This is a genomic window from Vibrio sp. CK2-1 (assembly GCF_021726515.1).
In the GTDB taxonomy this organism is placed as follows: domain Bacteria; phylum Pseudomonadota; class Gammaproteobacteria; order Enterobacterales; family Vibrionaceae; genus Vibrio.
The window spans coordinates 346,029-403,155 of sequence record NZ_JAKKCJ010000003.1; the positions used below are offsets into that span (position 1 = coordinate 346,029).

58 protein-coding genes, 1 tRNA gene, 1 riboswitch and 1 other annotated feature (2 of these 61 only partly in view) are annotated in these 57,127 nt (G+C 41.7%); of the genes, 43 read left to right on the forward strand and 16 right to left on the reverse strand.

The annotated features are described in order from the left end of the window. The 3 genes in view from bioF to bioD are tightly spaced (each overlapping or abutting the next) and all read left to right on the forward strand, a layout consistent with a single transcriptional unit that may run on beyond the window. On the forward strand, positions 1-918 hold the 3' portion of the coding sequence (gene bioF / locus L3V25_RS10225; RefSeq protein ID WP_237295257.1) for an 8-amino-7-oxononanoate synthase. 327 nt of this gene lie to the left of the window's left edge; only the last 918 of its 1,245 coding nucleotides appear in the window; the start codon falls outside the window, past its left edge; it ends in the stop codon at positions 916-918. Beyond that, positions 918-1,721 (forward strand): malonyl-ACP O-methyltransferase BioC, encoded by an 804-nt coding sequence (gene bioC, locus L3V25_RS10230; protein ID WP_237295258.1) that lies wholly within the window; start codon positions 918-920, stop codon positions 1,719-1,721. Before bioF ends, bioC begins: the two co-directional genes overlap by 1 nt. After that, entirely contained in the window at positions 1,718-2,401 is a 684-nt protein-coding gene (gene bioD / locus L3V25_RS10235; protein WP_237295259.1) for a dethiobiotin synthase, read from the forward strand. The genes bioC and bioD overlap by 4 nt, the downstream gene beginning before the upstream one ends. A gap of 82 nt (positions 2,402-2,483) precedes the next feature. Here the strand turns inward: bioD and L3V25_RS10240 are convergent, their stop codons facing one another. Beyond that, on the reverse strand, positions 2,484-2,636 hold the full coding sequence (locus L3V25_RS10240) for a hypothetical protein (protein ID WP_237295260.1): 153 nt from the start codon (positions 2,634-2,636) through the stop codon (positions 2,484-2,486). 380 nt (positions 2,637-3,016) lie between these two features. Here L3V25_RS10240 and htpX point away from each other — a divergent pair, with 380 nt between their 5' ends. After that, positions 3,017-3,880, forward strand: coding sequence for a protease HtpX (gene htpX / locus L3V25_RS10245; protein WP_237295261.1), 864 nt, complete (start codon positions 3,017-3,019; stop codon positions 3,878-3,880). 277 nt (positions 3,881-4,157) lie between these two features. Here the strand turns inward: htpX and rsmS are convergent, their stop codons facing one another. Genes rsmS through dinG form a run of 4 tightly spaced genes read right to left on the reverse strand, consistent with a single transcriptional unit; the run spans position 4,158 to position 7,757 of the window. After that, a complete protein-coding gene (gene rsmS / locus L3V25_RS10250) occupies positions 4,158-4,325 on the reverse strand; it encodes a pleiotropic regulatory protein RsmS (RefSeq protein WP_237295262.1) in 168 nt (55 codons plus the stop codon). Further along, the gene (locus L3V25_RS10255) at positions 4,315-4,878 is read right to left on the reverse strand and encodes a primosomal replication protein (RefSeq protein ID WP_237295263.1); all 564 of its coding nucleotides are present in this window, start codon (positions 4,876-4,878) and stop codon (positions 4,315-4,317) included. The genes rsmS and L3V25_RS10255 overlap by 11 nt, the downstream gene beginning before the upstream one ends. A gap of 11 nt (positions 4,879-4,889) precedes the next feature. Next, positions 4,890-5,660 (reverse strand): TSUP family transporter, encoded by a 771-nt coding sequence (locus L3V25_RS10260; RefSeq protein WP_237295264.1) that lies wholly within the window; start codon positions 5,658-5,660, stop codon positions 4,890-4,892. Positions 5,661-5,675: 15 nt separating this feature from the next. Continuing rightward, entirely contained in the window at positions 5,676-7,757 is a 2,082-nt protein-coding gene (gene dinG / locus L3V25_RS10265; protein WP_237295265.1) for an ATP-dependent DNA helicase DinG, read from the reverse strand. Positions 7,758-8,396: 639 nt separating this feature from the next. On the opposite strand from dinG, the gene L3V25_RS10270 reads away from it, so the two are divergent. The 3 genes from L3V25_RS10270 (at position 8,397) to L3V25_RS10280 (ending at position 11,646) form a co-directional block, all read left to right on the forward strand. After that, complete coding sequence (locus L3V25_RS10270) at positions 8,397-9,461, forward strand: porin (protein WP_237295266.1); 1,065 nt, start codon at positions 8,397-8,399, stop codon at positions 9,459-9,461. 74 nt (positions 9,462-9,535) lie between these two features. After that, the gene (locus tag L3V25_RS10275) at positions 9,536-10,174 is read left to right on the forward strand and encodes a DUF2057 family protein (protein ID WP_237295267.1); all 639 of its coding nucleotides are present in this window, start codon (positions 9,536-9,538) and stop codon (positions 10,172-10,174) included. Between the two features lie 167 nt (positions 10,175-10,341). After that, complete coding sequence (locus L3V25_RS10280; RefSeq protein WP_237295268.1) at positions 10,342-11,646, forward strand: inosine/guanosine kinase; 1,305 nt, start codon at positions 10,342-10,344, stop codon at positions 11,644-11,646. Positions 11,647-11,817: 171 nt separating this feature from the next. On the opposite strand, the gene L3V25_RS10285 is transcribed toward L3V25_RS10280, so the two are convergent. Next, positions 11,818-12,234: an H-NS family nucleoid-associated regulatory protein gene (locus L3V25_RS10285; protein WP_237295269.1), complete on the reverse strand. Its 417-nt coding sequence runs from the start codon at positions 12,232-12,234 to the stop codon at positions 11,818-11,820. A gap of 363 nt (positions 12,235-12,597) precedes the next feature. Continuing rightward, positions 12,598-12,832, forward strand: a riboswitch (Lysine riboswitch). 119 nt (positions 12,833-12,951) lie between these two features. Here L3V25_RS10285 and L3V25_RS10290 point away from each other — a divergent pair. From L3V25_RS10290 to L3V25_RS10345, 12 genes are all read left to right on the forward strand, one after another. Continuing rightward, entirely contained in the window at positions 12,952-14,535 is a 1,584-nt protein-coding gene (locus tag L3V25_RS10290; protein ID WP_237295270.1) for a Na+/H+ antiporter NhaC family protein, read from the forward strand. Between the two features lie 192 nt (positions 14,536-14,727). Continuing rightward, positions 14,728-14,855 (forward strand) — a sequence feature (His leader region). Between the two features lie 78 nt (positions 14,856-14,933). Next, positions 14,934-15,830, forward strand: coding sequence for an ATP phosphoribosyltransferase (gene hisG / locus L3V25_RS10295; RefSeq protein ID WP_237295271.1), 897 nt, complete (start codon positions 14,934-14,936; stop codon positions 15,828-15,830). 5 nt (positions 15,831-15,835) lie between these two features. Next, on the forward strand, positions 15,836-17,128 hold the full coding sequence (gene hisD / locus L3V25_RS10300) for a histidinol dehydrogenase (RefSeq protein ID WP_237295272.1): 1,293 nt from the start codon (positions 15,836-15,838) through the stop codon (positions 17,126-17,128). 11 nt (positions 17,129-17,139) lie between these two features. After that, positions 17,140-18,189 (forward strand): histidinol-phosphate transaminase, encoded by a 1,050-nt coding sequence (gene hisC, locus L3V25_RS10305; protein WP_237295273.1) that lies wholly within the window; start codon positions 17,140-17,142, stop codon positions 18,187-18,189. A 64-nt stretch (positions 18,190-18,253) separates the two neighbouring features. After that, on the forward strand, positions 18,254-19,327 hold the full coding sequence (hisB, locus tag L3V25_RS10310) for a bifunctional histidinol-phosphatase/imidazoleglycerol-phosphate dehydratase HisB (RefSeq protein WP_237295274.1): 1,074 nt from the start codon (positions 18,254-18,256) through the stop codon (positions 19,325-19,327). Then, positions 19,327-19,968, forward strand: a complete 642-nt coding sequence (hisH, locus tag L3V25_RS10315; protein ID WP_237295275.1) for an imidazole glycerol phosphate synthase subunit HisH — start codon at positions 19,327-19,329, stop codon at positions 19,966-19,968. Before hisB ends, hisH begins: the two co-directional genes overlap by 1 nt. A 14-nt stretch (positions 19,969-19,982) precedes the next feature. Continuing rightward, positions 19,983-20,720 carry a 1-(5-phosphoribosyl)-5-[(5-phosphoribosylamino)methylideneamino]imidazole-4-carboxamide isomerase gene (gene hisA, locus L3V25_RS10320; RefSeq protein ID WP_237295276.1) on the forward strand — a complete coding sequence of 246 codons (738 nt, stop codon included), beginning with the start codon at positions 19,983-19,985 and terminating at the stop codon, positions 20,718-20,720. Further along, positions 20,702-21,475, forward strand: coding sequence for an imidazole glycerol phosphate synthase subunit HisF (hisF, locus tag L3V25_RS10325; protein ID WP_237295277.1), 774 nt, complete (start codon positions 20,702-20,704; stop codon positions 21,473-21,475). Before hisA ends, hisF begins: the two co-directional genes overlap by 19 nt. After that, complete coding sequence (gene hisIE / locus L3V25_RS10330; RefSeq protein ID WP_237295278.1) at positions 21,472-22,131, forward strand: bifunctional phosphoribosyl-AMP cyclohydrolase/phosphoribosyl-ATP diphosphatase HisIE; 660 nt, start codon at positions 21,472-21,474, stop codon at positions 22,129-22,131. The genes hisF and hisIE overlap by 4 nt, the downstream gene beginning before the upstream one ends. A gap of 257 nt (positions 22,132-22,388) precedes the next feature. After that, positions 22,389-22,811, forward strand: a complete 423-nt coding sequence (locus tag L3V25_RS10335) for a MarR family transcriptional regulator (RefSeq protein ID WP_237295279.1) — start codon at positions 22,389-22,391, stop codon at positions 22,809-22,811. A 20-nt stretch (positions 22,812-22,831) separates the two neighbouring features. Then, a complete protein-coding gene (locus L3V25_RS10340) occupies positions 22,832-23,908 on the forward strand; it encodes an HlyD family secretion protein (protein WP_237295280.1) in 1,077 nt (358 codons plus the stop codon). A gap of 9 nt (positions 23,909-23,917) precedes the next feature. After that, complete coding sequence (locus L3V25_RS10345; protein WP_237295281.1) at positions 23,918-25,432, forward strand: DHA2 family efflux MFS transporter permease subunit; 1,515 nt, start codon at positions 23,918-23,920, stop codon at positions 25,430-25,432. A 75-nt stretch (positions 25,433-25,507) separates the two neighbouring features. On the opposite strand, the gene L3V25_RS10350 is transcribed toward L3V25_RS10345, so the two are convergent. The 4 genes from L3V25_RS10350 to L3V25_RS10365 all read right to left on the reverse strand — a co-directional run bounded on the left by L3V25_RS10350 (position 25,508) and on the right by L3V25_RS10365 (position 28,796). Then, positions 25,508-25,996, reverse strand: coding sequence for a YchJ family metal-binding protein (locus tag L3V25_RS10350; RefSeq protein WP_237295282.1), 489 nt, complete (start codon positions 25,994-25,996; stop codon positions 25,508-25,510). A 9-nt stretch (positions 25,997-26,005) separates the two neighbouring features. Beyond that, positions 26,006-27,235, reverse strand: a complete 1,230-nt coding sequence (locus L3V25_RS10355; RefSeq protein ID WP_237295283.1) for an EAL domain-containing protein — start codon at positions 27,233-27,235, stop codon at positions 26,006-26,008. A gap of 275 nt (positions 27,236-27,510) precedes the next feature. Continuing rightward, complete coding sequence (gene lpxH, locus L3V25_RS10360) at positions 27,511-28,236, reverse strand: UDP-2,3-diacylglucosamine diphosphatase (RefSeq protein ID WP_237295284.1); 726 nt, start codon at positions 28,234-28,236, stop codon at positions 27,511-27,513. Positions 28,237-28,301: 65 nt separating this feature from the next. Further along, positions 28,302-28,796: a peptidylprolyl isomerase gene (locus tag L3V25_RS10365; RefSeq protein WP_027697165.1), complete on the reverse strand. Its 495-nt coding sequence runs from the start codon at positions 28,794-28,796 to the stop codon at positions 28,302-28,304. 196 nt (positions 28,797-28,992) lie between these two features. Here L3V25_RS10365 and cysS point away from each other — a divergent pair, with 196 nt between their 5' ends. Together cysS and L3V25_RS10375 are read left to right on the forward strand one after the other, a co-directional pair. Beyond that, positions 28,993-30,375 (forward strand): cysteine--tRNA ligase, encoded by a 1,383-nt coding sequence (gene cysS / locus L3V25_RS10370; RefSeq protein WP_237295285.1) that lies wholly within the window; start codon positions 28,993-28,995, stop codon positions 30,373-30,375. Between the two features lie 108 nt (positions 30,376-30,483). Then, a complete protein-coding gene (locus L3V25_RS10375) occupies positions 30,484-31,062 on the forward strand; it encodes a thymidine kinase (protein WP_237295286.1) in 579 nt (192 codons plus the stop codon). Between the two features lie 164 nt (positions 31,063-31,226). Here the strand turns inward: L3V25_RS10375 and L3V25_RS10380 are convergent, their stop codons facing one another. From L3V25_RS10380 to cmoA, 5 genes are all read right to left on the reverse strand, one after another. Beyond that, on the reverse strand, positions 31,227-32,198 hold the full coding sequence (locus L3V25_RS10380; protein WP_237295287.1) for an alpha-L-glutamate ligase-like protein: 972 nt from the start codon (positions 32,196-32,198) through the stop codon (positions 31,227-31,229). A 3-nt stretch (positions 32,199-32,201) separates the two neighbouring features. Further along, positions 32,202-33,710: an inactive transglutaminase family protein gene (locus L3V25_RS10385; RefSeq protein ID WP_237295288.1), complete on the reverse strand. Its 1,509-nt coding sequence runs from the start codon at positions 33,708-33,710 to the stop codon at positions 32,202-32,204. 39 nt (positions 33,711-33,749) lie between these two features. After that, on the reverse strand, positions 33,750-34,538 hold the full coding sequence (locus L3V25_RS10390; protein WP_237295289.1) for an ATP-dependent zinc protease: 789 nt from the start codon (positions 34,536-34,538) through the stop codon (positions 33,750-33,752). A 147-nt stretch (positions 34,539-34,685) separates the two neighbouring features. After that, the gene (gene cmoB, locus L3V25_RS10395) at positions 34,686-35,657 is read right to left on the reverse strand and encodes a tRNA 5-methoxyuridine(34)/uridine 5-oxyacetic acid(34) synthase CmoB (protein ID WP_237295290.1); all 972 of its coding nucleotides are present in this window, start codon (positions 35,655-35,657) and stop codon (positions 34,686-34,688) included. A gap of 78 nt (positions 35,658-35,735) precedes the next feature. Further along, positions 35,736-36,464: a carboxy-S-adenosyl-L-methionine synthase CmoA gene (gene cmoA, locus L3V25_RS10400; RefSeq protein WP_237295291.1), complete on the reverse strand. Its 729-nt coding sequence runs from the start codon at positions 36,462-36,464 to the stop codon at positions 35,736-35,738. A 447-nt stretch (positions 36,465-36,911) separates the two neighbouring features. Between cmoA and aspS the strand changes: the two genes are divergently transcribed. The 16 genes from aspS (at position 36,912) to nadA (ending at position 51,570) form a co-directional block, all read left to right on the forward strand. Further along, a complete protein-coding gene (gene aspS / locus L3V25_RS10405) occupies positions 36,912-38,684 on the forward strand; it encodes an aspartate--tRNA ligase (RefSeq protein ID WP_237295292.1) in 1,773 nt (590 codons plus the stop codon). 123 nt (positions 38,685-38,807) lie between these two features. Then, entirely contained in the window at positions 38,808-39,329 is a 522-nt protein-coding gene (gene ruvC / locus L3V25_RS10410) for a crossover junction endodeoxyribonuclease RuvC (protein WP_027697174.1), read from the forward strand. 133 nt (positions 39,330-39,462) lie between these two features. Further along, positions 39,463-40,083: a Holliday junction branch migration protein RuvA gene (ruvA, locus tag L3V25_RS10415; protein WP_237295293.1), complete on the forward strand. Its 621-nt coding sequence runs from the start codon at positions 39,463-39,465 to the stop codon at positions 40,081-40,083. Between the two features lie 23 nt (positions 40,084-40,106). Further along, positions 40,107-41,120: a Holliday junction branch migration DNA helicase RuvB gene (gene ruvB / locus L3V25_RS10420; RefSeq protein ID WP_237295294.1), complete on the forward strand. Its 1,014-nt coding sequence runs from the start codon at positions 40,107-40,109 to the stop codon at positions 41,118-41,120. A gap of 417 nt (positions 41,121-41,537) precedes the next feature. After that, on the forward strand, positions 41,538-43,124 hold the full coding sequence (gene cydA, locus L3V25_RS10425; RefSeq protein WP_237295295.1) for a cytochrome ubiquinol oxidase subunit I: 1,587 nt from the start codon (positions 41,538-41,540) through the stop codon (positions 43,122-43,124). Between the two features lie 14 nt (positions 43,125-43,138). Next, complete coding sequence (gene cydB, locus L3V25_RS10430) at positions 43,139-44,275, forward strand: cytochrome d ubiquinol oxidase subunit II (protein WP_237295296.1); 1,137 nt, start codon at positions 43,139-43,141, stop codon at positions 44,273-44,275. A 12-nt stretch (positions 44,276-44,287) separates the two neighbouring features. Further along, positions 44,288-44,395 (forward strand): cytochrome bd-I oxidase subunit CydX, encoded by a 108-nt coding sequence (gene cydX, locus L3V25_RS10435; RefSeq protein WP_027697179.1) that lies wholly within the window; start codon positions 44,288-44,290, stop codon positions 44,393-44,395. A gap of 13 nt (positions 44,396-44,408) precedes the next feature. Further along, positions 44,409-44,690: a cyd operon protein YbgE gene (gene ybgE, locus L3V25_RS10440; protein WP_267135476.1), complete on the forward strand. Its 282-nt coding sequence runs from the start codon at positions 44,409-44,411 to the stop codon at positions 44,688-44,690. Positions 44,691-45,021: 331 nt separating this feature from the next. Further along, positions 45,022-45,423, forward strand: a complete 402-nt coding sequence (gene ybgC, locus L3V25_RS10445; RefSeq protein WP_237295408.1) for a tol-pal system-associated acyl-CoA thioesterase — start codon at positions 45,022-45,024, stop codon at positions 45,421-45,423. Next, a complete protein-coding gene (gene tolQ / locus L3V25_RS10450) occupies positions 45,413-46,099 on the forward strand; it encodes a protein TolQ (protein ID WP_237295297.1) in 687 nt (228 codons plus the stop codon). The genes ybgC and tolQ overlap by 11 nt, the downstream gene beginning before the upstream one ends. A gap of 3 nt (positions 46,100-46,102) precedes the next feature. Further along, positions 46,103-46,552, forward strand: a complete 450-nt coding sequence (gene tolR / locus L3V25_RS10455) for a protein TolR (protein ID WP_237295298.1) — start codon at positions 46,103-46,105, stop codon at positions 46,550-46,552. Positions 46,553-46,559: 7 nt separating this feature from the next. Then, positions 46,560-47,555 (forward strand): cell envelope integrity protein TolA, encoded by a 996-nt coding sequence (gene tolA / locus L3V25_RS10460; RefSeq protein WP_237295409.1) that lies wholly within the window; start codon positions 46,560-46,562, stop codon positions 47,553-47,555. A gap of 53 nt (positions 47,556-47,608) precedes the next feature. After that, positions 47,609-48,922: a Tol-Pal system beta propeller repeat protein TolB gene (gene tolB, locus L3V25_RS10465; protein ID WP_237295410.1), complete on the forward strand. Its 1,314-nt coding sequence runs from the start codon at positions 47,609-47,611 to the stop codon at positions 48,920-48,922. A 53-nt stretch (positions 48,923-48,975) separates the two neighbouring features. After that, the gene (pal, locus tag L3V25_RS10470; RefSeq protein ID WP_237295299.1) at positions 48,976-49,491 is read left to right on the forward strand and encodes a peptidoglycan-associated lipoprotein Pal; all 516 of its coding nucleotides are present in this window, start codon (positions 48,976-48,978) and stop codon (positions 49,489-49,491) included. 12 nt (positions 49,492-49,503) lie between these two features. Further along, the gene (gene ybgF / locus L3V25_RS10475; RefSeq protein ID WP_237295300.1) at positions 49,504-50,289 is read left to right on the forward strand and encodes a tol-pal system protein YbgF; all 786 of its coding nucleotides are present in this window, start codon (positions 49,504-49,506) and stop codon (positions 50,287-50,289) included. Positions 50,290-50,508: 219 nt separating this feature from the next. Next, positions 50,509-51,570: a quinolinate synthase NadA gene (gene nadA / locus L3V25_RS10480; RefSeq protein WP_027697188.1), complete on the forward strand. Its 1,062-nt coding sequence runs from the start codon at positions 50,509-50,511 to the stop codon at positions 51,568-51,570. 287 nt (positions 51,571-51,857) lie between these two features. Here the strand turns inward: nadA and L3V25_RS10485 are convergent, their stop codons facing one another. Further along, entirely contained in the window at positions 51,858-52,433 is a 576-nt protein-coding gene (locus L3V25_RS10485) for a UPF0149 family protein (RefSeq protein ID WP_027697189.1), read from the reverse strand. 331 nt (positions 52,434-52,764) lie between these two features. Between L3V25_RS10485 and L3V25_RS10490 the strand changes: the two genes are divergently transcribed. The 6 genes from L3V25_RS10490 to L3V25_RS10515 form a co-directional block, all read left to right on the forward strand. Then, positions 52,765-53,205 (forward strand): L-alanine exporter AlaE, encoded by a 441-nt coding sequence (locus L3V25_RS10490; RefSeq protein WP_237295301.1) that lies wholly within the window; start codon positions 52,765-52,767, stop codon positions 53,203-53,205. 141 nt (positions 53,206-53,346) lie between these two features. Continuing rightward, positions 53,347-53,434, forward strand: a tRNA-Ser gene (locus L3V25_RS10495). 144 nt (positions 53,435-53,578) lie between these two features. Next, entirely contained in the window at positions 53,579-53,755 is a 177-nt protein-coding gene (locus tag L3V25_RS10500) for a helix-turn-helix domain-containing protein (protein ID WP_237295302.1), read from the forward strand. Positions 53,756-53,978: 223 nt separating this feature from the next. Then, a complete protein-coding gene (locus tag L3V25_RS10505) occupies positions 53,979-55,574 on the forward strand; it encodes a type I restriction-modification system subunit M (RefSeq protein WP_237295411.1) in 1,596 nt (531 codons plus the stop codon). Next, complete coding sequence (locus tag L3V25_RS10510) at positions 55,571-56,836, forward strand: restriction endonuclease subunit S (RefSeq protein ID WP_237295303.1); 1,266 nt, start codon at positions 55,571-55,573, stop codon at positions 56,834-56,836. The genes L3V25_RS10505 and L3V25_RS10510 overlap by 4 nt, the downstream gene beginning before the upstream one ends. Positions 56,837-56,846: 10 nt before the next feature. After that, positions 56,847-57,127, forward strand: the start of a protein-coding gene (locus tag L3V25_RS10515) for a hypothetical protein (protein WP_237295304.1). The gene runs 499 nt beyond the window's last position; 281 of the gene's 780 nt are visible here — the first part of the coding sequence; it begins with the start codon at positions 56,847-56,849; its stop codon lies off the right edge, out of view.

The window sequence follows — 57,127 nt, forward strand, 5'->3', positions numbered from 1 at the left end:
AAGCTGTGCGAATGGTTAGGCTACTCTAGTGCGGTGTTATTTAATTCGGGTTTTAGCGCTAATCAAGCCTTGCTGTTTACCTTATTGGATAAACATGATCATCTTATACAAGATAAATTGAATCATGCCTCTTTGATGGAAGCGGGTATGCTGAGTCCTGCGTCAATGTCTCGCTTTAAACACAATGATGTGAATGATCTTAGCCGTAAACTTGCGGAGCTTTCAGCAACACCAACACCAACACAAGCCAAGCTAGTGGTATCTGAAGGCGTATTTAGTATGGATGGTGATATCGCACCATTAAGTGAGCTTTCACAACAATGCCAAAAACATCAGGCTTGGCTGGCCATCGATGATGCTCATGGACTAGGAGTACTAGGTTCATCAGGCGGTGGTATTACTGAGCTATCAGGAATTAAACCTAACATCTTAATTGTGACGTTCGGTAAGGCGGTAGGGCTTTCAGGGGCAGCAATCTTATGCGATGAAAGTACGGGCGAATTCTTGAATCAGTTTGCGCGGCATTATGTATACTCAACAGCAATGCCTCCAGCGCAAGCTTATGCCATTAGTCATGCGATTACGATGATCCAACAGCAAGCATGGCGACGTAAAAAGCTTGCTGAATTATCTGAAATTTTCCATGACTCACTCTCAACACTTTCTGGATATAGAGCCACTAGTACAGCGATTAAGCCTTTGATATGTGGTGGTAGTCAACAAGCTATCGATTTGTCGAACTATTTAAAACAGAAAGGCATGTGGGTTGGAGCCATTCGTCCACCAACGGTTCCCGCGAATGCAGCAAGGTTAAGGATCACCTTGAGTAGCCGTCACTCGCAGCAACAAGTTTTACAGCTTACTCAAGCAATTATTCAATATTATCAATTGGACGCAAATCTCAGAGGGCAGAATTGATGACCTTAGCATTAGATATTGAATGTCGAGATACCGATAAAATAGCCGTTGCCCAAGCGTTCAGTAAAGCGGCGAAAACCTATGATCAACACGCCGCTTTTCAAAGACAAGTTGGGCAGCTTTTGATGGATAAATTACCGCATGATTTATCAGGCTTGAAAGTGCTAGATCTTGGTTGCGGTACGGGTTATTTCACTCAATTACTGGCATTGCGTGGCGCGCAAGTAACCGCGTTCGACTTATCCGATGCCATGTTAGCGGTGTGCCAATCTCGTTGCGCTGACTTGCCGGTGACTTACTTGAAAGGGGACGCTGAGCAATTGCCGTTTGAAGCTCACAGCTTTGATTTGATTTTTTCCAGTCTTGCATTGCAATGGTGTCATCAGTTGGATGCTTTAATGACATCACTTGTCCAAATATTAAAACCGCAAGGGAAATTGGTTTATTCAACGCTTTTACAGGGTTCATTAATCGAGTTGCATCGTGCTTGGCAGCAAGTCGATCGCCAATATCAGCATGTGAATCAGTTCCATCAAATAGATTGCTTAGAGTCGGCGGCATCGCAATCGGGGGCGAGGCAATGTCAGCTAGACAGCCTGCAAATAACACTTAACTATTCTTCGGCCATTGAGTTAATGAAAGATTTAAAAGGGATTGGTGCAACGCATGTTTCTGGGCGCTCGCAAGGTTTAACCAAACCGAAAACCTTATTACAAGTTGATCAAGCCTATCAAGTGTTTAAAAATTCGAATGGTGAACTTCCCGCCACTTATCAGATTTGTTTAGGAGAGCTGACAAAATGAGTCATTGTGTATTTATTACTGGTACTGATACCGAAGTCGGCAAAACTTTAGTATCTCAAGCACTCATTAAGGCGTTTGCTCAACGTGATTATCAAGTTTCAGGATTTAAACCTATCGCGGCGGGCTGTGAAGTTAGCGAACAAGGTTTAGTTAATGAAGATGCTCTAGCGTTACAGAAAGCCTCGAATGTTGAGCTAAGCTATGCCGAGGTTAATCCTTTTGCTCTGTTGTTACCCACATCGCCGCATATTGCTGCTAAGCGGGAATCAGTCATTATAGATTTTAAACTGTTAGATAAAAGCCTAGATCAGCATAAAGTGAAATCTGACATAGTAGTGGTAGAAGGAGCGGGTGGCTGGAAAGTGCCAGTTTCTGATAGCGAGTTTTTATCAACTTGGGTAAAGCAGCAAAAATTACCGATAATTATTGTGGTTGGTATTCGGCTCGGCTGTTTGAATCATGCTTTGCTTACTTTTGAGTCAATCCGAAATGATGGTTTAGAGGTAGTCGGCTGGGTTGCCAATAGGGTTGATCCTGATTTTGGCTGCTACGATGAGAATGTTGCTTTTTTAGAACGCCATATTGCCGCGCCCAAATTGGCTGAAATTCCTTATTTGTCTGCACTGGAAATGATGGATGTGGAACAATATATTGATTTAGGCTTGCTTAAGTTCGACTAATTTAGTCACCAAATTTAAATAAAACAAAAGCCGCATAACGAATGATATGCGGCTTTTGTACTTTAAATGGTTTCTTTGCTTATTATTGAGCTTGATACTTTTCAGGAACCAGATTGATAGGTTGCTCTGATTTCTTTTCAGCTAAACCTAAGCGTTCTTTCGCTTCTTCTTCTGATAAACCTAAATGGCACGATAATAAATCGATCGCCATTTGGTAATTTTCCTTATCCGCCATAGCTAAAATCCTTATTTGCACGAGTAATGGGGTTAAAGTAAGTCGATTAAACAATATGAGCAATACGACTAAAGTATAACGGGGTATTAATTAGTCAGAAGACCGTCGATATAAGCCTTAATATTCATTAACTTGGTTCTTTTTCTATTTAGTCTAAATTTGAGTGCTTGGTCACAAACTGTATGACTTTTATACGTATGTAGAATGATAGTTGAGCAACCATTGATTCTAGAGTTACAAGACACTAAATGTTTCAATTTAGCGCTTAACCTTGAACTTAAAATGAATGACTATATACCTGTTGATATGCGTGGACTTTTTTCGTGCCACAACAAAGTCAAACTTAACATAATAATAGCTTCTCAATGGAGACAGAAAGAATGAAACGAGTGATGTTATTTTTAGCAACCAACTTAGCAGTAGTGCTAGTTTTAAGTGTTGTTTTAAATATAGTTTATGCGGTAACCGGAATGCAGCCAGGTAGTCTTTCTGGACTATTGGTGATGGCAGCTTTATTTGGTTTTGGTGGCTCATTCATTTCATTGTTGATGTCTAAAAAAATGGCATTGCGCTCTGTTGGTGGTCAAGTAATTGAAACCCCAAGAAATGAAACTGAGCATTGGTTAGTCCAAACAGTAAGTCGCCAAGCTCAGCAAGCTGGTATTGGCATGCCAACAGTGGCTATTTATGATTCCCCAGATATCAATGCTTTTGCAACTGGTGCTAAGCGTGACGATTCTTTGGTTGCGGTTTCTACCGGATTATTGCACAACATGACTCGTGATGAAGCTGAGGCGGTACTGGCTCATGAGGTTAGTCATATTTCTAACGGTGATATGGTGACTATGACGTTAATGCAAGGCGTAGTGAATACCTTTGTTATCTTCTTATCTCGCACAATTGCAAACCTTGTGAGCTCAAGAGATAACGAAGAAGGTGGTGGCACGAATATGATGAGCTACTTCTTGATCTCTATGGTGCTTGAATTAGTGTTTGGCTTCTTAGCAAGCTTCATTACGATGTGGTACAGCCGTCACCGTGAATTCCATGCAGATGCTGGCGCCGCAAACTTGGTCGGTAAGCATAAGATGATTGCCGCTCTTGAGCGTTTGAAAATGAGCCACGAACCACAACTAGAAGGTTCTATGATGGCATTCGGTATTAATGGTAAACGTACCATGATGGAATTATTAATGAGTCACCCACCGCTTGATAAGCGTATCGATGCTTTACGTAATTCATAATACAAGATTTATCGTGTGAGCAAATTTCGCCTCTTGTCGGGTAAAAGCGGCAAGAGGCGAATTTGTTTTAATACGTGGCTTGATTCTCGGGCGTTTCACTTCCCGTTGCTCGATAAGAAGGCGCAACGAGTAGGGAATTAGTTTCTAGGTAAGGCTTCTATCGCTTTTATATGATGTAGTAAGCTTGACAAAGAGGACAGGAAACTGAAAGCTTCTCGGCTCTCGGCTCTCGGCTCTCGGCTCTCGGCTCTCGGCTCTCGGCTCTCGGCTCTCGGCTCTATTTCTTTTCTATTTTCTTCTGTAAATCTGCTTCAACAATCTTCAATGCTTCTAGCGCAACGCTTGGATCGATTTCATTCGACTCCAGCAAATAAATAAGATCGACCGCCAATTTTATTTCTTCTGGTGCTGAATCTAGTGGGCTAGGTTGATTATCAGTAGTCATTGCTTGGGTTATGCCTTTCTCTGTAGGTAATTTGCTTTTCGATTTTTAATTTTGCCGCTTGGCAACGCTCTAGTCGTTGTTCTGCTACTAGGAGATCTTGTTGCGCTTTGGCACGTTGCAAGCTACTGCAATGGTCAACTTGATGGGTCTTTTGCAGCACCAGATCTTTCAAGCGAATTTCCCATTCTTGGTGTTGCGATAAATCTTGATAAAGCTCGCTGATAGGCTTGCGGTAATGACTGCTGTGTTTTATTTCGTTATGGCGAATAGAACCTGTGGCTAGTTCACGTTGAATGGCTTCTAATTGCGCTATCAGCTTCTGAGAGAGGTGTTCAGCGCGTAACTGAGTTAGCCTGTTTGCTTGCTGCTCTCGAATGATGCTGTCATAGGTTGCTTGGGCTTCCGAAACACACGGAACCAAGAAGCGTGCTCTACAGCTAAAAAGATGCTCATCAAATAACGGCTGATGATGCTCACCTTTTTGCCTATCTCGCTGAGCGGCTTGCTTGGATAAAGTATCAAGTTTATCTGCTATATCGCTGAAATTACTCATATCTACCTCAATTAAAACCAGGCTTCATAAGCCAGCTTTATCGCCATGACACTTACCACAGTCACAAAGACTGGACGAATAAATGCCGCGCCAAAACGAATCGCTGAATGTGCACCAACATAAGCACCCGCCATTAAACACAGCCCCATAGTTAAACCTAGTGCCCAATTAATGTGACCTAAAATGGCAAAGGTAATCAGAGAGGTAAAATTGCTGGTGAAGTTCATGGCTTTGGCGACGCCAGATGAAAGTAAGATATTCATCCGATATAGAACCATATTACTGACGGTCCAAAATGCGCCAGTGCCGGGGCCAATCGCACCGTCATAAAAGCCAAGAGTCAATCCTTGAATAATTTGTTTCTTATGCGTCTTAGCGTCAAAGTCTGGCATATCGCTGTGATTTTCTTTTGGCGACTTATGAAAAATAGTATAAATCGCCGTGGCGAGAATGATTAAAGGTAATAGCTTTTCTAACCAATCGGTACTGATGACATTGACGACAAGCGTACCGCTAATTGCACCAATTAAAGTCGCAATAAAGGAGCGATACCAAAATTCAGGTGTGAATAAGCGTTTTTTGTAATAAGTAAAAGCGGCCGTCGAAGATGCAAAGGTTGCGGATAGTTTGTTGGTACCGAGCGCCAAATGGGGAGGTAGACCAATGGAAAGCAGTGCAGGTACAGTCAGCATACCGCCACCGCCAGCAACCGCATCGATAAAACCAGCAGCAAAAGCAACAAGGCCCAGAATGATAAGCATCGTTGGGTCTAACATTTCCATAAATGATCTTCTTAATTAGTATTCTATTTTCCGCTTAAAAGGCGGTAGGGCATCCAGTAACGATTTACCGTAGCGTTTTGTCACGATGCGGCGGTCTAAGATCACGACTCTACCAGAATCTTGCTCTTTCCGCAGTAAACGTCCAACAGACTGAATCAGTTTTTTACTTGCCTCGGGAACAGAAATTTGTAAAAACGGGTTCCCACCTTTTTGCACTATATATTCTGAATGCGCTTCTTCAACAGGTGAGGTCGGAACGCCAAATGGAATTTTGGTAATGACCAGGTTTTCAAGTAGCTTACCCGGTAAATCCAATCCTTCCGAAAAACTCCCAGTGCCGAAAATCACGCTGGTTTGGCCAAATTGGCAATACGCTTTATGTTTATTGAGTATTTCGGTACGTGAACGTTTACCTTGAATTTGCAAGTTCCACTTTTCTTTTAATGCGATAGATTCCAGTTTTTCTGCAACTTGATTCATTTGCCAGTAGGAAGAAAATAAAATTAAGTTCGCTTTCTTTTCTTCAATATAACTAGGCAAAATTTCACATAAGTATTGAGTAAAGTCAGGATGCTGGGGCTCAAATTTCACATTAGGGATGAGTAACTCAGCATTATTTTGGTAATCAAAAGGTGATGCTAATGCCAGAAACTGAGTAGCATCTTCGGCTTTTTGGCTAACTCCGGCCTGAATAGAAAAATACTGAAATGAGTTTAATGCTCTCATGGTTGCCGACACCAGTACCGCGCCAGCGCAGCGACTCCACAATTGACGATCCAGTTGCCAGCCAACCTCTAACGGCGACACACTAATAATAAAGTCATCTTCTCGTTCAGAGCTCACTTCTACCCAACGGGCAAGCGGTGCGCCTTTATCATGATTCGGCTCTGCCATTAAATGCCAGACTTTAGCCAAGTTTTCTAAGCGTTGCAGATAAAAGCCTGATTCTGCGAGAGCCGGTTCAGCTAGACGTGAAGATAACTCACCATCTTTAACTCGTTCTGAAATTAAATCGGCGATTTTATTCATGGCTTGATGCACTTTCTTGCTCAGTATTTTTAGGCTTTTAGATTCTTCTTCTAACCAAGCAGGTAACTCTCCGTGCTCAAAGCGATATGTACGCTCTTTAAATTCATTAGCATTAAATCGTGTGCTTAATTGAGTGAGAGCAGGGATCAGTTGTTGAATAGCATCTTGTAATTCATTTCTAAATCGAGCGCTACGTTTGGCATCAGTCAAATTCGCTATTTTTACTACGGCTTTATTGAGGCTTTCTAACCAGCCAGCGGCGCCTTTTAAGCTTGCAGCAGCGGAAGCATGTTCACGAGCCACGTTCGGTAGATGATGTGCTTCATCAAAAATATAAATACTTTGCTCGGGCTCAGGCAAGATCACGCCTCCACCAAGATCAGCATCGGCCATTACTAAGCTGTGATTGGCAATAATTATATCGGCTTTATCAAGATCGGCTCTCGCTTTCTGGAAAGGGCAATCACGATGTGAAGGCATAGAGTTATTGCAACTGTGCTTATCACTGACGATGGTTTTCCAAATCTCTTCGTTAATGGTCTCTGGCCAGCTATCTCTATCGCCATCCCATTTTTGAGTTGAAAATGCTTCATATAAATCTTGTAGTTGCTTTATATCTTGTTTCTTCGGCTTACTTTCAAACATAGCCATTTGTTGACCATCTTGTTGCCCACCAGAAGCCAGCATTAACTTTTCAGCACAACAGTAGCGCTGACGTCCTTTAGCCAATAGAAAAGTAAAGGGAGTTTCGACTAAGCGTCGATAGAGCGGCATATCTTTATTAATCAACTGTTCTTGTAGAGCGACCGTCGCAGTAGAAATAATGATTTTCTTTTCACCAAACTGAGCGAAAGGCACCGAGGCCATTAAGTAGGCCAATGATTTACCAATACCGGTTCCTGCTTCCGCCACAATAATGCGATTGGATTGATGGTAGGTACCTGCCAGTGTTTTGGCGATTTCTGCAACTAGGTAGTTTTGAGCTCGGCGAGGAATAAAGCCATCTAATTGATGAGAGAGATTTTGATAGCTGTGTTTGATGGCTTTTTGAATATTGGCAGATAGCATGCTTGAGTCTCTTAATTGAACAACTGGATATTATCACAGTGGTTTGATTAAGTAACCTGCCGAATGTGGCTATTTAAATATAAGGATAGGTAGGTGCAATGTGGCTTTGGTTTATTAAGTAAGCCGTTAATTCCACCGTGAATGATAGGCTTGCTCAATGTCGTGTAGGTCGAAAATTCACCGTTTAGTCACTGTATTGTCACAAAAAATAAGATCGGAATCACATATTGATGCATAAAACTTATCGCTTACTAAGGTTTGTATGAATTGTGTTCAATTAAGCATTAAATTCTATTTATGTTGCCATTCCTGGTGGTTTTTGGTGTTTGTTTTATGTTTTTTTAGATTTTATTGCTGGTCTTTTGTTTTTTGTTACACTTGTTATGGTTGTTTTTATTGTGTTTATCCATACCTTTACATTCGTCGATTGCCTGTAATTCGTTGTTTGTTAATGATTTTTATACTTTTTGATTGATGATTTACTTTTTTTTATTAAATTTGACACTTTCAGGGAACTTATTGCAATCTTTAGGTGCGAATCAGATGTACCGCTTGTTGACTAGATGTTAACGAGCGATAAAACAAAAAAGAAAGGAATCCCAAAGGGAATTTCAAATTAATAAAAGGCAGTGGATTATTATGAAAAAATCGCTTTTAGCTCTTGCTGTATCGGCAGCAGCATTCACAGGCGCAGCAAGTGCGGCTGAGATTTATAGTAACGACGGTGGTTCAGTTGATTTTTACGGGCAATTGCGTACCGAAATGAAATTTGCTGATGCAGATGATTACAACGCTGATCTATCAACGGGTTCTTCTCGTATTGGTGTTGATGCTAAATATAATGTAATGGAAGGATTTGATGTTTTAGGCCTTGTTGAAGTTGGTGTTCCATCAGATTCTAAAGGTAATAACGACGTAGAAGTTCGTCGCCACTTGATCGGCTTTGCGACAGACTTTGGTACGGTTCAGTTCGGCCGTGATTGGACATCTTCGGATGATCTAGGCGGTACTGACTACTCATACTTCTTCGGTGGCTCAGGTAACCTCTATGACCAATTAAATGGTGCATTATCTGAATCACAAGTTAAGTATTCATTAGATCTTGATAACTGGTTTGTAAAAGCAACCTATGGTTTAAATGATAGTTCTAATCATCAAGATTTAATGGAAGCATTCGTTGGTGCAACTTATGGCGACCTGTCATTCCACGTAGGTGGTGGTTATAATCGTGTTCACGAATTTGAGACAACATTCACCGATGTAAATAACAATAAAACTACAGTGAATGGTGATATTAGTAATACGTACTACGAAGCAACTCTTGTATATAACTTGCTTGATAATTTACAAATGAGTGGTACTTATTATGGTTCTCAACTAGAGAATACTGATAATGACGTGAAAATTGACCAGAATGCACTTTCATTAGGCGCATATTGGACATTTATTGAAAAAACTTCACTATATGCTGGTTATGAATATGTTCACCAAAAAAATGACGATTCAGATGCTAGCGATCACGGTAACAATGCTTACCTTGGTTTAGAATATAAATTCTCTAGCTGGGCACGTGTATTTACAGAAGTAGGTTATTCTGATGGTACGACTCTAGGCTTTACGAATAATCAAACAGACGTAACAGTTGGTCCTACTACAGTTGATAGTGAAACTAACTTTGGTATCGGTGCTCGTTTCTACTGGTAATCAGAGTCCAAAATTATGCTAATACCAAAGCTCGGTTTTTACCGGGCTTTTTTATTTTTAAATAAGGGATGTATATGAGTAAGAAGTTTATTTCTGTAGTAGGCTGTATTGCATTATTAGCCAGTCAATTGGTTCATGCCGAAGTTAAAATTCCAATCCCAGATAGCGTTAACTTATTGGTAGTGAACTCTCTCAAACCTGAAATTGAAAAGGGTGGTTTGTTTGGTTCCGATACTTTAGTTTTGCCTGATGGTGAAAATCAGATCGTATTCAAATTCCAACCCGGAGTGATGGAAAATGATACATTACGTCGAGTTTATAGTGATGTCATCGTTGCGAAGTTTTCTGCTCAGGATGATGAATTAAAATTTGTGTTGCCAGAATATCGCGATTTGAATCAGGCTCGTAATGAAATAAATGATTTTGAATGGGCTTTAGTCGATAGTCAGGATAAAGCGCTTGACGTTAAAAAAGAGCCGTTATCAACGACAGGCGTACAGCTCGGCCGTAACTTTATTGAAGATGTGATGGATTACAATATGCGCGGTGGTGTTGCTGCGATTACGACAGGCTCTGTTGCAGCCAAGAGTCTACCTGTGAATGCACAAGCTAAACCTGATAGTGAAAATGTCGCTCAGTTGAAAGCTTGGTATTTGAAAGCTAATGCGCAAGAAAGAAAAGATTTTCAAGTTTGGTTAATCGACCAAAAATAATGAGTAAAATATATGATGAAAGAAGCGGCCAGAGTGTCGCTTTTTTCATTTAGAGTCCTGCGTAACACTTTATTTGACGAGCAAACGGTTGCTATTCGGTGTCATATTGCTGCAATCTAATTTGGTGGCTACAATTCAGATCCATGTTCATAACCTACATAATCTCTATGAAATTCCCCGGCCAACGTAAATCTAAACACTACTTTCCTGTTGATGCTCGTGATCCGCTTGTTAGTCAAGCTCAAGAAAGCAAGCGAATGTCTCGTACTCACATTATCGGTATTGACCAAACCTTGGTTGATATAGAGGCGAAAGTCAGTGATGAGTTCATTGAAAAATATCAATTGAGTAAAGGGCACTCGTTAGTTATTGATGATGAAAAAGCAGAAGCGCTATATAACGAGTTAAAAGAATATGACCTGGTTACCGATGAATTCGCGGGTGGAACAATAGGGAACACATTACATAATTACTCTGTACTAGCCGATGATAAATCGACTTTATTAGGTGTGATGAGTAATAGTATTAAAATTGGTAGCTATGGATATCGCTACCTTTGTAACACTTCTAGCCGCATGGATTTAAATTATCTACAAGGCGTAGAAGGTCCAATTGGTCGTTGTTTTGCACTAATTAGTGATAATGGTGAACGTACCTTCGCAATTAATGAAGGGAAAATGAACCAGTTATTACCGACTAGTATTCCTGAACATATTTTTGAAAATGCTTCAGCCTTAGTGTTAACTGCTTATTTGGTTCGCTGTAAGCCGGGTGATCCTATGCCTGATGCAACAATGAAAGCGATTGAATACGCAAAGAAATATGATGTTCCAGTGGTGCTTACTCTAGGAACCAAATATGTGATTCAAGATGACCCTGAATACTGGCGTGATTTTGTTAAGCAAAATGTTTCTGTTTTGGCGATGAATGAAGAAGAAGCAGAAGCTTTAACTGGAGAGCATGATCCTTTATTAGCTTCAGACAAAGCGTTGGATTGGGTTGATCTAGTTTTATGTACCGCCGGCCCGGTAGGTCTCTATATGGCTGGCTATACCGAAGAAGAAGCAAAGCGCCCAACAAGTTTGCCTCTATTACCTGGCTCGATTGCTGAATTTAATCAGTATGAATTTAGTCGCCCAACAGTTCGTTCCCAATGTAAAAATCCGATTAAAGTGTACTCTCACATTGCACCTTATATGGGTGGCCCTGAGAAGATTAAGAATACCAATGGGGCAGGGGATGCAGCACTATCGGCAATATTGCATGATATGGCGGCCAATAAATACCATAAAGAAAATATCCCTAATTCAAGTAAGCATGAATATCCATTTTTAACTTATTCATCTTTCTCTCAAGTATGTAAGTACGCTAACCGAGTGAGTTATGAAGTATTAGCGCAACATTCTCCGCGTTTATCTCGTGGCTTACCTGAGAAAGAAGACAGCTTGGAAGAAGCATACTGGGAAAGATAAGCTTATTTAGTTAAGTGGTTTTATTCGCTCAAAGGAACGGATAAAAATAAATAGGTGGATTTAATTATTCTTACTTATTGGATCTACTATTTACAGTAACTTGTTGTTAAAAATAAAAAAGGGAGCTAAGTGCTCCCTTTTTTTATTTTTAATCCAATAAGGATTTGGTTGTTATTTGATTAGGAAATCATCAATTGATTTGCCTGCATCAAGAGCTTCTTGAATGGCAGAAGGCGTACGGCCTTGGCCAGTCCAAGTCTTACGCTCACCATTTAAAGTGTATTCATATTTTGCAGGGCGAGGTTGACGCTTCTTACGAGATTTAGATTTTGATTCACCACCGCTCATTGCTGAGATAAGGTCTTCTAAATCAATTCCGTCTTTAGCGATCATTTTAGCGTACTCTGCTAATTTAGCTTCGCGCTCTGCTTGTTCAGCTAATTCTTTTTCTTCTGCTTCTTTTCTTTCTGCTACAACAGTAGTCAGTTTTTCTAGTAACTCTTCTACTTCCGCTAGGGTAAATTCGTCACGAGTAAAAGCGCGAAGGCTACGAATATTTAGTAGTGCTGATTTTTTGATTTCTGACATATGTGGATCCTATACAGTAGAATTGCTGAATTAAGTTTTATCTAAAATAAATATCTTTGCTAGATAAAGTTAAACTAATTTTATATAGCTTATCTTTTTTAGTCAAAAAATATATTTGTTTAAATAAAGAAATTTGAGGCCGATTTAATATTTATACTGTTACAAATATTGTTGTTAATTTAGATGCTGATTCAAACAGACTACTTTAACTTTATAATTAAGTCGTTGGTTGTTTTTTGGACGAAATGGAAATGTTCGACTTTTGTCTTGCCATTTGGTTTTTGATCATTACAATGAGCCGAATCTTGCTAGAACCCTTTGTAAATGTCCTGATAAATGGCCATTTGTAAGGCGAATGTTTTAGTCTGATGTAGAGGCGCAATATTTATTAGTACTACGTTTTAGGGTGATGCCTGTGAGAGCGTACGAAAGGAAATGTTGCCGAAGTAAGAGCTAATCAGTGCGTTTTGATTAGTTAGGCGTATCAGAGCCACTTGCTGGGGTTGCATTTAATAAGTGTAACACTGCCATAGTTTGCAGGGTGCTAATCTTAAAGATTGCATACTGTGTTTTTTTACTATGGAGCGCTACTGTAGACACATGAAAGTGATTTGGCTTTCAACGTTTATCAACAAGATGATTTATTGTTTTACGACTATACTCTTCAACAATATCCCTTCTGCAGTAGATCTCTAACCAATTTTGGTTTTTTTGATCATGAACTTAATCGATTTTACTTCTTCCGCGGCATCTTTGCTGCCTCCGGCTATCGCTTTGACGATGGCCATTCTGACCCGACGTGTTCTTTTATCACTTGGTTTTGGTATTTTACTGGGTGCGTTTTTGCTGGCTGATTTTTCATTATCAGGTGCATTAAGCTATACCAGTTCTACCGTAGTGGGCGTGTTTGTTAGTGATGGCGGATTGAACTGGGACAGCCTTTTTATCCTACTTTTCCTCGTTCTTCTTGGCATGATGACAGCTTTGCTGACTCTATCTGGTGGTACTTATGCTTTTGCTGAGTGGGCTCAAAAGCGCATTAAAAGTAAAAGAGGGGCACAACTTCTTGCGGCTTGGCTAGGGGTGTTTATCTTTATTGATGATTACTTCAACAGCTTAGCAGTAGGTGCGATTTCTCGCCCTGTGACCGATCGCTTTCAGGTTTCTCGTTCTAAATTAGCTTATATTCTAGACTCAACTGCGGCACCTATGTGTGTGATTATGCCGGCTTCTAGCTGGGGCGCTTATATCATGACAGTAGTAAGCGGCATTTTAATCTCACATGGTATTACTGAGTATTCTGCTCTAGGCGCATATATGCGTTTAGTTCCGATGAACTACTATGCGATTTTTGCTTTATTAATGGTATTTGCCATGATCTGGTTTGATCTTAATGTTGGCCCTATGCGTAAGCATGAGATTGCAGCGGGTCAAGGTAAAACCGATGATCGTGATGAGAATGCACCAGATTTAACGGAAGAGTCTGAAATTAAAGAAAGTAAAGAAGGCACGGTTTCTAACCTGATTCTGCCTATCGTTGCTTTAATTATTGCAACCGTGTACTTCATGATCAGCTCTGGTGCGGATGCATTAAGCTCTGATGGCCAAGCATTTAGCTTATTAAAAGCGTTTGAAAATACTAATGTTGGCCAGTCTTTATTCTATGGTGCGTTAGTTGGTTTGATTTGTGCGGTAGGAACCGTATTAAAGCAAAAAATGCCAGCAAGAGATGTGTTAATTACTTTATGGATTGGTGCTAAATCAATGTTTGGCGCGATTTTGATCTTAGCCTTTGCATGGACAATTGGCTCTGTGATTAAAGATATGGGCACCGGTGCTTACCTATCAACACTAGTAGAAGGCAACATCGACGTACATTGGTTGCCGGTACTACTGTTCTTGCTTTCAGGTGTGATGGCATTTTCAACCGGAACGTCATGGGGCACATTCGGCATCATGTTACCAATTGCAGGCGATCTAGCTGGCGCGACCGATTTAGCACTTATGCTACCTATGTTAAGTGCAGTACTTGCAGGCTCTGTATTTGGTGACCACTGTTCACCGATTTCAGATACAACAATCTTGTCATCGACAGGGGCGCGTTGTAACCATATCGACCACGTATCTACTCAGTTACCTTATGCACTAGCAACTGCGATAGTTTCATCTGTAGGCTTTATCGTTTTAGGCATGACAGATTCTTCGCTGATGGGCTTTAGTGCAGCAAGTGTGACCTTTGTGGTTTGTTGTATCGTAATGTCAGTTATTTCAAAATCAAAAATGAAAAAAGCCGCAGCTTAATTTCTTATTTTGATTGTGTTATCAAAGGCTGAGTTAGCGAATAACTCAGCCTTTTTTGTATAAAACTTTCATGATTGGTTTGATATGAAAATAATTCAAATAAAGGCTTGAAAAAACATTAGAGCTTGGGTAGTGTGAAGTTATTGAAACTGATTGAGCAAACAAACATATGCGCACATTGAATATTAACATTCATCATCACCATCATCCTGTTATATCTTGCGGGTGAGTGTGTGCATCCGGAAGATACCTCTTCCGGACGTGAATCAGTAAAAAGATTCAAACCCTCGGAAGAGTTTTCTCTCCGGGGGTTTTTTCATTCAGGGACGTTAAAAATAACTAATTTACTATTGGTGATGTATCACTAATAAACAAATCAAAAATACAGGGATAGAAATATGACAAATTCACGATTAAGAATTGCGATTCAAAAGAAAGGCCGCTTGAGCAAAGAATGCCAAGATCTACTTAAAAAATGTGGTGTGAAATTTAATATTGCTGGCGAAAGACTGGTAGTACACAGTGAAAACATGCCAATCGATTTATTGCTCGTTCGTGATGATGACATTCCTGGCTTGATCATGGATGGGGTGGTTGACCTTGGCTTTATCGGTGAGAATGAACTAGAAGAAGTTCGACTAGATCGTAAAGCCGAAGGTTCACCATGTGAATTTAAAGCGTTGCGTCGCCTAGATTTCGGTGGTTGTCGTTTATCTATCGCTATTAATAAAGATGAAACTTACAACGGCCCACAAGATCTAGCGGGCAAACGTATCGCGACAACTTACCCACACTTATTAAAAAGCTACATGGACGAGCAAGGCATTAACTTCAGTACTTGTATGTTAACTGGCTCGGTTGAAGTGGCACCTCGTGCTGGCCTTGCTGATGCCATTGCAGATTTAGTTTCAACCGGTGCGACTTTAGAAGCCAATGGACTAAAAGAAGCAGAAGTAATTTTCCGATCTAAAGCGACATTAATTCAACGTATTGGTGAGTTTTCAGCAGAGCAAGATAGTTTGATTGAAAAGCTGCTAACTCGCATGCAAGGCGTGATTCAAGCGAAAGAATCAAAATACATCATGCTGCACGCCCCATCTGATAAGTTAGAACAAATCAAACAACTATTACCGGGCGCGGAAGATCCTACCGTTCTACCTTTATCTCAAGAAAAAAATCGTGTCGCAGTACACCTAGTTAGTACCGAAAACCTTTTCTGGGAAACCATGGAAGGCTTAAAAGAGCTTGGTGCAAGTTCAATCTTAGTGTTACCAATTGAAAAAATGATGGAGTAAGCAATATGAAAACCGTCGTTTGGCAATCATTAAGCGAAGAGCAACAAAATGCAGTCCTTGAGCGCCCAGCAATTAGCGATGGTGCTAACATCACCTCAATAGTCACTGATGTATTAAATCAAGTGAAACAAGATGGTGATGCTGCAATCAAAGAATTAACCGCCAAGTTCGATAAAGTGACGCCTGAATCGATTCGAGTCTCAGAGCAAGAAATTGATGAAGCAGCAGCACGTTTATCTGAAGAAATGAAGCAAGCGCTAGAACAGGCGCACAAGAACATTTCGGTTTTCCACAAAGCGCAAAAAGCACAGCCTTTAAGTGTGGAAACGCAACCGGGTGTGGTGTGTGAGCTAGTAACTCGTGCAATCAATAAGGTCGGTTTATATATTCCAGGTGGTAGTGCGCCATTACCTTCAACTGTCTTAATGCTAGGCGTACCGGCGCAAATTGCGGGCTGTCGTAAGGTAGTGCTATGTTCACCACCACCGATTGCTGATGAAATCTTGTATGTGGCGAAACTGTGTAATATCGATGAAGTTTACAATGTCGGTGGCGCTCAAGCGGTTGCTGCTATGGCTTACGGCACAGAGACGGTTTCTAAGGTCGATAAAATCTTTGGTCCAGGTAACGCCTTTGTGACTGAAGCCAAACGCCAGGTAAGCAATGATTTCCGCGGTGCTGCGATTGATATGCCAGCCGGCCCTTCAGAAGTATTAGTGATTGCTGATGAAACAGCGGATGCAGATTTTGTCGCCGCAGATTTATTGTCTCAAGCAGAGCACGGCCCAGATTCACAAGTGGTGCTATTAACGCCATCGCCGATGATTGCAGATCAAGTGGCAGAAGCGGTTCAGCAGCAGCTTAAGTCTTTATCTCGTAGTGATATTGCAGAAAAAGCCCTTGGCTCAAGCTTGATTGTGATCACCGAATCTTTGACCCAATGTGTGTCAATTTCAAACTTCTATGGTCCAGAACACTTAATTGTTCAAACCAAGAATCCACGTGAACTATTGCCTTTGTTGGATAACGCAGGCTCTATTTTCCTAGGTCAATGGTCGCCTGAATCGGTAGGGGATTATGCTTCGGGTACTAACCACGTACTGCCTACTTATGGGTATACTCGAACTTACTCAAGCCTAGGTTTAGCGGATTTCTCAAAACGTATGACAGTGCAAGAGTTATCTAAAGATGGCTTGAAAGGCTTAGCGCAAACTGTCGTTACCATGGCAGAAGCGGAAGGTCTTGATGCTCACAAACGTGCCGTCACCATTCGTATCGACAAACTGAATCAGCAATAGGCAGGTAGAACATGGAAAAGTTAGCCCGTAAACAAGTTCAAGCTTTAACACCATACCTATCTGCTCGCCGTATTGGTGGCAGTGGTGATGTTTGGTTAAATGCCAATGAATCTCCGTTTGATAACGAATACAAAACCAACTTTACTCGCTTAAATCGCTATAGTGAATGTCAGCCAAAAGATTTGATTGAAGCTTACGCGAGCTATGCTGGAGTGAAAGCTGAGCAGGTATTAACTTCTCGTGGTGCTGACGAAGGTATTGAACTACTCATTCGCGCTTTTTGTGAGCCGAACCAAGATGCAATCCTTTATTGCCCGCCGACCTATGGCATGTATGCGATCAGTGCTGAAACTATCGGTGTTGAGCGTAAAGTCGTGCCTTTAACTCAAGAGTGGCAACTGGATCTGTCGAGCATTCAAGCCCAGTTAGAGAATGTGAAACTGGTGTTTGTGTGTAGCCCAAACAACCCAACCGGTAATCTGATTAAGCGTGAGGATATCGTTGCTTTATTAGAGATGACACAAGATAAAGCGATTGTGGTGATGGATGAAGCCTATATCGATTTTTGTCCAGAAGCGTCAACGGTCGATTTACTGGAACAATATCCTAATCTAGCCATTCTGCGAACCATGTCGAAAGCCTTTGCTCTTGCTGGGTTACGTTGTGGTTTTACTTTGGCTAACGAAGAGTTAATCAATGTACTATTGAAAGTGATCGCTCCGTACCCTGTGCCGATTCCAGTGGCTGAAATTGCTTGTCAGGCTCTATCGGAAGCTGGGCTTGCGCGCATGAAATATCAGGTACTTGATCTCGCGGCTAACCGTGCTTATTTACAAGCGGGTTTATCCATGCTGCAAGGTGTGACGGTTTATGATGGCTGGGGCAACTACTTGCTGATTCAGTTCCCAGAGGGCGATGCGATGTTTAAAGCAGCGTGGGATAACGGCATTATTCTACGTAACTCACCGATTAAAGATTGTGTTCGAATCAGTATCGGTAATCGTGATGAATGCGAAAAAACGTTAAGCTTTATCCGTAATCAAATTAGCGCCATCGCGTAATATATTCAAAAAATAATGTAAGTCACCCACAAGCTGGGTGGCTGCTCTAAGAAAGGAAGTCAATGTGAGCCAAGCTAATAAAATTCTCTTTATCGACCGAGATGGCACCTTAATTGTTGAGCCGCCGGAAGATTTTCAAGTTGACCGTTTAGACAAGCTGAAATTCGAGCCTAATGTCATTCCGGTATTATTAAAACTTCAAGATGCGGGCTATCGTTTAGTGATGGTTACTAACCAAGACGGCCTAGGTACCGATAGCTACCCACAAGCGGACTTTGATGCGCCACACAATATGATGATGGATATCTTCACATCGCAAGGCGTGAAATTTGATGATGTGTTGATTTGCCCACACTTTGATCATGAAAATTGCACTTGCCGCAAGCCGAAATTAGGCTTAGTTAAAGACTACTTACAGCAAGGTAAAGTCGATTTTAAAACTTCGGCAGTAATTGGCGATCGTGAAACCGATTTACAGCTAGCAGAGAATATGGCGATCCGTGGAATTCAGTACAACCCTGAAACCATGAATTGGTTAGATATCTTAAAAGATTTAACCGTGAATGCTCGTACATCTACGGTGGTTCGTACTACCAAAGAAACCGATATTCGTATTGCGGTTAATTTAGATGAGCAGGGCGGCAATCAAATCTCAACCGGTATGGGCTTCTTTGATCACATGCTAGATCAAATCGCCACACACGGCGGCTTCCAAATGAAAGTGGACGTTAAAGGTGATTTACACATTGATGACCACCACACCATTGAAGATACCGCTTTAGCCCTTGGCCAAGCATTAAAAGAAGCGCTTGGTGATAAACGTGGTATCGGTCGCTTTGGTTTTAGTCTGCCAATGGATGAATGTTTAGCGCAATGTGGCTTGGATTTATCTGGCCGTCCTTATTTGAAATTTGATGCTAAATTCAGCCGTGATCAAGTGGGCGATTTATCTACGGAAATGGTGGTGCACTTCTTCCGCTCATTGACAGATACGCTAGCTTGTACGCTGCACTTATCTTCAACTGGCGACAACGATCACCACATTATCGAAAGCTTGTTTAAAGCCTTTGGTCGTACGCTACGTCAAGCGATTAAAGTGGAAGGTAACGAACTGCCAAGTAGTAAAGGAGTGCTGTAATGGGGTCAACACCTGTCACAAATGATGCGCAAAAAGTGGTGATTATCGATACTGGTTGCGCCAATGTGTCGTCAGTACGATTTGCCATTGAACGGTTGGGCTATGCGGTTACGATTTCTAAAGATCCAGCAGTGGTGTTAGCCGCGGATAAACTCTTTCTACCGGGCGTGGGCACCGCTTCTGAGGCAATGAAAAACCTAGAAGAACGTGATTTAATTAGCTTGGTTAAAAAGGTAGAGAAACCGTTACTAGGCATTTGTCTGGGCATGCAATTACTCGGCAAACTGTCTGAAGAAAAAGGTCAACAAGGCAATGCAGAAGTTAATTGCCTTGGCCTATGTGATGGTGAAGTTCGCCTAATGGATACCGGTGATTTACCTTTGCCTCATATGGGATGGAATACGGTGCAACCACAAGATGGTCATCCATTATTTAAAGACATTCCAGCCGACAGTTATTTTTACTTTGTACACAGCTATGCCATGCCAGTGGGTGATTACACTATTGCAAGTTGTGACTATGGCAAACCATTTACCGCAGCGGTACAAAGTGGCAACTATTATGGTGTGCAATTTCACCCAGAGCGGTCTTCAAAAGTGGGTGCAAAATTGATTCAGAACTTTCTTGAGCTAAACGTATAAAAGGGAAATATAGGATGATAATTCCTGCATTAGATTTAATTGATGGACAAGTCGTACGTTTATTTCAAGGCGACTATGGACAAAAAACCGAATACAAAGTCGATCCAGTTGAGCAATTTAACCTTTATCATCAAGCGGGTGCCAATTGGCTGCACTTGGTGGATTTAACTGGCGCAAAAGATACGTCAGCGCGTCAACTGGATTTGATTGCTAAATTACTAGCAGGCACCCCAGCTAATATCCAAATTGGTGGCGGTGTACGTACTGAGCAAGATGTGATTGATCTGCTTGAAGCGGGCGCACAACGTGTTGTGGTTGGCTCGACTGCGGTTAAACAACCTGAGCTGGTCAAAGGTTGGATGGAAAAATACGGCGCAGAAAAAATCGTATTGGCATTAGATATCAACATTGATGAGCAAGGCGTGCGTCGTGTGGCGATTTCTGGCTGGCAAGAAGACTCTGGCGTGACTATTGAAGCCCTTATTGATGATTACCTTACTGTGGGCTTGAAACACGTGCTATGTACCGATATTTCGCGTGATGGCACCTTAGCGGGCTCTAACGTTGAGCTGTATATCGATTTATGCAAACAGTACCCACAAGTGCAATTTCAATCTTCAGGTGGCATTGGCAGCCTAGATGATATTGCAGCGCTTAAAGGCACAGGTGTTGCGGGCGTGATCGTTGGTCGCGCATTACTCGATGGCAAATTTACCGCAGAGGAGGCATTCTCATGTTGGCAAAGCGAATAATTCCTTGTCTTGATGTTCGAGATGGTCAAGTCGTCAAAGGCGTGCAATTTCGTAACCATGAAATCATTGGTGACATCGTACCGTTAGCGCAACGTTATGCGGAAGAAGGCGCAGATGAGTTAGTGTTTTATGATATTACCGCATCGAGTGATGGCCGCGTAGTGGATAAAAGCTGGGTAGCTCGCGTGGCTGAAGTGATTGATATTCCTTTCTGTGTGGCTGGTGGTATTAAGTCGGCGGAAGATGCCTCGCGCATTCTTGAGTTTGGCGCCGATAAAGTGTCAATCAACTCTCCAGCGCTAGCAAATCCAGAATTGATCACCCAACTGGCAGACAAATTTGGCGTGCAATGTATCGTGGTAGGCATTGATTCTTACTACGACAAAGAAACTGGCAAATACCAAGTTTACCAATTTACCGGTGATGAAGAGCGCACTAAAGCCACTAAATGGGAAACCCGTGATTGGGTGCAAGAAGTGCAAAAACGTGGCGCAGGTGAAATCGTATTGAACATGATGAACCAAGATGGCGTACGTAATGGCTACGATATCGATCAATTAAACATGGTGCGTGAAGTGTGTCAGGTGCCTTTGATTGCCTCTGGTGGCGCGGGCGCGATGGAGCACTTTGCCGAAGCCTATCAAAAAACCAATGTTGATGGCGCGTTAGCTGCGTCGGTTTTTCACAAACAAGTGATCAACATAGGTGAACTGAAACAATACTTAAAACAACAAGGCGTGGAGATACGTTTATGAGTGAAGCATTAACAACACAATCAACGTTTCAAGCGTCAGATATTATCGCATTAAGTGAGCGTATTGATTGGGATAAAGTCGATGGCCTAGTGCCTGTAATCGTACAAGATTACGTTTCTAGCCAAGTACTAATGATGGGCTACATGAATGTGGATGCGCTACAAAAAACCGCAGATACTGGTTTAGTGACTTTCTATTCTCGTACTAAACAGCGTCTTTGGACTAAAGGTGAAGAATCAGGCAACAGCCTAGGTTTAGTGAACCTTGCGCTGGATTGTGACAACGATACTCTGCTGGCCAAAGTAAACCCAATTGGCCCAACTTGCCATACTGGCACAACGACTTGCTTTGATGCGGATAAGCAAGACGAAAGCCAATTGGTGTGGCTTCATCAACTTGAGCAATTATTGGCTGCCCGCAAGAGTGCCGACCCTGAATCCTCCTACACCGCAAGTCTCTATGCTCGCGGTACGAAACGTATATCGCAGAAAGTGGGTGAAGAGGGCGTTGAAGTCGCGCTTGCGGCAACGTCGGGCGACAAGGCGGAATTAGTGTGTGAATCAGCAGATTTGATGTACCACTTGTTTGTACTGCTACAAGATCAAGGTCTATCGTTTAATGATGTGATTAATAAGTTGAAAGAGCGTCATCAATAAATAACTTTTCATTGAAAATGATTGAAACCAAAGGCTAGGTATTTACCTGGCCTTTTTTGTGCCTGATGATTTTTAAAGTTAATTTTCTGATATATCAATGCTATATAAATTTACTATACAATTGTGCAGTATTCTTCTTGTCAAGATAGTAAGTAAGGCTTACTATATTTGGGTGTTCACACTTTGCCCCTTGTTATCCATAACCAAAGTGTCACTCTTCCTAGCTATTCTTATAAGGTTCTTATTGAAGGTTTCGCATGGCTAAAACACCTGTTGGCTCTCTACTGTTTGATGTATCACGTCTGATTCGCAAAAAATTTCAGAATGATCCAGAGATAGGCTGCATTACTTTGGCGCAAGCAAAAGCATTAAGCATCATTGCTCGTAATGAAGGCATTAAACAGGTTGAGTTAGCCGAGTTATTGGAAATAAAACCAATGACAGTCGTAAGAGTGATTGATCAACTCGTTGCAGAAGGGCTAGTCAAACGCTGCGCTAGTCCTTCTGATCGACGTGCTCATTTGATTTATTTATTACCGGCGGCCAAATTACGCCTTACTGTTGTAGATAAAGTCGGTAGTAAAGTATGGGAATCAGGATTGGCAGGGTTAAGTGAGCAGCAACGTGAGCAATTCATTGCCACACTTGAGCACATCCACCGAAACTTATCAGACAATTAACATTCACTTTAGGTAATAATATGGCTAACGAACCCACTCAAACAATGGAAGAGGAACTCCCTCAACCATCGCCTAAAAAATCAAAGTTTAAGTCTAAGCGCTTTTTGCTTTTATTTGTTGTTCCATTGACCTTAATTGCTGGCAGTATTGTGCTTTACCTGCATGGTGGTCGCTATGTGGAAACGGAAAATGCGTATGTAAAAGCCGATAAAACGCCCATTAATGCAGAAGTGGCTGGTCGTGTGATTAATGTGCCAGTTGAAGAAAATCAGCATGTTAAAAAAGGCGACTTACTAGTACAAATCGATCCTACACCTTATGAATATGCCGTTGATCGAGCTAAAGCTAACCTTGCTGATGTACGTACTGAATTGGAAACCTTGAAAGCAGAATATCAAAGTAAATTAGCTAATATCGATGTGGCGCAAAGCCAGTTAGATTACGCGCGCCTAGAAGAAAAACGCCAATATAACTTACGTCAGAAAAACTATTCTTCTGAAGCCGATTATGATTCAGCAAGACAAAAAACCTTATTGTTTGAACTTCAAATTAACGCCTTACAAAAAGCACTAAAACAAGTTGCTGAAAGTCTTGGTGGTGATCCAGAGGCCCCAACGGAATTGCACCCTAAATATCAATTAGCGCTAGCGGAACTTGATCAAGCGAAAAACGATTTAGAGCACGTTAATGTTTATGCGCCAAACGATGGTGTGGTTTCTAAGGTATTAGAGGATGGCCAATACATTACCTCGAACAGTACAACGATGTTGCTAGTGGCAGATACGAATTTATGGATAGAAGCCAACTTCACTGAAAAAGAAATGACTAATATTAAAGTCGGCCAAGAAGTGGATATTGAAATTGATTATGCGCCTGGCCATCAATGGAAAGGTCATGTAACCAGCATTAGCCCTGCAACAGGTTCTGAGTATTCCGTGATCCCTGCTCAAAACGCAACCGGTAACTGGGTTAAAGTGACGCAGCGACTACCGATTCGTATTTCAATTGAAGAAAAAGAAAATATGCCAACATTACGTGCCGGTTTAAGTGCCATTGTGACCGTTGATACTAAGCATACCCGTCACTTGTCATTTTAAGGCTAGGTTATGAGCGAAGTTACATTACAAGCTAATGAGAAAGAGGACGGCGCAAAAAGGCTCCTGATCACTTTTTCGGTAATGTTAGCAACCATCATGCAAGCGTTGGATACCACGATTGCTAACGTGGCACTGCCGCACATGCAAGGTTCAATGGGCGCAACGCAAGACCAGATCTCGTGGGTCTTAACCTCCTATATTGTTGCCTCTGCCATCGCCATGCCTTTAACTGGTTTTGTGGCAGCGCGTATTGGCCGTAAGCGTTTATTCATTTACTCGGTGATTGGCTTTACTATCGCATCGGCTTTATGTGGTGCGGCGCAATCACTTGACCAAATTATCTTATTCCGTTTATTACAAGGGATTTTTGGCGCGAGCTTAGTACCATTATCACAGTCAGTACTATTAGACACTTACCCGAAAGAACAACATGGTTCTGCAATGGCCTTATGGGGCGTTGGGGTGATGGTAGGCCCGATCCTTGGACCGTCGCTTGGTGGTTGGTTAACTGAGTATTATAACTGGCGTTGGGTGTTCTACATTAACATCCCGTTTGGTGCGCTAGCTTGGTTTGGTATTGCCGCCTATGTAAAAGAAACGGCGATTGAAGCCGATAGAAAATTTGATTTGTTTGGTTTCACGCTTATCGCTTTTGCTATCGGAGCATTACAGCTATTTCTTGATCGAGGTGAATCACAAAACTGGTATTCCAGCATGGAAATCGTGATTGAATCCGCAATTGCTGCACTGGCATTTTATATGTTTATTGTTCACATGTTTACCGCGAAAAAACCGTTCCTCGACCCTGAAATGTTTGCCGATAGAAACTTCGTAGTAGGCATAACAATTGGCTTTATGATGGGGGTAGTGTTGCTGGCAACCATGGCATTATTACCACCATTTATGCAAAGTTTGATGGGTTATCCGGTACTTGATGTCGGCTTTTTATTAACGCCTCGTGGTTTTGGTACTATGACGGGGATGTTGATTGTTGGCCGTCTCGCCCGAAAAGTCGATCTGCGTTACCTAATGGTTATCGGGATATTATTAATGATTTTTTCATTATGGGAAATGACGTTATTTAATGCTGAAGTGAGCTCGTGGGATATTATCCGCACTGGTGTCGTACAAGGGCTCGGTTTAGGCTTGGTGTTCGTACCGTTATCAACCATGACCTTCTCAAGCATACAGCCTAAATATCGCACCGAAGGGACAGCGTTATACAGTTTGATTCGTAACATAGGTAGTAGTATTGGGATATCCGCGGTAACGACTTATTTAGCTCATCGAGTTCAATATAACCATGAAGTGTTTGCTCAGTACATTACGCCATTTAGCCACCCATTACATATGGCAGCAGAAAAGGGCATGTATGACATTACAACCCAAGCTGGTTTATATGCGATTGATGCCGAGGTCAACCGACAAGCTGCAATCTTAGGTTACTTGCAAGATTACCGCTTAATGATGTTTGTGTGCGTCATTATGTTGCCAATGATCTTCTTGTTTAAGAAGAGTCGGTAGATTAAATAGCCTTAGATAGTAAAAAGCCCGAATATGTGTCGCTAACATACTCGGGCTATTCTTTTTATTAACCTATTAGCCACAGCACTTCTTAAACTTTTTACCACTGCCACATAAACAAGGATCATTTCTGCCTATTTTAGTGTTGGCAATCGTTTGATTAAGGCGTGGGTCTATTTCCTCTTCTGGCATCACGCCATCTATATAGCGCCATTTGCCATCTTCTTTAACAAATCTTGAGCGTTCATGTAGGCAATATTGTTTACCATCTTCTGTAAAGTAAGCTTTAAACTCCACAAAACCTTCAGAATCAGAAGGGGTTGGAGCATCAAGGACTTCCAATTGTACCCAGTCACTTTCAACTGATTGAGCAATGGCTTCGGCTTCTTGTTCGGCTTGGCAAGATGAGTGGTAAGTCTGAATGACAAACTCTACATTATCGAGCACATGTGCGCAGTAACGAGCACGCATCAGTTGTTCAGGCAGTTGAGCGTTAGCGGTATTTTGGTGAATAGGCTGACAACATTGGTCATAAGGTTGCTGACTACAGCATGGGCAAAGCATAGTGTTCTCTTACTGTTGGTGAAGAAGCTTGCCTTCTAAGCGAAGGTGATAATTTTCAGGGGTTACCCAGTTAATCGCATTGTCATAAAACTGACGAGCTAGCTCAGGGGAGATTTGAAGTTTATCAGCAAACCACTGAATACTTGAATCATCTTTTTTCTCATAGGCAATGGACAGACCTAAAATATCACCGAGAATACCTTGCTGCTGTGATAGTGCATTAATTGCCGCTTTGCTCAGTGGCAAGGTCTCAACTAAATGGCAAAGTGGTTGTTGAAGGAGCTTATCGATTTGAGAAAACATTCCAACAAAATAGGCGTGTTCGGCATTTATTTTGAATTGCTCTAAGGCGGCGACTTGTTCACAGAAATGGGCTCGATGCATTGAGCTTAAATAATAATCCGATGGCGTCCATTTATGGGCAGCGGTAAGAGATAATTCAATAAAGAGTTTGATTTTATCAAGCCCGAGAATATTGAAAGCATCTTCAAACGTGGTAAAGGTTTTGGATGAGTGAGCATTGATAAACCGCATTAGCTTATAGGTCATCGTAATATCATAGCGAATCAGCCTTTCGATTAACTGGTAATCAACAGGTGATTGATTGATGGCAATTTTTAGCTGATCAACGGTGAATGACGATGACTCAATTCTTCGGTGTTTGATTATTTCTGGTTCATGTAATGCGTAGCCTTGGAAAAAATCAAAACCGACTTTTTCCGCTTCTTCTAGTTCTTGTTGGTTTTCAATTTTCTCGGCTAAATAATAAAGATCATAGGCTTTATGAGCTTCAATGAATTTGGCTGCATCGGAGATGCTCACTTGCTTAATATCGAATTTAATCGTGCTAATGTAAGGTAGGAAACGCTCCCAGCTAGGAGAGGGGATAAAGTCATCAAGGGCGATTTTATAACCTTGCTGATGCATGGCACGTATCGCTGAGAATAATTCATCACTAGGCTGGCAATCTTCGAGAATTTCGATCATCAACAAATCGGCAGGAAAAAGTGTTGGGATTTGTTCTATTAAACTTTGATAGGGAAAATTGACGAGATATAACGTTTTCTCATGCCCTTGAGCGTTAGTAAGAAAAAAATGCTCGATTAACAATCGGCTGGTCGCCATCTGTGGATCCACCGAGGGGAATTCATTTTTAAACCCTTCTCGGAACAGTAACTCGTAAGCCACAATCTGCTTATCGGTATTTACAATAGGTTGGCGTGCAATAAAAGAATACATCCTTGAATCTCTTTGCTTATTAACCAGAGTAACCTCGTATTTATTAGAGTCTCGGGTTTATTATTAATTAACTTATTAAACAATATAGAAAAGCTTTCTAGGCTTCCAGCTACAAAGTAACAAGTTTGTTAGTTGACTCATAAATTCACAACAAAAATAGTCGATATCCATGTGACTTACTATCAAAGTCACCATCTTCACATTTCTATTATAAGAATAGGTGAAAAGTCTGTGAGTGGATTGAATTTGTGAAGATTTTCTAAAGACTAGGATTTTTATCCAAGGGAGCGTTGCTGCAATTCGCAACCATTGCCATCACACACTAATATCGAGCCTTGAGTATACCAGTCACCAAGTACGATTCTAGTTGCAGGACCTTGATTTGTTTGATGTTTATGAGTGTTGGGGCGGTGCGTGTGACCGTGGATCATGTGAGTGACTTGGTTAGCTTCAAGGACACTTACGACCTCTTCAGGCGTCACATCCATGATTTCCATCTGCTTAGTGTGTTTTTGTTGTTTGATTTTATTTTGTACGTTGGAAACGATCTTTTTTCTTATAAACAATGGGATACAGTGAAATAACCGCTGTAGCCACTTTTGATGAACAGTTTTACGAAATTCTAGGTATTTCTCATCTTTGGTACACAGGGTATCTCCGTGCAAGATAACAGTAGGTGTGCCGTAAAGATCGATAACTGCAGTTTCTGGCAGTAACGTCATTCCGGTTTCTTTACAAAAACGCTGCCCTAGTAAAAAGTCTCGATTACCTTGTATGAAATAACAGTCAACGCCACTTGCCGTTAACGCTTTAAAGGCATCTTTAATGGTGACATTAAAAGGTGAGTTGTCATCATCACCAATCCAAAACTCAAATAAATCACCGAGTACATACAACTTTTCCGCTGCTGGTGCTTCTTCTTGCATAAAACGAAGAAAACAAGCCGTGATATCTGGACGTAGGGGAGATAAATGAAGATCAGCAATAAATAAGGTGGTCATGAATTATCAAATTGTGTGGAGAGAAATAAAGGGGGACAGTGCCCCCTACAAATTCGATGCGTTTATTATGCTTCGATTGTTGTACCAGTAATCATAACATCTTCTAGTGGTACGTCTTGGTGCATACCGTAAGAACCTGTGCTTACTGCTTTGATTTTTTCTACTACGTCCATGCCTTCAACGACTTCAGCAAACACACAGTAACCCCAACCATTCATAGTTTCAGATTTAAAATCTAAGAAAGTGTTGTCATTAACGTTGATGAAGAACTGAGAGCTTGCAGAATGTGGTTCCATTGTACGAGCCATTGCTAATGTACCTACTTTGTTGCTTAGGCCATTATTTGCTTCATTTTTAATGGTTGCGCGAGTGGTCTTCTCTTTAAGACCAGAAGTCATGCCGCCGCCTTGAATCATAAATCCATCGATAACACGGTGGAAAAGAGTGTTGTCGTAGAAGCCATCTTGGCAATACTGTAGGAAGTTAGCCGCTGTTTCAGGTGCTTTTTCTTCGTTAAGTTGAATTTTAATATCGCCGAAGTTGGTGTGAAGGATGATCATGGTTAGGTCCTTTATCATTGGATTTAATTGGTATTGGTCATTGAGAATTAGATTTTATAGCAACTTATCTCTAAAGCAACTTTAAACGTTACTATAACCTAAGGATAGCCCATTAAAGTTAGGCTTAATGTCGACTTAATTAGCTGATTCGGTATAATCGAAAAATTATAATATTCACCAGACGCAGAAAGAGATCATGTTAAAAATATATAACACCTTGACCCGCCAAAAAGAGGAATTTAAACCCATTCATGCTGGAAAAATTGGCATGTATGTTTGTGGTGTGACCATCTACGATCTCTGCCATATTGGCCATGGACGTACTTTCGTGTCGTTTGATGTGGTGTCTCGCTACCTACGCTTTGTTGGTTATGATCTAACTTTTGTGCGAAATATTACGGATATTGACGATAAAATCATTAAACGTGCAGCAGAAAACAATGAAAGCTGTGATTCGTTAACGGAACGTTTAATTGAAGAAATGTACGCAGATTTCGATGCGCTCAATATTAAGCGCCCGGATGTAGAGCCTCGTGCGACCCATTATATTAAAGAAATCATCGAATTGGTTGAGCGCTTAATCGAGCGTGGATTTGCCTACGTTGCTTCTAATGGCGATGTGATGTTTGAAGTGAAAAAATTCGAACAATACGGCAAGCTATCTGGCCAGGATTTAGAGCAATTACAAGCTGGTGCTCGCGTGGATGTGGAAAGCGCGAAACGTAGCCCTATGGATTTCGTGGTTTGGAAAATGTCGAAGCCAGGTGAGCCGACATGGGAATCACCTTGGGGTCCGGGTCGTCCAGGCTGGCATATCGAATGTTCGGCAATGAACTCATCGATTCTAGGTCACCATTTTGATATTCATGGTGGTGGTTCAGATCTGCAATTCCCGCACCATGAAAACGAAATCGCACAATCTTGCTGTGCTCACGATACGCCATACGTAAACACTTGGATGCATAGTGGTATGGTGATGGTTGACCGTGAAAAAATGTCTAAATCTTTAGGCAACTTCTTCACGATTCGTGATGTGTTAAAGCACTACGATTCTGAAACTGTTCGTTATTTCTTGATGTCTGGTCACTACCGCAGCCAGTTAAATTATAGCGAAGAAAACTTAAACCAAGCTCGTGCTTCACTAGAGCGTTTATACACTTCGTTACGTGGTTTGGATTTATCTGTCGCACCAGCTGGTGGTGAAGAATTTGTCGCTCGTTTTAGCGCGGCAATGAATGATGACTTCAATACGCCAGAAGCATACTCAGTGCTATTTGATATGGCTCGTGAAGTAAACCGCTTGAAAACCCTTGATATGGATAAAGCCTCGGCACTCGGCGCTTTAATGCGTGAATTAGCCGATGTGATTGGTATTTTGCACCAAGATCCAGAAGCTTTCTTGCAAGGTGAAGCGGGTAGTGATGATGAAGTGGCTGAAATTGAAGCGTTAATTAAGCTACGTAATGACTCTCGCGCCGCAAAAGATTGGGCAAATGCCGATCTTGCTCGTGATAAGTTAAACGAGCTTGGTATTGAGCTAGAAGATGGCCCAGAGGGTACTACTTGGCGTCGTAAGTAAGATAAACCTGAATAACGGTAATTGATTAAATAGGGCTTGTGGTATTAAAGATATACTACAAGCCTTTTTCTTGAAACTCGAAACTGATAACTAGAAAGGCTTTTTCCTTTGGCACAGATGTATTTTTATTACTCAGCGATGAACGCGGGTAAATCAACCACACTGCTTCAATCTTCTTTTAACTACTGTGAACGTGGCATGAACCCTGTTATTTTCACAGCAGAAATCGATAACCGTGATGGTATTGGTAAAGTGAGTTCACGTATTGGTTTGCAGTCAGATGCGCACCTATACAATGCCACTACCGATATGTTTAGCGCGGTTAAAGCGTTATGTGAAAAGGAAAAAATTCACTGCGTCATGATTGATGAATGCCAGTTCTTAAATAAAGAACAAGTGTACCAATTAACCGAAGTGGTGGATAAATTACACATTCCTGTATTGTGTTATGGCTTGCGTAGCGATTTCTTAGGAGAGTTATTTGAAGGTAGTCAATACTTGCTGGCTTGGGCGGATAAACTGGTTGAACTCAAAACCATTTGTCACTGCGGACGCAAAGCTAACATGGTGATTCGTATGGATGAGCATGGTAAAGCGATTGCAGAAGGTGACCAAGTGGCGATTGGCGGTAATGACCGTTATGAATCAGTATGTCGCCTCCATTATAAAGAAGCACTAGGTAAGTAACCTCAACTGAGATTAAGTGATCACCAATGCTCGGGATTACGTTATAAAGCATAAAATTAGGGCCTATGACTCACGTTGAGTTATAGGCCCTTTTGTTATCTATACGCTGTAAAGCTATTCATTGTACAACTAGTCTTAAAAACTATTCTCTGCAAAACAAAAGCTTAGAACTGTGGTTTTGAGGCAAATTGTTTTGCTGCATAAGCCACGCGTTCTTCTGGTGTTGGGTAATTTAACGGCGTACCTAGGTTTTCGATATGTTGTAAACGAGGTAGTAAACCTGCGCCATTAGCAATTTGGATCGCAAGGCCAGGACGAGCATTAAGCTCTAATACCATCGGGCCTTCTTCTTTATCCAATACCATATCGGTACCCATGTAACCGAGGCCAGTCATTTCCCAAGCGCTAGATGCTAACACCAATAGCTTTTCCCAGTTTGGTACGACTAACCCACTAAGCGGTTTGTCGGTATCTGGGTGATGGGTGATAGGGCGGTCGAATTGAACGGCACGTACGGCACGTCCCGTTGCAATATCTAAACCTACGCCAACCGCACCTTGGTGCAAGTTCGCTTTACCATCCGATGCGGCAGTAGAACAACGCATCATTGCCATAACCGGGTAACCTTTAAACACGATAACACGGATATCAGGCACACCTTCGTAGCTGTAACCATCAAATGAAACATCATCGAATTTAATTAGGTTCTCAACGACCGCAACATCATTTTTGCCACCGAGTGAGAATAAACCTGCCAATGCATTACTAATATGACGCTCAACATCTTGTTCATTAATCGCTTGACCTGATGGTTTAATGTAAACCCCATCTTTATGCGAAATAATAACCAAAATGCCTTTACCACCAGAGCCGCGAGCCGGTTTAATCACAAAACCCGGCCAGTCTTTAACCATGGCATGGATACGCTTTACTTCAGCTTGCTGGCCAATAACACCAATCAGCTTAGGTACGGTTGCACCGTGCTCTTGGGCAATGATCTTAGTCTTTAGCTTGTCATCCACTAGTGGGTACTTAGAACGGTCGTTATAGCGCCCAATGTAGGCGCCATTACGTTTGTTCATACCCATAATGCCTTTGGCATGTAGCTTTTGAGGAGACGTAAACATTGAAAACATCGTTTAGTCCTCCGCTAATGGTTTGAATCTTTTCAGTTCTAGTAGGCGATATCCAGTGTAGTTACCTAGCGATAAGATACACGCTAATACGATGAACTGAGTACCGATGAAGTTGAAAGTAATATGCTGAACATATGGGTTAGTCATGGCTAGGTAGATAAGTACTGCGGTCAGTAGTGAACCACCACCTTGCATTACCACTTCTTTCGCGCCTTCTTCTTCCCATAGGATAGACATACGTTCAATAGTCCAAGATAGAATGATCATTGGGAAGAACGTAATAGTTAAGCCTTGCGTCAATCCAATGTTGAACGACACGATGGTGAAGATAGAAATAATTAAGATTACGGTAATAATCACCGCCGATATTCGCGACACCAGCAGTAAGTTAAGTTTGGATAGATAACCCCTGATGATTAAGCCAGTACCAACAATAAGCAAGAAGCCGATGATGCCTGGTAATAGTTGAGTCTGAACAAAGGCCACCGCAATCAGTACTGGCATGAAAGTACCAGATGTTTTCAAACCGATTAGAACGCGTAAGAATACAACGATTAACGCACCGATAGGGATCAGCATGATGGTTTTAAACATCGCTTGTTCTTCTAACGGTAGGCTATGAATCGAGAAGTTCAATAAGTTATCAGCAACCACTTTTTGTTTCGTTGCACTACTTGGTGAAACATCTTGCGCCAGCATAGAGAAGAATACTTTACTGTTTTTACCACCGATAACATCCAGTAGTGAAACGTTCGATTCATCCCAAATTAGCATGTTGCCTTGTTTACCCTGTTCAGTGCTGTCAGGGTTAAACAGTTGCCATACTTCGCCATCCCAGACTTCAATCATAGGAATGATCGATTGGCGACGACGACCATCTTCTAACTCAATAACACCAACGGTTTTACTGTAGATTTCAGATGACGCTAAAATTTTACCAATCGCTTCAACTTTGCTGAAATCATCCAGAAGTAGCGAAGCGTTTTGGTTGTCAGGATCGTTGAATTGTTTGATTAACTCACGAGCAAATGTGGTGTTATCTGCCGAACGCTCAGAAGCTTGAGTAGTAATGGCATCAACTGCTGCTTGTTGTGGGCCAGTAAAGGTAGGAGCCACTAAGTCAGTTTCTACCGGTGGTAAAATTTCTGCTTGTGATTGAGGATCCACTAAGAACTGAGTTTTGTAGTAAATGGTTTGTGGACCTTTCGCATCACGTACTGACCATTCAGCGCGGCGGCCAGTATCAGTATTGATGTAAGATAAACCATAGCCTGGAGATGAAGCACTTTCGTCAATCAGGGTAAACCCATCTTGAGTATGTGGCGCGGCTAGAGATACTTTAGCTGGGCCTCCTGAGGCAGTAAATTCTACGCGAGCTTCAATATCCCATACTTGTCGAGATTCACCTGGTCCCCAAGGAACACCATAGTCTTGATGACGCATGACGCTCAAAGTGAGCCCGGTGATAACAAGTATGGCAATGAGAAAATAAAATGGCACTCTAGACGTCATAACTTTTCCTTAACCAGTCTAAATTAATTGTTATTAAAATTATTTTTTTGATGTATTTGATACTGCTTTAGATTCGATAAACTCTCGGCTTACATCGACATAAGCAACATCTTGAATAAATTCACGGCCCAATAAAATAGGATAATCCATTTGAGAGCGATCAGCTAAAGTGAACTGAGCTTTTTCATGTACGCTGCCAATCTTGATCCAGAGCTCAACAACCGGTCTGCGTTCTAAAGAATCAGTACTTGATTGTCGAATCTTTACATGGCGAACGATTGGCGCTTCTACCCATTTACGATCTTCGGGCGCAGTTTCATCGGATACATGGAATTTAACCCATTTTTTCCCATTACGCTCAAATTCTTGTAAATCAACAGCATTAATTGAAGACGTTGTGGCCCCGGTATCGACCCTCGCGATAAAAGCACTTTTAACGATGTCTATATCAACACTTTCTAATGACCCCAAGGTCACCATGCCGGGACGAGTTTGTGGTTCAAGGTTGGTCACGACAATATTTGACGTTGCCGATGGTGAAGAAGAAGTCGTTTGTGCTTTACGCGCTGTAGCAATAAAGCGTTGTTGATTGTGCTTTAAAACTTCAACTTCATTGCTTAAGTTAATGACTTCTGACTCTAAGCTCGCAATATAGTCAGTCTGTTTATCAAGATTAGAATCAAGCTCTTCAATTCGATTGGAAAGCTTTTCTTCACTTTGATTAATGGCTGCAATGGTTTGCTCAGAATAATGTTCTCCGGTCATGTATGCACAACCTGAAAGTGAACCTAGGGCAAAAACTGCAAGACCTAATGATTTTTTGAGCATATTAAACCGTTATCATCCATGTTAAGTGTTTGTTGTGCAAAGTTTAGCGTATCTCGATCCGACCGTGAAGCGCTTTCATCTCATGTAAGAAGATTCTTTGCTTATTTAAAGAACCATTTTTACTTTTTGTGATGAGCTAACTTCTCATTATGGGTTCTTGGCGATCAAAATAGCACGACGTGGGGCAGGGTAGCCTTCAACCGTTTTACTTGGATCGTTTGGATCAAGATAATCCGGTAGAGAATTATGGGTCATCCAATGAGTGCTTCTTTGCTCTTCGGTGGAAGTGACGTTTTCATCGACAATTTTCACATCAATAAAGCCGCATTTTTCTAACCATACCTTTAGTGCTTTGGCAGAAGGGAAAAAGTAAACATTACGCATTTGCGCGTAGCGGTCTACTGGGACTAATACCGCATTTTCATCGCCTTCAATCACTAAAGTTTCTAGCACTAACTCACCACCAGATACTAATTGGTTTTTGAGTTGGAGTAGGTGGTCAAGTGGTGAACGACGATGGTAAAGAACGCCCATGCTAAAGACAGTATCAAAAGCTTTTAGTTCAGGCAGTTGCTCAATCCCAAGTGGTAATAGATGAGCACGTTGGTCGCCGCCCATCAATTTACGAATTGCTTCAAATTGAATTAGGAATAAATGAGATGGGTCGATACCAACACATAAGCGAGCACCGGCACCAAGCATGCGCCACATGTGATAACCATTACCACAACCAACATCGAGAACTGAACGATGCTTTAAATCAGAGATGTGCGGTAGAACGCGATCCCATTTCCAATCTGAGCGCCACTCGGTTTCAATATCCAAACCATGAACATGATAAGGCCCTTTGCGCCAAGGATGGAAAGTACGCAGTAAGCTCTCAAGTTTCTTTTGTTCGCCTAATGCAAAAGGCTGGGTGTTGGTAATACTCACTTGAGAAGTAATATCTATATTATCTGGTTTGATCTCTGTGATTTTATTGAGCGCCTTTACCCAACGTTCAAAGTCACCATGCTCAGCATTTTGCCAATCAGTCAGTTGTTGCGGTAGGGTATTCAACCAAGGTTGCAGACGAACATCTTGAGCAATCAGTTGATAAAAATTGGCAAAATTAAACATAACACTCTTTCTATTTAAATACGGATATCGGTGGATATTTAGCTGAATCTTAAGGCCGAAAGCCTTTCATAAGATAAATTACTTGATGGCAAACATAGAACCAAAATTAAAGCATTGGAACCATACTTCGTAGCTACTAAAGCCAATCTTTTCAAATCGTTGCTTGTGGCTTTCAATTGAGTCTGGTCGCATCACATTTTCAATCGCACTACGTTTTTGGCTAATTTCTAATTCGCTGTAACCATTGGCACGTTTAAAGTCATGGTGTAGATCGATCAATAATTCGTGCGCGGCTTGGTTTTCGAAAACGTATTTTTCCGACAAAATTAAAATGCCACCCGGACGCAACCCTGCATAGATTCTTTCGAGTAAAGAATAGCGGTCTTCTGGCGATAAAAATTGCAAGGTAAAGTTCAAAACCACAACGGAAGCATTTTCGATTTCAATGTCACGAATATCGGCCTCAATGACATTAACTGGGGTGTCTGAACGGTAAGCATTAATATGTAATTTACAGCGTTCAATCATGGCTGGAGAATTATCGACCGCAATGATCTGGCAGTTTTCTTGCTCAATATGACGACGCATCGATAAAGTCGCCGCGCCCAAAGAACAGCCTAGGTCATAAACATTCGAGCTTGGTTTGGCAAAGCGTTCCGCCAACATACCAATAGCTGAAATAATATTGCTGTAACCCGGAACCGAGCGTTGGATCATATCGGGAAAAACTTCTGCCACTCTTTCATCAAATGTAAAATCGCCCATTTTGTCTATTGGGGCTGAAAAAATCACATCACGCTGGCTCATGACAACTCACTTAAAATTGGTTTACTAGCCACTAGGTCAACAGATCCTAATTATTCATTGGCTAGGTGAAGATATGTTCTTATTTTAAGGGAAGTTGGCCTATATCGCTATTGAGTTTGTGGGTTATTTGATTTTATTTCCGTTTACTGACGTAACCGAGCAACTTTTAACCGTATTCGGTTTTTTATTGTGCGTGTTTATTGTGCATGGCTAGGCGATTTAATGCTTTTGCTTTTAGTCGGCTTGGTAATTGAATTGGATAACTTATGAGCGGTTAACGCACCTTTCACTCCTTTACTACCGAAAAGCCAATAAATTGTGCTTCCGGTGGTCGATTTTTATCTGTTTTCCAAGTATAAATAGGAAAAGTTTTTTATACGGTGTTTTTGAGCGGTCTGCTCCACCGGAAATCATTAATTATTTAAATAAGAGATTGGGAAATTCATTATGCGCACCCAGTATTGTGGTCACCTGAACAAGTCCCTAGCAGGACAAACTGTAGAACTTTGCGGATGGGTTAATCGCCGCCGTGATCTAGGCGGTCTGATTTTTATCGATATGCGTGACCGTGAAGGTATTGTTCAAGTTGTTATCGACCCAGATATGACTGAAATTTTTGCAGAAGCAAACCAATTGCGTAATGAATTCTGTATCAAACTAACTGGTGAAGTACGTGCTCGTCCTGATAGCCAAATCAATAAAGATATGGCAACAGGTGAAGTTGAAGTGTACGCAACAGGCCTTGAAATCATCAACCGCTCTGAAGCGCTACCTTTAGATTTCAACCAAACTAACTCGGAAGAGCAACGTCTAAAATATCGTTACATTGATCTACGTCGCCCTGAAATGAGTGACCGTATTAAGCTACGTGCTAAAGCTTCAAGCTTTGTTCGTCGCTTCCTAGATGACAACGGTTTCCTAGATATTGAAACACCAGTACTGACTAAAGCAACGCCAGAAGGTGCGCGCGACTACTTAGTACCAAGCCGTGTTCATAAAGGCAGCTTCTACGCGCTTCCGCAATCACCTCAGTTGTTTAAGCAATTGTTGATGATGTCAGGTTTCGACCGTTACTACCAAATCGTAAAATGTTTCCGTGATGAAGATTTACGTGCTGACCGTCAGCCTGAATTTACTCAAATCGATATCGAAACTTCTTTCATGACGGCTGACCAAGTTCGTGGCGTGACTGAAACAATGGTTCGTGACATGTGGCAAGAGTTACTGAACGTTGACTTAGGCGATTTCCCAATCATGCCATTTTCTGAAGCGATTCGTCGTTTTGGTTCTGATAAGCCAGATCTACGTAACCCACTTGAGTTAGTCGATGTTGCTGACTTAGTAAAAGACGTTGAATTCAAAGTGTTCTCTGGCCCTGCAAATGACGAAAAAGGCCGTGTTGCGGTTATTCGTGTTCCAGGTGGCGCAGCATTATCTCGTAAGCAAATTGATGAGTACGGCAGCTTTGTTGGCATTTATGGCGCGAAAGGTCTTGCTTGGATGAAAGTGAACGATCTTGCGGCGGGCGTTGAAGGTATTCAATCTCCAGTCGCTAAGTTCCTAAATGAAGAAGTGATCAACGGCATTCTTGAGCGCACTGGTGCTCAAACTGGCGACATCATTTTATTCGGCGCAGATAAAGCAAACGTAGTCTCTGAAGCAATGGGCGCTCTACGTATCAAACTTGGTCTAGATCTTGAGCTCACTGATCTGCAAGCATGGAAACCACTTTGGGTTGTTGATTTCCCAATGTTTGAAGAAGATGATGAAGGTAACCTACATGCAATGCACCACCCATTCACATCTCCATTAGGCGTAACAGCCGAAGAGCTAAAAGCGAACCCAGCGGCAGCGAATTCGAACGCTTACGATATGGTGTTAAATGGTTATGAAGTTGGTGGTGGTTCGGTTCGTATCCACAACGCAGAAATGCAATCAACAGTATTTGATATTCTAGGCATTGATGAAACAGAACAACGCTTGAAGTTCGGTTTCTTATTGGATGCTCTAAAATACGGTACGCCACCACACGCTGGTCTAGCATTCGGTCTTGACCGTTTGGTTATGCTACTTTGTGGTACTGACAATATCCGTGATGTGATTGCGTTCCCGAAAACAACTGCAGCAGCTTGTCCGTTAACCAATGCGCCAAGTCTAGCAAATCCAGCAGCGTTAGAAGAATTAGCGATTGCGGTCACCGCAGCTAAAGAAAAAGAATAATCGAGCAAGTTAAATTGAGCGATAAATAACGCGAATAAAACACCCACACTTAATGATGTGGGTGTTTTTGTTTTTATCGCTGGTTATACTTCTAACACTTACGAATATAGATAAAGAGACAGTATGTCCATCATACTTGGAATTGACCCCGGTTCACGTATTACAGGCTATGGTGTGATTCGCCAAGAAGGGCGACATTTACACTATTTAGGCAGCGGTTGTATCCGCATGTCGGAAGAGGCGTTACCTGGCCGTTTGAAGCAAATCTATGCTGGGGTGTCAGAAATCATCACTCAATTTCAACCGGATGTCTTCGCGATAGAACAAGTCTTTATGGCAAAAAATGCCGATTCTGCATTGAAGCTAGGCCAAGCGCGTGGCAGTGCAATCGTTGCCGCAGTCAATGCTGATTTACCAGTTTATGAGTATGCTGCAAGGTTGATTAAGCAAGCAGTGACCGGAACCGGTGGCGCAGATAAAGCCCAAGTTCAGCATATGGTAAAAAGTATGCTCAAATTGCCAGCAAAACCTCAAGCGGATGCGGCGGATGCACTAGGTGTGGCGATTTGTCATGCCAATACCAATAAAACACTTATTGCACTAGCAGGTAAAGCCAGTGGTGCGAGGCGTGGCCGATATCGATAGCGGCATATTTTTTATCTGCACAATGTACTGGATGTTTATCCAGTTAATTATTATTATACCTAAATCGAATAAGAATCTTGATAAGCTTGCTTTTACTGGTTGAGCTTAATGAAACAAAAATAAGGAACATAAAGTGATTGGTCGCTTACGTGGAATATTAATTGAAAAACAACCACCAGAAGTTTTAATTGAAGTCTCTGGGGTAGGCTACGAAGTACAAATGCCGATGAGTTGTTTTTATGAATTGCCGAATGTAAACGAAGAAGCGATTATCTATACTCACTTTGTGGTTCGTGAAGATGCTCAACTACTTTACGGGTTTAATACCGTTAAAGAGCGTGCGTTATTCCGCGAAGTGATTAAAGCCAATGGTGTTGGCCCTAAACTAGGCTTGGCGATTTTATCTGGCATGACCGCGTCGCAGTTTGTTACTTGTGTTGAACATGAAGATGTCAGCACTTTAGTGAAATTACCGGGTGTTGGTAAGAAGACGGCAGAGCGCCTTGTCGTTGAAATGAAAGATCGTCTGAAAGGTTGGGTAACGCACGATTTATTTACTCCAGCAACTGATGCCGCGCCAATGGACTCAATGGCAGATTCACGTACTACGCATAATGCACAAGATGAAGCGGTCAGCGCATTGATTTCACTTGGCTACAAACCACCAATGGCTTCAAAAGTGGTTTCTCAAGTGGCAGGTGCCGATATGACGAGCGAAATGATCATTCGTGAAGCTTTAAAATCAATGGTATAGGCTACTAGCCTGAGGTTAATTTAATGATAGAAGCGGATCGCTTAATTGCAGCAGATAGCCCGGTTTTCAAAGATGAAGATATCATCGACCGCGCGATTCGACCAAAACGCTTAGAAGATTATCAAGGACAAGATCATGTCCGCGATCAAATGGAAATCTTTATTAAAGCGGCTCAATTGCGTCATGAGCCACTTGATCACCTATTGGTTTTTGGTCCTCCGGGATTAGGTAAAACGACGTTAGCGAATATCGTTGCCAATGAAATGGAAGTGAATATTCGTACTACTTCTGGTCCTGTACTCGAAAAAGCTGGCGATCTGGCGGCATTGCTAACCAATCTAGAAGAAAACGACATCTTATTTATTGATGAAATTCACCGTCTAAGTCCAGTGGTTGAAGAAATCTTATATCCAGCGATGGAAGATTATCAGTTGGACATTATGATCGGTGAAGGCCCAGCCGCTCGCTCAATCAAAATCGATCTACCACCTTTTACTTTAATTGGCGCGACAACGCGTGCCGGTTCACTGACTTCACCGCTGCGTGACCGCTTCGGTATCGTGCAGCGTTTAGAGTATTACAAGGTGAAAGACCTGCAACACATCGTAAAACGTAGTGCTGATTGCCTAGGTTTATCAATGGAAGAAGAGGGCGCACTAGAAGTTGCCAAGCGTTCTCGTGGTACGCCTCGTATTGCCAACCGCTTATTGCGCCGCGTGCGAGATTATGCGGAAGTTAAAGGCAATGGCCATATTTGCCCTGATACGGCTGACAAAGCACTGAACATGCTGGATGTCGATAATCAGGGATTTGATTACATGGATAGAAAGCTTTTATTAGCCATCATGGAAAAATTCTCCGGTGGCCCTGTTGGGTTAGATAACCTAGCTGCTGCGATCGGTGAAGAGAAAGATACTATTGAAGATGTGATCGAACCTTACCTCATTCAACAAGGTTATCTACAAAGAACGCCAAGAGGGCGAATTGCTAGTGATAGAGCCTATCTGCATTTTGGCTTAGATAGACAGGATAGATAAATCATAAATTGTTCAGATAAAATACAAAAGGGTAACGAGGTGTTTGTTACCCTTTTTTAATACTTGCATGCCAAGCTGACTACTCTAAAATCCACGCAATTAACGTGTTACAAGAATTCCTACATTAAAAAGTCATAGAAAACACATAATATACCCAAGTGATCTGCAAGCTACAGAATTCACTTGGGTATATTATGTATTTTGTTCAAAAATAATTTAGAAATCTTTTGAAACATTTGTGCTTAATGCGTAATATTAGCGCTAACTATATTAGATAGTGCTTAACAAAATAATAACCATTTAGGCACATTTTTGTAACAAACCAAAATGGTTTTGTTGAGTGTGTTTACTTTAACCATCCTAATCGTTGTATGAAGCTTGTTTCAGGCTCGGATAGCGACATAGAAAGGAGTTACCATGATTGATGTTGTTGATCTATCGCGGTTGCAGTTTGCAATGACAGCGATGTATCACTTCCTATTTGTTCCTTTGACTCTTGGTATGGCATTTTTACTTGCCATCATGGAGTCAGTTTATGTAATGACAGGAAAGCAAATCTACAAGGACATGACTAAGTTCTGGGGTAAGCTTTTCGGTATTAACTTTGCTCTAGGTGTTGCCACTGGCTTAACCATGGAGTTTCAGTTCGGTACTAACTGGTCATACTATTCACATTATGTAGGTGATATCTTTGGTGCGCCTTTAGCTATCGAAGCATTGATTGCATTCTTCTTAGAATCAACAATGGTTGGCTTGTTCTTCTTCGGTTGGGATCGTTTATCAAAACGCCAACACTTAGCGGTAACTTGGCTAGTTGCGATTGGCTCTAACTTCTCTGCACTTTGGATCTTGATCGCGAACGGTTGGATGCAAAACCCAGTAGGTTCTGAGTTCAACTATGAAACCATGCGTATGGAAATGGTGAGCTTCTCTGAAGTGATCTTTAACCCTGTTGCGCAAGTTAAGTTCGTTCACACCGTTTCATCTGGCTACACTTGTGGCGCGATGTTCATTTTGGGTATTAGTGCATACTACTTACTTAAAGGTCGTGATATTCCATTTGCTCGTCGTTCTTTTGCTATCGCTGCTTCATTCGGTATGGCTGCGATTCTATCAACGCTAGTACTAGGTGATGACTCTGGTTACGAACTTGGTGACGTACAACAAGCAAAATTAGCAGCAATTGAAGCAGAATGGCACACTGAGCCAGCGCCTGCAGCATTTACTGCGTTTGCTTTACCAAACCAAGATGAGATGAAGAATGACTATGCCATTCAAATCCCATACGCACTTGGCATTATTGCTACTCGTTCTTTAGATAAAGAAGTGAAGGGTATTGCTGATCTTGAAGTAGAGCACGAAGCTCGTATCCGTAATGGTATGATTGCTTATGATCTACTTGAGAAATTGCGCGCTGGTGATAAATCAGATGCAAACCTTACTGCTTTTGATGAAGTGAAAGGCGATCTTGGTTATGGCTTATTGCTTAAGCGTTACACCGATGATGTTTCTCAAGCATCAGAAGAGCAAATCCAAAAAGCGGTAAAAGATTCTATTCCGCAAGTTTGGCCGCTATTCTGGTCATTCCGTATCATGGTTGCAGCTGGTGTCATTATGCTAGGTGTGTTTGCATTCGCATTTGTTCAAACATGTCGCCAACGCATCGAGAAAAACCGTTTCTTACTTAAAGCTGCTCTGTTCAGTATTCCACTACCATGGATTGCGATTGAAGCCGGTTGGTTTGTAGCAGAATACGGTCGTCAGCCATGGGCCGTTGGTGAGATTTTACCAACAAACGTGGCAGCATCTGCATTATCGCGCGGCGAAATCTTAACCTCAATTTTTGCAATTATTGCATTCTATACTTGTCTGTTAATCGCAGAAGTATACTTGATGGTTAAATTTGCACGTAAAGGTCCTAGTAGCTTAAAAACAGGACGTTATCACTTCGAGCAAAACGACACCTCTTTAGAAGGTAAAGTTTCTCGTGAAGTTGAAGCATAAGCAGGGGATAATTCATGTTTGATTACGAAGCATTACGATTTATTTGGTGGGTACTGATCGGCGTATTATTCGTCGGTTTCGCTATCGCCGATGGTTTTGATATGGGTGTAGGTGCATTAGTGCCTATCATCGGCAAAACCGACACTCAGCGTCGTGTGATGATTAACTCTATCGCACCACACTGGGATGGTAACCAAGTTTGGTTAATCACAGCGGGCGGCGCATTATTTGCCGCATGGCCTATGGTTTACGCAACATCGTTTTCAGGTTTCTACCTAGCGATGATCGTAACATTGGCAGCGCTTTGGTTACGTCCAGTTGCTCTTGACTACCGTTCAAAAATTGAAACAACAAAGTGGCGTAACAATTGGGATATCTGTATCTCAATCAGTGGTTTCGTTCCACCGCTTATCTTTGGTGTGGCATTCGGTAACCTATTGCAGGGTGTACCATTTGAACTGAATGAGTTTATGATGTCTCAGTACCACGGTAACTTCTTTGGTCTACTAAACCCATTTGCAATCTTATGTGGTCTAGTAAGTGTATCTATGTTTGTTCTTCAAGGTTCAACATGGCTACAAATGAAAACGACTGGTGATGTTTACAACCGTGCACGTACTGTTTCAACTATCACAGGTTTATTGGTAGCAGTATTATTTGTTGCGGCTGGTTTCTGGGTTCAAAACATTGACGGTTATGTTCTTAAAAGTGTTATCGACCACAACGGTCCTTCAAACCCACTTCTAAAAGAAGTTGCGCGTGAGCCTGGTGCTTGGATGACTAACTTTGCGACTTACCCACTAATGTGGATTGCTCCAGCACTTGGTGTTGTAATGGCATTACTTGCAGTTGTGGCAACAAAAGCACAAAAGGGCGCGCTAGCATTCCTTGCTTCAAGCTTAACTTGTGCCGGTGTGATCTTAACTTCTGGTTTTGCAATGTTCCCATTCGTAATGCCATCTAGCCTAGATCCAAACGTAAGTTTCACATTATGGGATTCAACATCGAGCTTGTTGACTCTAGAAATCATGACAGGTGTTGCTTTTGTTATGGTTCCTGTGATTCTTGGTTATACTGCATGGACTTACTACAAGATGTTTGGTCGTCTTGATGATAAGTACATTGAAGATAATAAAAACTCACTTTACTAAGGAGCAATCATTATGTGGTATTTTGCTTGGATTCTAGGCGTATTACTTGCCTGTGCATTCGGTATTATCAATGCTCTTTGGTTAGAGCATTCAGAAATGATGGATGAGGATCGTGAATAATATTAGTCAAAAAATGACTGATATACACTCACCAATGGATAGGGCTCTTTTAAGAGCCCTGTTTTTTATCGTGACCGTGTTTCATATCAGTATGTTTATGTGGGAACCGCGTGCTTATGCTGAGCAAATCGGTGGTTTTCATTCTCTGCTAACGGTTTTGTTTATTTGGTCGTTATGCAGCTCGCTAATCTACTGCGTTGGTTTCAAACCGATTCTATGGGTGTGGCAGATACTGTTTAGCCCGTATTTTTCTGGTGTGATTTTAGCCTACTTTACCGCGCTTTATTTTTTATAGGGCTCACCTTATTTTTGACATAGCGAATCTTTGTCAAAAATAGTGATTTCGTAAAGAGAATAATCGGCATTAATATTTTAAGCCACCATTACACACTTTAGTAATGGTGGCTTTTTTATGTTCAAAAAACAGACATAGTGAAATAGCGAGAGTATGAGAAAACACCAATTAATACATATTTAAACAAAAAAATGCTGGAAGGTTATTATTCAACGCATTAAGTTGCTGTATAGTGATTTGAGTACTTTTTTAATCAGAACAACCGTTTTGGATAAAATCAGCCATAAGTAGGTAACAACAGATAGGTAACAACGTGACAGAACAAACACCGATGACATTCAAATGGCCTATCACCATTTATTATGAAGATACCGATGCAGGTGGTGTGGTATACCATTCGAACTATTTAAAGTTTTTTGAGCGTGCCCGTACTGAATTATTACGTGCGCAGGGGATTTCACAAAATACATTACTTGATCAAGAAATTGGTTTTGTTGTGAAACATATGGACATCGATTATATCCAAGGTGCGAAACTTGATGAGCATCTTGAGGTCTTAACCTCGATTGTCAATTTAAAAAGAGCTTCTATCTCATTCTGTCAGGAGTTAGTCAATCTTGAAGGCAGAATCTTGTGTAAAGCAACGGTTAAGGTAGCCTGTGTCAACATTAAACAGATGAAACCCCAAGCCATCCCAAGCACTATTATGTCGGAGTTTGCCCGTGTCAGCTGATATTTCAATTTTTGACCTTTTTTTACAAGCCAGTTTACTGGTTAAGATTGTAATGCTAATTCTACTTGGAATGTCAGTACTGTCTTGGGCCGTCATTCTAAAAAGAAGTAAAATTCTTAATAAAGCGGCTAAAAATGCAGCTTCATTTGAAGAGAAGTTTTGGTCAGGTGTCGATTTGTCGCAGCTGTACCACGAAGTAAAAGCACGCAAAAATAACCTTCTTGGCTCTGAACAAATTTTTTATGCTGGTTTTACTGAGTTCGCTCGCCTGCGACGCACGAATGGCGCATCTGCTGAATACGTAATGGAAGGCGCAGGCCGCTCTATGCGCGTGACGCTTTCTAAAGAAATGGATGAACTTGAAAACCAATTGCCATTTCTTGCAACGGTTGGCTCAATCAGCCCGTACATCGGCTTGTTTGGTACAGTATGGGGCATCATGACAGCCTTTATTGCACTAGGTGAAGTTAAGCAAGCGACATTGGCAATGGTGGCACCAGGTATTGCCGAAGCATTGGTGGCAACGGCAATGGGTTTATTTGCGGCTATTCCTGCGGTAATGGCGTTTAACCGTCTAAGTAACCAAGTTGCTAAGCTCGAGCATAACTACGCAACGTTTGCCGAAGAGTTCCACAGCATTTTGCATCGCCAAGTGATGGCGGAGCATAAGGACTAAATTATGGCGGGTTATGTTCGTAAAAAACGCCAATTAAAAGCTGAGATTAACGTTGTTCCTTATATCGACGTAATGTTGGTATTGCTGATCATCTTCATGGTGACTTCACCTTTTGTTACCCAAGGGGTAGAAGTGGAGTTGCCTAAGACAGAAACAGCACAGCCAGCGTCAGATATTGCAGGGGACACGGACGCAAGCTTCATCATTGTTGAAATTGATAAACAAGGTAACTTGGGCGTTAGTGTTAATGATGAAGACATGGAGCGTGGTTTATCGATGAATGAAGTAATCACCCGAGTTAAAGCAGAGCGTTCGCTTTCTCCTAAGTCACCGGTTGCGGTAGGCGGTGATCAACAAACGGCTTATGCTGATGTGGTCTTAGTGCTTGATCAGTTGAATAAAGCAGGCATCGAAAAAGTAGGTTTGCTCACAGATATTAAAGAGAATCGCTAATTTGTTAATGCTTAATAAAGAATACAAATCGGCTATATTGATCTCGGTTGTACTGCATATTATTTTGTTTGTACTGCTTTTAGGGGGATCATGGTTTTCTGATGACGATAAAAAGCCAAAGCATCAAATGGTTGAGGCGGTAGTCATCGATCCTAAAGCGATTGAAAAGCAAGCAAAAAGCATTCGAGATCAACGTGATGCGGCTAAGAAAGCTGAGCAGCAACGGGTTGAAAAGCTTCGTCAGCAAGCCGAATTACAAGAAAAGAATCGTAAAAAAGACGAAGAAAGATTGCGTAGGCTTCAAGAGCAAAAAGTGCAGCAAGAAAAACAAGCACGTGAAGCAGAGAAGCAGAGACAGCTAGCGGAAAAACAAAAACAAGAAGCGCAAGAAAAAGCCCGAATAGAGAAACAACGAGCGGCGAAAGCAGAAGCCGAACGTAAAGCGAAAGAAGCGGCGGCAGCCAAAGTAGCAGCAGAGAAGAAAGCAGCTGAACAGGCGAAAGCTGCAGCAGAAGCCAAAGCCGCTGCGGAAGCTAAGGCCAAAGCAGATGCACAAGCGAAAGCCGAGGCAGAAAAGCGCGCTAAAGAAAAAGCACAGCAAGAAGCGGCAGAAAAAGCTCGCTTAGCAAGAGAGAAAGAAGCACAGGAAGCTGCGCTCAATGACATTTTCTCTGGCTTAGAAGCGGAGAGTGCACAAATATCATCGGCCCGACAAAAATACGTTGCTTCAGAGCTCGACCGTTATGGCGCAATCTATAAACAAATGATTCAGGAAAAACTACTGACGGAAGACTCTTTTAGAGGTAAGTCATGTAAAATTAACATCCGTTTAGTACAAACAGGTAGCGATGCTATTGTCAGTAAAGTGACACCTATTGATGGTGAGTCGGCTGTATGTTCAGCGGCAAAACGCGCAATAGCACAAGTGGGTAATTTCCCAATGCCGAAAGAACAAGATGTCGCCGATCAATTGAAGAACATCAATTTGGTTGTTGATCTGTAAATAAGGAATATTCAGTGATTAAACGATTTTTATTAGGATTATTTTGTATCACCATGGCTGTGAGTCAAACGGCCAATGCAGCATTGGAACTGGTGATCACCGAAGGAACTAACTCTGCTCGTCCTATTGGCGTCGTGCCATTTAAGTGGGAAGGCTCAGGCCAACTACCACAAGATGTGTCTGCGGTTATCGCATCAGATTTGCAACGCAGTGGTAAGTTTAATCCGGTGGCAACTTCTAAGATGCCACAAACGCCATACAACGATTCTGATATTGATTTCTCAGCGTGGAATAACCTAGGTGTTGATTCATTAGTGACAGGTAGTATTACGCCAGCGGAAGATGGTCAATATGTGATTGAATACCAACTGTCTGACATTGTGCGTGGCCAATTAACCAACGGACAAAATAAAGCGTTAAACGATAAAGGCCAATTAGTCTTATCGAAAGATTACCTATTATTTAGCAAGCGTGCAGTGGTTCCCGCTAAACGTCTACGTGAATACGCACACCGAATCTCAGATCTCGTTTATGAAGAGCTAACCGGAGAAAAAGGGGCGTTTTTAACTCGTATCGCTTATGTTGTAGTGAATAACAGCAGCAACTACCCATACGAATTAAGAATTGCAGACTACGATGGCTATAACGAGCGTTTAGTACTTCGCTCTAAGCAACCATTAATGTCTCCAGCCTGGTCGCCAGATTCACGTAAACTGGCCTATGTGAGCTTCCAAACAGGTCGTGCGCAGCTTTATATGATGGATATCTATACTGGGAAAACCGAAGTATTAACCGCTTTCCCTCGTCATAACGGTGCACCAGAGTTTTCACCAGATGGTAAGAAGCTAGCATTGGTTCTTTCTAAGACCGGTACGCTACAAGTGTATATCTTAGATTTAGAAACACGTAAGTTGACTCAAGTAACCAACGACCGTGCTAATAATACCGAACCATTCTGGATGCCAGACGGTAAATCACTTATTTTTACATCGGATAGAGGTGGCTTGCCACAAATCTATAAGGTGGACTTGTCTAATAAATCGACCACTCGATTAACATGGCAAGGCAGTCAAAATCTTGGTGGGCAAATCACCCCTGATGGCCGATTCTTAATTATGGTGAATCGCGGTCAAGGTGGATTTAACATTGCAAAACAAGATTTAGAAACAGGGGCCGTTCAAGTGTTAACAAAAACACAGTTGGATGAGTCTCCAAGTATTGCACCAAATGGTAGTATGGTGATATATAGCTCTATGTATAATAGACAAAATGTTCTATCAATGGTTTCTCTTGATGGTCGTTTTAAAGCTAGACTACCGGCAACCAATGGGCGAGTGAAAGCTCCCGCTTGGTCACCATTTTTATAATAAAAGCAGTATCTAAACTAATAGATAGTTATTGACAATATAAGGAAGAAAAAATGCAACTGAATAAAATTCTAAAAGGCCTAGTTATCGCTCTACCTCTACTAACAGTAGCAGCTTGTAGCTCTAGCGACGACGCAGCAAATGCATCTGATTCTCAAACAACTGCACAAGAAACAGCAGTTGCAACTCCAGTGGATGAGAGTTCAGCACTATCTGAGCAAGAGCAAATGGAACAACAACTTCGTGAAAACTCAACAGTTTTCTTCAAGTTCGATACTTCTGAAATCTCTTCTGAGTACGAAGATATCCTAGCAGCTCACGCTAAATTCCTAAGCAGCACGCCAGACGTTAACGTAACTATCGAAGGTTATGCTGATGAGCGTGGTACTCCAGAGTACAACATCGCACTTGGCGAGCGTCGTGCTGAAGCAGTATCTAAGTACCTACAAGCACTAGGTGTTCAAGCTAGCCAAATCTCTATCGTGAGCTACGGTGAAGAGAAGCCTCTAGAAATGGGTCAAACTGAAGCGGCTTACTCTAAAAACCGTCGTGCAGTTGTCGTTTACTAATAGGCGATAATTATGTTTGGTAACTTAAAGCGAGTTATTACGCTTTCGTTACTAGTAAGTGCAGCAGGCCCAGTGCTTGCTGCATCTGCTCCAGTATCCGATCTCAATGACTCCCACATTTCATCTTCTGGCTCTTCAGAAACCAATGCTGAACGCCTGCAACGTTTGCTAGATAACAGCAACCGAGTACAAGCTCGTCTTCAACAACAAGTTGATAGCCAAGCGGCTGATCTCAGTAACCTACGCGGAACTATCGAACGTAATAATTACGATATGAAGCAAATGGTCGAGCGCCAACGCCAATTATTTATTGAACTTGATAAGCTTCGCACAGAAGTCAATGAGCTTAAGAAAAACGGTGTACCTGCCTCCGCAACCGATACTGCTGCGGAAACAGGTGGTGTCGCGGCATCTTCTGAAGTGATTAAAGCATCCGGTGATGAGCAAAGCGCTTATCAAGATGCCGTTGATATGATCCTAAAAGATCGTAACTACGATGGCGCAATTGTTGCGTTAAAAGATTTTCAAACCAAGTATCCAAACTCAGGCTATGCTGCCAACGCACATTATTGGTTAGGGCAACTATATTTTGCGAAAAAGCAGGATGTAGACTCAGCGAAAAGCTTTGCCGCAGTAGTGAGTTATAAAGACTCCTCAAAACGTGCCGATGCTTTAGTGAAACTGGGTGATATCGCCAAGCGCAATAATAACGATACCGCAGCGAATAAATATTACCAACAGGTGATAAGCGAATATCCGAACTCATCAGCTGCGAAACTCGCGCAAAAGAACTTATAGCCTAAATCAAGTTTTCATATCGCTGATGACACTTAAGCCGCCATGCTGTTTATAGTAACTAAAGTTATTATAACCATCAGGTGGCTTAATTATTTCTATAATGCGCCGATGTTATACCCAAGTCACTAGGGTATCGATACGCAGAAAAAGTCCGGTTTTAGTATTACCCTTAATAGGTGTACAATGATCGAATTATTAAAACTGCGTAGAGTAAGAGCAATGGCGCATATCAACGATACAATCGATACCGTATATCCATTTCCCCCAAAACCGGTCGCTTTGACTGCAGAGCAGCGTGCTGATTATATTCAAAAAATCAAAGCACTTCTGATAGAAAAAGACGCGGTACTGATCGCACACTATTACACCGATCCAGAGATCCAAGCTCTGGCAGAAGAAACCGGCGGCTTTGTTGGTGATTCATTAGAAATGGCGAAATTTGGTAACCGCCATTCCGCTTCTACGCTTATCATTGCCGGTGTTCGTTTTATGGGCGAATCAGCCAAGATCCTTACGCCAGAAAAACGCATTCTCATGCCAACACTTGAAGCAGAGTGTTCATTAGATCTAGGCTGCCCGGTTGATAAATTTACCGAATTTTGCGATGCCCACCCCGATCACACCGTAGTGGTTTATGCCAACACTTCAGCAGCAGTAAAAGCTCGCGCCGATTGGGTGGTGACTTCAAGTATTGCCAATGAAATCGTTGAGCACCTAGATTCAGAAGATAAGAAAATTATCTGGGGACCAGATCGTCACCTAGGTTCATACATCAAAAAGAAAACCGGTGCCGATATGTTGTTATGGCAAGGGGAGTGCATCGTGCATGATGAGTTCTCAGCCAAAGCACTGAAAGATATGAAAGCGTTGTACCCAGAAGCTGCGGTACTGGTTCACCCAGAATCACCCGCGAGCGTTGTAGAACTTGCTGACGCAGTAGGCTCAACCAGCCAATTGATTAAAGCTGCCAAAGAGTTACCACATCAGAAAATGATTGTAGCAACCGACAAAGGCATTTTCTTCAAGATGCAACAACTCGTGCCAGAAAAAGAACTAGTAGAAGCACCAACCGCTGGTAATGGCGCAACATGTCGTAGCTGTGCACATTGTCCGTGGATGGCAATGAACGGGCTTAAAGCGATTGAAAGCGCATTATCAGAAGGTGGCAAAGATCATGAAATCTTTGTCGATGAAGACATTCGATTGAAGTCACTCATTCCACTAAACCGCATGCTAGATTTTGCAGAGTCGCTAAATCTGAAAGTGAAAGGGAATGCGTAAGTAGACGGGACTCGTTGCTCGGGCGCGTTGCTTGAAATAGAGCCGAGGGGCGGGGACACTGCGCTCGAGAGCCGAAAAGTGGCGCTCTTCGCTTTTCTCGTAACTCGTAGCAAAGCGCTCTCGCTACCCGTAACATCTTCTAAAAGGCCGATATAATCCAATATATCGGCCTTTCTTCGTTTTTGCTCTAACACGTAACCCGCAGCGAAGCGTTCTCGGCTCTCGCTACAATCTATTTCTATCCGAGCCACAAGAAGCGAAGCGCCCGAGACTCGAGCCTCGCAATATTAATGATTCGTATCTTGCGCCAACTGATTACCACGTAGCGTCAAACCACACAGCATGACAGGCATCGCATTGTAGATCTCAGCAAACTCATCCAAACCGGTTAAACCTTGGTCAGATAGCGTCATAATCGCCGTTTCGGGATCATAAAGCATACTTACAGACAGCAATACGCCACCTAGCAACGCGTTATCTTCACTGTCTTCAGGCATCAAGTTTTCCCAGTCATCACGGCTAAGCTGCCAGCCTTGTAATAAGCCTTCAGCAAAGTCTCGAACCGATTCAGTCACCACTTCTTCTTCATCCAACGCGTAGCCTTCTGGCCAGCTCCAGGTGCCTTCAAGCAAAGCAGGGTGAATACGGTTCCATTCCGCAATAACAAGTTCAGCATATTGCTCAAACTGCTCAGCAGTCTCAAAAGGAGCCGTTTCTTCACCACCCCATAAGAACGGAAGCCATTCAGAAGGATCAAGCAAATGTGGTGCAGCTGCCATAGCAGTGATAAAGCCTTGTGTTTGCGCGGCATTCAATAATTTGTTTTCAAGCTCAGGTTGGCTTAGTAGTTCATCTAACGTCACGGTATTTACCTATTCACAAATGATGAGGTAATGATAGCAAGCTCATAGGTGAGAACATACCGTTATTAGAAAAGTTTAAAACTCTTTGAACAAAAGCCCAATTTGAAGACTAGTGAATCCGGTTGCTTTAAATTAAATATGCAGATTTATAAACTGGGTTTGCTTTAAAAATGTAACTGTAAAATCCACTATATTCAAATTAAATGGTTTTTAATGCTTTGATTTGGTTGGCGCAATAGGAATATAATCTGCCTAAAGTGAGAAGGGTAGTGAATCACGACTTAACTCATCAATTTTATTAGGTTTTTATTCTTGATAGGTAGGTAAGCAAATGTCGTTTTCAGGTTCAGCCCGCTTTCGCCAAGCCGCAGCCGATATGTTTGCAATGGTAGTGTTTAGCTTTATTGCTGGCATGGCGATAGAGATCTTCGTATCAGGCATGTCTTTTCAACAATCACTAGCCTCAAGAACCTTATCGATTCCAGTAAATATTATTATCGCCATTCCTTATGGTTTATTTAGAGATTGGGTACTACGTAAAAGCCAACATATCTCTATGAGCCGCTGGATGAAAAAACTGGCCGATATGCTTGCTTATGTAACATTTCAGTCGCCAGTTTATGCCCTGATTTTATTAGTTGTCGGTGCAACCCCAAATCAAATCTTAACCTCAGTGATCAGCAACGCCGTCGTCGCCGGTGGAATGGGCGTGGTGTATGGAGTGTTCTTAGATGCGTGTCGTAAGTGGTTTAGAGTACCGATGTACACATAAGTCCAGCGGTTAGATAACGAAATAAGTTAAATATTGACCACTTAGCCACAAAACACTGGAAAAAGCCCCAAAGCGCTTGACCTTACTTAGCATAATCATTAAATTAGCGCCTCGTTAAGCAAAGCCTTAACAACAAAATTCGGTGAGTTGTCCGAGTGGCTGAAGGAGCACGCCTGGAAAGTGTGTGTACGGCAACGTACCGAGAGTTCGAATCTCTCACTCACCGCCACATTCGAAGCCCTAGCAGAAATGCTGGGGCTTTTTTGTAGATTACAAACTATGATTCCACAGATTGAACATTGCTCATTCCCCAATTTTCCCATATTCTCTCAGTATCAATTTTAAGAAAAATCAACATGAGATAACACTCTGAATGGTAGACCAAATTTTAACCTTGAAAGAGGTGGCAGCTTACCTAAAGTTGGCCGAAAAAACAGCCTATAGATTAGCCAGCGAAGGAAAGCTTCCCGGTTTCAAAGTTGGTGGTTCTTGGCGTTTTAAGCGAGAAGATCTTGAAGCGTGGATTGATAGTCAGAAGGTGAAAGAATGATATCTAATTATCAAGGATATACTCGCCGGTATTTAGAAAAAGGCACATATGGCTAGAGGAAGTTAAGCTAAAGCATGTTAACTACAAGTTAGTTTCTCTGTTAGATCTTTCTCAATAAGAAAGAGAGTAGCGCTTGTCTAGTGGGTACTAATGGTTCTAGATAACCTTATTTACGGGACTAGGGCCATTAATGAAGGTTTTTTTGAGAGTTGATATAAAAATTATGACTGAAAATCAAAAGCGAGTATTAGAAAAAAAATTATGGAATATCGCGAATGAACTACGCGGCAAAATGAACGCCGATGAGTTTCGTGACTATTGTCTAGGTTTTATCTTCTTTAAATACCTTTCGGAAAAGCTACACAACTTTGCCAATGGGATCTTGGCTGAAGATGGTATTGATTTTGCCAGCATTGATGAAAACTGCGAAGAAGGGCAGGAGATGCTTGCAGCTATTCGAGAAGAGTCCATTGAAGAGCTCGGCTATTTCTTAATGCCATCTGAGTTGTTTAGCAGTATTGCTCAACGTGGCGCACACAAAGTAGAGGATTCAGATAGCAGTGAAGACGTAGTGGTTGATAGCTTTATCCTTGACGATCTGACCAAAGTGCTGGATAGCATTGAGCGTTCCACTATGGGAAGCGAGAGCGAGGAGGATTTTGATCATCTGCTTGAGGACCTCGACCTTACTTCCACTAAGCTTGGGCGCACAGAAGAAGCCAAGAATAAGCTGATTGCCAAGATCATGCTGCACTTAGACAATATTAATTTTGCTATTAGTGATAGTGAAAATGATGTTCTGGGGGATGCCTACGAGTACCTGATTAGTCAGTTTGCTGCCGGAGCAGGAAAAAAAGCTGGTGAATTTTATACTCCGCAAGCAGTATCCAGCATTCTAGCAAAACTTGTAACTAGCGGAAAATCGAGATTGAAATCGGTATATGATCCTACATGTGGTTCAGGGTCCTTGTTATTGCGTGTAGCTAAAGAAGTTGAACATGTCAGTGATTTCTGCGGACAGGAAATGAATCGTACGACTTACAACCTAGCACGTATGAATATGATTCTTCATGGTGTGCACTATCGCAACTTTGATTTGAAGCAAGAAGATACTCTCGAACATCCACAACATCTTGAGAAGAAATTTGAAGCTGTCGTAGCTAATCCACCTTTTTCTGCCAAATGGAGTGCAAACAAAATATTTGAAAGCGATGATCGCTTTGCGCAATATGGGAAACTGGCACCAAGTTCCAAGGCCGATTTTGCCTTTGTTCAACATATGCTCTATCAGCTTGATGATAATGGTACTATGGCAGTTGTTTTGCCTCATGGTGTACTTTTTAGAGGGGCAGCTGAAGGTCATATCCGTCAGTACATTATTGAGGAAGGTAACTGGCTAGATGCTGTTATAGGGCTTCCCGCTAACATTTTCTATGGTACTGGTATTCCTACTTGTATTTTAGTCCTTAAAAAATGTAGAGAACATCCTGATAATGTCTTCTTTATTGATGCCAGTACCTCATATGTGAAAGGTAAAAAGCAAAATTACTTACACCCATCAAATGTTGAAAAAATCTTTGAAACCTATCGAAACCGAATAGAAGAGCCTAAATATAGCCGTAGTGTAAGCATTAATGAGATTGTCAAAAATGATTACAACCTCAATATTCCACGATATGTGGATACATTTGAGGAAGAAGAGCCTATCGATATAGCGGCTGTAACTGCAGAGTTGCAAGGAATCAGGGCTGGTATGTCAGCAATTGACGAAACAATCCGTAGGTTTTGTTCAGAGCTTGAAATAGAGGCTCCAGTATGAGTATGCTCTCAGAAGGCAAAGTAAACCTTGGCCCATACCCTCAGTACCCAAAATCTGTAAAACCTGGTATTCCCAAACTACCTGAGTTTAAGCTAGGGTGGAAAAAAGTTGCCATTGGAGACCTGTTTTCTGTGGTAGTTCGCCCAGTCGATATGCAGGATGAAACTAAATATAGATTAGTGACGGTTAAACGCTCTCGTGGCGGTGTCGCTGAACGAGAAATACTACGGGGAAAAAAAATTTCCGTAAAATCTCAATTTTATGTTGAGGAAGGCGATTTTCTAATTTCCAAACGTCAGATTGTTCATGGTGCATGCGGCTTTGTATCCAAAGCATTGGGTGGCTCAATTGTGTCCAATGAGTATGCAATATTGAATTGTAAAGATATTATTCTTCCGGAGTTCTTACATTTTTTAACATATACTCCATATTTTCAACAGACTTGCTTTCATTCCAGTGTTGGAGTTCATGTTGAGAAGATGATCTTCAAGCTCGACGATTGGTTTAAGTGGCCGATATATATCCCAACGTTAGAAGAACAAAAAAAAATCGCAACTTTTCTAAACTCGGTAGATGAGAAACTAATAAAATTGCGTACTAAACGTGATTTGGTAACACGTTACAAACGAGGGGTAATACAAAAACTATTTTCACAAGAAGTTAGGTTTACGCAAGATGATGGCTCTGGTTTTCCTGATTGGAATCAGAAAAAGTTAAGAGATATTGCAGATCTAGTGAAGACCAAAAACTCAGATGACTTAATCTCGAGAGTTCTAACCAACTCAGCTACGCAAGGTGTTGTTAATCAGCAGGACTATTTCGATAAAGATATTGCAAATGCTAACAACTTATCTGGCTATTATGTCGTAGAAATAGGCGATTATGTTTACAACCCTAGAATATCGGTCCATGCGCCAGTAGGGCCAATTAATAAGAACAAGATTGGCAACGGTTTAATGTCGCCTTTGTACACAATATTTCGGTTTAAAAGTGATACTACTGATTTTTATGAGCAGTATTTTAAAACTTCACTCTGGCATCGCTATATGTCTAGCATTGCAAATTACGGTGCGCGGCACGATCGTATGAATATATCAATCTCTGATTTTATGAGTATGCCAATTCCATGTCCTAGTGCTGCTGAGCAGGATAAAATTGTTAACTTTTTAAACAGCATAGATAGAAAAATCGAATCGATAGCAAAGCAAATCGACGGTTTAGAGGCATTCAAAAAAGGCTTACTACAAAAGATATTCGTATAGGTGTTGAGCAATGGAGAGGACTAGGAATTTTCTAAATCAGAACATAGGTAGTTTTGAGCGTTACGCAGGCTTTAAAGATCACCAAATCTATTATGATTTGATTGCGCAAAGGCTCACATCGGACAGTGTAATTGAGACTTGTAAAGCTTTGCTTGAAGGGATAAGCAAAACGATTCTTAACCAGCTAGATATTCAGCGTAGTGAAGTTAAACAACGTTTTCAGGAGCATGAACTAAAGAGCCTTGAATCCACGTTTAATAAAATGGATGGCAAGACAGGCGAAGACTTTGC

What these genes read in the sequence shown, in the direction of transcription:
- bioC (WP_237295258.1), top strand. Translation starts at nt 918, where the DNA reads ATGACCTTAGCATTAGATATTGAATGTCGAGATACCGATAAAATAGCC.
- bioD (WP_237295259.1), top strand. Translation starts at nt 1,718, where the DNA reads ATGAGTCATTGTGTATTTATTACTGGTACTGATACCGAAGTCGGCAAA.
- L3V25_RS10240 (WP_237295260.1), bottom strand. Translation starts at nt 2,636, where the DNA reads ATGGCGGATAAGGAAAATTACCAAATGGCGATCGATTTATTATCGTGC.
- htpX (WP_237295261.1), top strand. Translation starts at nt 3,017, where the DNA reads ATGAAACGAGTGATGTTATTTTTAGCAACCAACTTAGCAGTAGTGCTA.
- rsmS (WP_237295262.1), bottom strand. Translation starts at nt 4,325, where the DNA reads ATGACTACTGATAATCAACCTAGCCCACTAGATTCAGCACCAGAAGAA.
- L3V25_RS10255 (WP_237295263.1), bottom strand. Translation starts at nt 4,878, where the DNA reads ATGAGTAATTTCAGCGATATAGCAGATAAACTTGATACTTTATCCAAG.
- L3V25_RS10260 (WP_237295264.1), bottom strand. Translation starts at nt 5,660, where the DNA reads ATGGAAATGTTAGACCCAACGATGCTTATCATTCTGGGCCTTGTTGCT.
- dinG (WP_237295265.1), bottom strand. Translation starts at nt 7,757, where the DNA reads ATGCTATCTGCCAATATTCAAAAAGCCATCAAACACAGCTATCAAAAT.
- L3V25_RS10270 (WP_237295266.1), top strand. Translation starts at nt 8,397, where the DNA reads ATGAAAAAATCGCTTTTAGCTCTTGCTGTATCGGCAGCAGCATTCACA.
- L3V25_RS10275 (WP_237295267.1), top strand. Translation starts at nt 9,536, where the DNA reads ATGAGTAAGAAGTTTATTTCTGTAGTAGGCTGTATTGCATTATTAGCC.
- L3V25_RS10280 (WP_237295268.1), top strand. Translation starts at nt 10,342, where the DNA reads ATGAAATTCCCCGGCCAACGTAAATCTAAACACTACTTTCCTGTTGAT.
- L3V25_RS10285 (WP_237295269.1), bottom strand. Translation starts at nt 12,234, where the DNA reads ATGTCAGAAATCAAAAAATCAGCACTACTAAATATTCGTAGCCTTCGC.
- L3V25_RS10290 (WP_237295270.1), top strand. Translation starts at nt 12,952, where the DNA reads ATGAACTTAATCGATTTTACTTCTTCCGCGGCATCTTTGCTGCCTCCG.
- hisG (WP_237295271.1), top strand. Translation starts at nt 14,934, where the DNA reads ATGACAAATTCACGATTAAGAATTGCGATTCAAAAGAAAGGCCGCTTG.
- hisD (WP_237295272.1), top strand. Translation starts at nt 15,836, where the DNA reads ATGAAAACCGTCGTTTGGCAATCATTAAGCGAAGAGCAACAAAATGCA.
- hisC (WP_237295273.1), top strand. Translation starts at nt 17,140, where the DNA reads ATGGAAAAGTTAGCCCGTAAACAAGTTCAAGCTTTAACACCATACCTA.
- hisH (WP_237295275.1), top strand. Translation starts at nt 19,327, where the DNA reads ATGGGGTCAACACCTGTCACAAATGATGCGCAAAAAGTGGTGATTATC.
- hisA (WP_237295276.1), top strand. Translation starts at nt 19,983, where the DNA reads ATGATAATTCCTGCATTAGATTTAATTGATGGACAAGTCGTACGTTTA.
- hisF (WP_237295277.1), top strand. Translation starts at nt 20,702, where the DNA reads ATGTTGGCAAAGCGAATAATTCCTTGTCTTGATGTTCGAGATGGTCAA.
- hisIE (WP_237295278.1), top strand. Translation starts at nt 21,472, where the DNA reads ATGAGTGAAGCATTAACAACACAATCAACGTTTCAAGCGTCAGATATT.
- L3V25_RS10335 (WP_237295279.1), top strand. Translation starts at nt 22,389, where the DNA reads ATGGCTAAAACACCTGTTGGCTCTCTACTGTTTGATGTATCACGTCTG.
- L3V25_RS10340 (WP_237295280.1), top strand. Translation starts at nt 22,832, where the DNA reads ATGGCTAACGAACCCACTCAAACAATGGAAGAGGAACTCCCTCAACCA.
- L3V25_RS10345 (WP_237295281.1), top strand. Translation starts at nt 23,918, where the DNA reads ATGAGCGAAGTTACATTACAAGCTAATGAGAAAGAGGACGGCGCAAAA.
- L3V25_RS10350 (WP_237295282.1), bottom strand. Translation starts at nt 25,996, where the DNA reads ATGCTTTGCCCATGCTGTAGTCAGCAACCTTATGACCAATGTTGTCAG.
- L3V25_RS10355 (WP_237295283.1), bottom strand. Translation starts at nt 27,235, where the DNA reads ATGTATTCTTTTATTGCACGCCAACCTATTGTAAATACCGATAAGCAG.
- lpxH (WP_237295284.1), bottom strand. Translation starts at nt 28,236, where the DNA reads ATGACCACCTTATTTATTGCTGATCTTCATTTATCTCCCCTACGTCCA.
- L3V25_RS10365 (WP_027697165.1), bottom strand. Translation starts at nt 28,796, where the DNA reads ATGATCATCCTTCACACCAACTTCGGCGATATTAAAATTCAACTTAAC.
- cysS (WP_237295285.1), top strand. Translation starts at nt 28,993, where the DNA reads ATGTTAAAAATATATAACACCTTGACCCGCCAAAAAGAGGAATTTAAA.
- L3V25_RS10380 (WP_237295287.1), bottom strand. Translation starts at nt 32,198, where the DNA reads ATGTTTTCAATGTTTACGTCTCCTCAAAAGCTACATGCCAAAGGCATT.
- L3V25_RS10385 (WP_237295288.1), bottom strand. Translation starts at nt 33,710, where the DNA reads ATGACGTCTAGAGTGCCATTTTATTTTCTCATTGCCATACTTGTTATC.
- L3V25_RS10390 (WP_237295289.1), bottom strand. Translation starts at nt 34,538, where the DNA reads ATGCTCAAAAAATCATTAGGTCTTGCAGTTTTTGCCCTAGGTTCACTT.
- cmoB (WP_237295290.1), bottom strand. Translation starts at nt 35,657, where the DNA reads ATGTTTAATTTTGCCAATTTTTATCAACTGATTGCTCAAGATGTTCGT.
- cmoA (WP_237295291.1), bottom strand. Translation starts at nt 36,464, where the DNA reads ATGAGCCAGCGTGATGTGATTTTTTCAGCCCCAATAGACAAAATGGGC.
- aspS (WP_237295292.1), top strand. Translation starts at nt 36,912, where the DNA reads ATGCGCACCCAGTATTGTGGTCACCTGAACAAGTCCCTAGCAGGACAA.
- ruvC (WP_027697174.1), top strand. Translation starts at nt 38,808, where the DNA reads ATGTCCATCATACTTGGAATTGACCCCGGTTCACGTATTACAGGCTAT.
- ruvB (WP_237295294.1), top strand. Translation starts at nt 40,107, where the DNA reads ATGATAGAAGCGGATCGCTTAATTGCAGCAGATAGCCCGGTTTTCAAA.
- cydA (WP_237295295.1), top strand. Translation starts at nt 41,538, where the DNA reads ATGATTGATGTTGTTGATCTATCGCGGTTGCAGTTTGCAATGACAGCG.
- cydB (WP_237295296.1), top strand. Translation starts at nt 43,139, where the DNA reads ATGTTTGATTACGAAGCATTACGATTTATTTGGTGGGTACTGATCGGC.
- cydX (WP_027697179.1), top strand. Translation starts at nt 44,288, where the DNA reads ATGTGGTATTTTGCTTGGATTCTAGGCGTATTACTTGCCTGTGCATTC.
- ybgE (WP_267135476.1), top strand. Translation starts at nt 44,409, where the DNA reads ATGACTGATATACACTCACCAATGGATAGGGCTCTTTTAAGAGCCCTG.
- ybgC (WP_237295408.1), top strand. Translation starts at nt 45,022, where the DNA reads ATGACATTCAAATGGCCTATCACCATTTATTATGAAGATACCGATGCA.
- tolR (WP_237295298.1), top strand. Translation starts at nt 46,103, where the DNA reads ATGGCGGGTTATGTTCGTAAAAAACGCCAATTAAAAGCTGAGATTAAC.
- tolA (WP_237295409.1), top strand. Translation starts at nt 46,560, where the DNA reads ATGCTTAATAAAGAATACAAATCGGCTATATTGATCTCGGTTGTACTG.
- tolB (WP_237295410.1), top strand. Translation starts at nt 47,609, where the DNA reads ATGGCTGTGAGTCAAACGGCCAATGCAGCATTGGAACTGGTGATCACC.
- pal (WP_237295299.1), top strand. Translation starts at nt 48,976, where the DNA reads ATGCAACTGAATAAAATTCTAAAAGGCCTAGTTATCGCTCTACCTCTA.
- ybgF (WP_237295300.1), top strand. Translation starts at nt 49,504, where the DNA reads ATGTTTGGTAACTTAAAGCGAGTTATTACGCTTTCGTTACTAGTAAGT.
- nadA (WP_027697188.1), top strand. Translation starts at nt 50,509, where the DNA reads ATGGCGCATATCAACGATACAATCGATACCGTATATCCATTTCCCCCA.
- L3V25_RS10490 (WP_237295301.1), top strand. Translation starts at nt 52,765, where the DNA reads ATGTCGTTTTCAGGTTCAGCCCGCTTTCGCCAAGCCGCAGCCGATATG.
- L3V25_RS10500 (WP_237295302.1), top strand. Translation starts at nt 53,579, where the DNA reads ATGGTAGACCAAATTTTAACCTTGAAAGAGGTGGCAGCTTACCTAAAG.
- L3V25_RS10505 (WP_237295411.1), top strand. Translation starts at nt 53,979, where the DNA reads ATGACTGAAAATCAAAAGCGAGTATTAGAAAAAAAATTATGGAATATC.
- L3V25_RS10510 (WP_237295303.1), top strand. Translation starts at nt 55,571, where the DNA reads ATGAGTATGCTCTCAGAAGGCAAAGTAAACCTTGGCCCATACCCTCAG.